Source organism: Methanosarcina sp. DH2, assembly GCF_020804225.1.
GTDB lineage: Archaea > Halobacteriota > Methanosarcinia > Methanosarcinales > Methanosarcinaceae > Methanosarcina.
Window position 1 is genome coordinate 71,623 of record NZ_WJBI01000005.1, and the last position, 57,671, is coordinate 129,293.

The following is a 57,671-nucleotide window of genomic DNA, read 5'->3' on the forward strand; positions in this document are numbered from 1 at the left end:
CCCGATCGCTTTTACATCTACATTTGAGGTACTGTCAAGAGCGGAGCTAACATCCTGAACAGTTATTGTATTTCCATCATAAGTCACTTTAATTTTAATCAAACCATCGTATTTATTATCATTTACATCAGTCAAATAAAATGTTTGTGCACTTGCCGTGCCAGCTGTAAGCAGCAAAAGTATAAGAATTCCCATAATATATTTTAATTTCACCAGCAAACCTCCTTTAGAGAAATAAGCGACTGTTTTTTTATCAATCTATAAAGAGATAAACTTATTTAGTTAAATATACTTTGAACAGTATATTAAGGAAAAATCAGTATATTCGGCACTGGTAGAGATTTGAACCGAAGAGAAATTACAGAAATTCTTAAGACTTAAATAATATAACAAAATATATATAATTATAAAAACGGATAAGATAGAACCAAACTGTTAATCTGTTCTTAAATCCGCATCAAATTTCGGAAAGCTTGATCTTTAAACGAGAATACATAACAAAAAATAAGATTAAGTGTATATAAATATGAAAAAATTAATATACATGCATATTTAAGGCAGGACAACGGGAAAAGAACTATGAAAAAGTAAAAAACTGACGGAAATGATCTTTACCTTTCAGGGTTACTCCTACCTGCGCGCTGTTATATCTCTTTTTTCTGTTTCTTTATGAGCTTCCTTATCCATATTAAACCCTCGAAATCCAGCCTATTGACAGCTTTACTCATATCCTCACCAAATTAGAGGATGATATCCAGGATATGGTTCTCAGAGCCACATAGTGTTTGTTTGTATGCATGAGTTTTTCTTTTATGAATCTGGAAGGATGCCTGAATCTGATATCGGCACCCTGATTTTATAACTCATCGGGACAGGACATGAATCATTTGTTTTCAAAGCATGTATATTATTATAACAATTTACTCATAATTAGTAGCATAAAATATGAATCATATTAGAGACAATACTATTTTGAGTTCAGAAATTTTGAGATAAGCTCGTGAAATTAAAACCGAGTGAAAGAGAGCAAATTTTTCCCCTGCCTGTTGCCCTTATTTCTACGGTCTCAAAAGAAGGCATCCGGAATGCTGCCCCCTGGTCTGATATAACTCCGATTCTCCGCCCCCTCGAAGAAATGGTGCTTGCTTCCTGGCTAAAGTGCGACACACTCACAAACATTCGTGAAACAGGAGAGTTTGTTATAAATATTCCTTCCATAGAGATGGAAGAAGCTGTCATGGTCTGTTCCCGAAATTATCCACCAAAAGTAGACGAATTCGAAATGGCCGGGCTAAAGTCTCATATCTCTGAGGAAATAAGGGCTTCTGGTATTGAAGGCTGTCTTGCCTGGGAGGAATGCACCCTTGTGGAAGAGGTCCTGAGGGAAAAGTTCTCCCTTATCATAGGAAAAGTCGTAAACATGGCAGTTGATGAGAACTTTTTTGATGAGGAAGGCAGGATAGCTTTTGAGGAAGGCAGGATGGCTTTTGAGAAAGCAAAACCCCTGTCCTGTATTCTAGGGACCAAAAGGTCTTACTTTTACCTGCCCCAGAGATGCCGGTAAATCGACAGACTACTCCGAAATGTTTTTGTGAGGAAAAGAGATTTTAAGCCAGATGCCTTGGCTTCCTGACTTTTTGATTAAAACTTTCTAACCAAGATATTCTGAGATGAACATTCAAAGGCAAAAACTCAGTTTCTTGTGAGAAGAGGAGATAGCTAGCCTTATTTAAGGCTCAGCTATATCACAGATTACTTCAGTCTCATATACCCGTTTCACACCGTTTTTACTTCTTTTTCCAGTTTCTTTATAATCTCTCTGAGCTGGATTGCACGTTCGAAATCAAGCCTATCTGCAGCTTCTCTCATCTCGGTATCCAGTTCGATGATTACATTGGGGATGTCTGTCTTCGGGATATGCTTGGTATCTGTAATATCCACTACTTTTTCTCGTATGGGTTTTCGGATGGTCGTCGGGACAATGCCGTGTTCTTTGTTGTAGCCGATCTGCATTGTACGGCGGCGTTCAGTCTCACTTACAGCTTTTTTAATTGAGTCGGTCATTTTGTCAGCATAAAGGACAACCTTTGAACTGGAGTTTCGGGCTGCACGTCCTATGATCTGGATTAGGCTCTTAGAGTCCCTGAGGAAGCCTTCCTTGTCTGCATCAAGAATACCGATGAAGCCAACTTCGGGAATATCAAGACCTTCCCTGAGCAGGTTGATCCCTACAAGGACATCGAACTTGCCAAGGCGCAGTTCGCGAATGATTTCTGTCCTTTCGATGGTCTTGATATCCGAGTGCAGGTAGCGAGCTTTGATCTCATTTCTGGCAAGGAATTCGGTCAGTTCTTCTGCGAGCTTTTTGGTAAGAGTGGTCACAAGGGCGCGATCTCCCCTTTCCACTATTTTCCGGATTTCCTGCATAACGTCCCTGACCTGACCCTCGAGGGGACGTATCTCAACTTCAGGGTCAACAAGGCCGGTAGGGCGAATAATCTGTTCCACTATCCGGGCGGACTGCTCCCGCTCATAGTCTGCAGGGGTTGCCGAAACAAAGATCACATTTTTCATGTACTTTTCAAATTCGTCAAACTTCAAGGGTCTGTTGTCAAAGGCGCTCGGGAGCCTGAAGCCATAATCAATAAGGCTCTTTTTACGGGAGCGGTCTCCATTGTACATACCGTGCAGCTGCGGGATGGTCTGGTGGCTTTCGTCAATGACCAGGAGGAAGTCGTCAGGGAAATAGTCAAGCAGACAGAAAGGCTGTTCTCCTGGCTGCCTGTGATCAAAATGCCTTGAGTAGTTCTCAATACCCTTACAGCTGCCAGTCTCCTGAATCATCTCCATGTCATAGAGCGTGCGCTGCTTCAGCCTGTGAGACTCGAGCAGCCCGAGTTCGGGCAAGCGCTCTTCAAGCTCTTCAAGGATTGACTGGATTGCGCTTTTCTGTTCTTCTTCAGGGATAACATAGTGCCTGGCAGGATAAACGAAGAAGTAGTCCATTTCTTCCTTTCTCTCCCCTGTCTGCTTGTCTATCTCTGAGATCCTGTCTACCTCGTCTCCGAAGAGTTCGACCCGGATGATATCATCGAAGTAACCGGGAATGATATCAATGGTATCCCCTTTTACGCGAAAGCGCCCGGGCATTAGTTCAAGGTCGTTCCTTTCAAACTGGATATCGATAAGTTTCTCAAGGATTTCCTTTCTCTGGACCTTATCTCCAACCTTCAGTTCAAACCCCATCTTCTGGAAGTTCTCAGGGTTGCCAAGCCCGTAAATACAGGACACGGAAGCAACCACAATCACATCCTGGCGCGACATGAGGGAAGCTGTGGCTGCAAGGCGCATCTGTTCAATTTTCGGGTTTATCTGCGCATCTTTTTCAATGTACTGGTCTTTGGCAGGAAGGTAGGACTCGGGCTGGTAATAGTCATAATATGAGACAAAGTACTCAACGCGATTTTCAGGGAAAAAGTCCCTGAACTCATTATATAGCTGGGCAGCCAGGGTCTTATTATGAGCAATAACAAGGGTAGGCTTCTTCACCTGGTTAAGAACATTTGCAACAGTATACGTTTTTCCGGACCCTGTCACTCCTAGAAGGGTCTGGAACCGCTCCCCTTTATTCAGCCCATCCACAAGTTTTTCTATTGCCTGCGGCTGAGATCCCCTGGGCTCAAAATCGGAAACCAGTTTAAACTGAGGGCTGTCCCGGTACCGTGCATCATGTATTGTTTCGGATTTTTCTCCGGATAACGTCTCGGGCGTCTGGCTGGAAACTTTCATAGGAATCAAGACCTTCTTAAGTAAATGAGAATTATTGACATTATTGAAACTAACTGACATCACCAACTGAGGAGTGTCAAGGGCAAGGGATACGGCAAGGACTACAGGGTAGATGATTACAGGCCAGAGGACGACAATTCACTGTAGGCTGCAATTTCCTGTAGACTGCAATTTCCTGTAGACTGCAATTTTCTGTAGGCTGCAATTCACTATAGGCTGCACTTTCCCATAATTACAGTTTAACGGGTATTAACGGATATTGAAATTTACGGGATCAATGACTTCTGCCTGAGCAGGCGATTATAGTTAATTGCAAACCTGTGGGCTTCGTCCCTGATTTCCTGAACAAAGAGAGAAGCTTTTTCATCTTTTTTGATAGGAAGGGGGGACTTAAGCCCCGGAACATAGATTTCTTCTTCACGTTTGGCAATGGAAATAATCGGAATCCTGAGCTTGAGTTTCCGGAGTTCCTGAAAGGCTGAAGAAAGCTGTCCTTTCCCCCCGTCAATAACTATCAGGTCAGGCATCTCGTGTTTGTCCTCAATCAGGCGGGAATAGCGCCTGCGTACAACCTCGGCAATGGAAGCGAAATCATCAATCCCTTCTACACTTTCTATTTTGAAGCGGCGGTAATTATGTTTATCAGGTCTGCCTCCCCTGAACTGCACCATTGAACCGACCGTAGCCGTGCCCGAGAGGTGGGAAATATCGAAGCACTCTATAACGTTCGGGAGCTTTGGAAGGGAGAGTTTGCTCTGCAGGGCTTCGAGTTTTTTTCTGTCCCCGAAAAATCCGATTTCAACATTTTTCAGGACAAGATCAAGAAGCTCTTTTTTTTCTCCTTGCTTCGGAACCGTTACTTTCACTCTCTTCCCCTTCACATGTGTCAGGAACTCGACCATGGGCTCTTCAAGGGGTTCGGGAACTATCAGTTCCTCAGGCGGATCATTCTCGGAATAGTATTGCACCAGAAACTCTTCCAAAAAATCTTGTCCGAAGGCAAACACATAATCCTGCTTGTCTTCCAGGGTCCCTTTGTAAACTTTGAAAAGCATGAGGTAGACAGTATCATCCCTGACAATGTAGTTCAGAATGTCCTCATCATGTTTCTTCTGCCTCTCCATGTTTTGTTTTTCCTGGAGGCTTTCAAGGGCTGCAATCTCGTCTCTGAGTTCCATGGCCTGCTCAAACATCTGCTTTGCAGCCATCTCTTTCATCTCTATTTCCATGGACTCGATGAATTCCCTTATATTGCCTTTCAGGATAGAAGTCGCCCTTTTTACCTTCTCTCCATATTCCTCCATAGAAATACTCCCAATGCATGGCCCGCTGCATGCTCCTATATGATAGCGCAGGCAGGCACGAGCAGGCATTTTTTTACAGGTCCTGAGCTGGAAAGTTTTTCTTACGACCTCAAAGATGTAGTCCCTTTCTTTTGCAGAAACGAAAGGCCCGAAGAACTCTCCTTCTCCGGTATTTTTCCGGGCAATCCTGATCCTGGGAAATTTTTCCCCGGTCAGGTGGATGCAGGCATATCGCTTTGAGTCCTTGAGGAGGATATTATACCTGGGCCAGTGCTTCTTGATCAGAGTATTCTCAAGGAGCAGGGCTTCCACCTCGGTATTTGTGACAATGAAGTCAAGGCCCCTGGCAGCCTGCACAAGGCTCGCTGTTTTAGGGTCGTGGTCCCTTTTCTGGAAATAACTGCTCACCCTTTTTTTAAGGTCCTTTGCCTTCCCCACATAGAGAACAACCCCTTCCTCGTCCCTGTAAAGGTAGCAGCCGGGCAGATGCGGAAGAGCGTCCAGGTCAATCATTTTTGAGCCTCATTGTATTCAAATCTGGTTTATTCAAATTTGGTTTTCAGATTTTATTATTGGGAGAATCTTTGGAAGAATCTTTTAAAGTACCTGTCCTTCAAATAATTCATCTGCTCCGTCTTCAAATTCTTCTGGCTCTTCTTCGAGGCCTTCACTCGAGTCCTCTTCGAAATTTTCAAAATCGGCTTCAAAATCGGCTTCAAAATCTTCCCCGTCCTCAAAAATCGCCTCAACAGGCTGTGCTCCCGAGTCCAGATACGAGTTCCCTCCTCCCGATAGTCTGGGAGCAAGGAAGTGCCCGGTATAGCTTTCCGGAACCAGGGCAATTTCTTCTGGCGTACCTGTGGCAACAATCTCCCCTCCTGCGTTCCCGCCTTCGGGGCCGAGGTCAATTACATGGTCTGCTGACTTGATGACGTCCAGGTTGTGTTCGATGACAACCACGGTGTTTCCTTTTGCGACAAGACCATTGAGAACCGAAATCAATTTTTTAACGTCATGGAAATGCAGCCCTGTTGTGGGTTCGTCGAGAAGATAAATAGTCTTTCCAGTTCCCTTTTTAGAGAGTTCGCGGGTCAGCTTTATTCTCTGGGCTTCTCCCCCGGAAAGGGTAGTTGAACTCTGCCCGAGTTTGATGTATCCCAGCCCTACTCGCGTGAGGGTATCAAGCTTGCCTTTGATTGCAGGGACGTTTTCAAAATGCTCTGCAGCTTCTTCAACTGTCATGTCCAGAACTTCGGAAATTGATTTTCCCCTGTACTTTACCTCGAGGGTTTCCCGGTTATAGCGTGTGCCTTTACACTCTTCACATTCAATGTAAACATCAGGCAGGAAATTCATTTCGATCTTGATCAGCCCATCTCCCTGGCAGGCTTCACAGCGTCCTCCTTTTACATTGAAAGAAAAGCGCCCGGTTTTGTAACCCCGGATTTTGGCTTCCTTTGTTTCGGCAAAAACCTGTCTGATTGCATCAAAGACCTTGGTATAAGTCACAGGGTTCGAGCGGGGAGTCCTGCCTATGGGGCTCTGGTCGATAACAATTACCTTATCGAGCTCGGAATCAAAAACCAGCTCATCATATTCCCCGGGTGTTACATTTGATTTGTTGATCTTCTTCATCAGGGCTTTGTAAAGAGTATCGTAGATAAGGGTAGACTTTCCGGAACCCGAAACCCCTGTGATTACTGTGAAAAGCCCTATGGGAACATTCACGTCGACGTCCTTCAGGTTATTTGCCCTGCAGCCTTTCAGCCGGATGAATGCGTCGCTCTGTCGGCGGAGAGCAGGAGGTTTTATTTGCTTTTCTCCTGAGAGATACTTGCCTGTCAGAGACTCCGGATTTCTCTCGATTTCTGCGGGTGTCCCTTCAGCTACCACATACCCTCCATGTATCCCTGCACCCGGGCCTATATCGAGCACATAATCCGCAGCCCGGATAGTGTCCTCGTCATGCTCTACCACGATAAGAGTGTTCCCCAGGTCCCGTAGGGTCTGCAGAGTCTGGATAAGCCGTTCGTTATCCCTCTGGTGCAGCCCTATCGAAGGTTCGTCCAGAACATAGAGTACTCCCATGAGATTTGAGCCGATCTGAGTTGCTAGCCTGATCCTCTGGGCTTCTCCACCCGATAGTGTACCTGCACTGCGGGAAAGGGTCAGGTAACCAAGCCCCACATGCTCAAGGAATCCAAGCCTGGAACGAATTTCTTTCAAGACTTGTTTTGCGATTTCCCTCTCTTTTCCCGAAAGCGCCATGTTTTCGAAAAACTGGATACACTGGATAATGGAGAGATCTGTCGTGTCCACAATTGACTTGCCAGCGAGCTTGACTGCAAGAACCTTTTCTTTCAGGCGCCTGCCCTCACATTTAGGACAGGGGTGGACCTGCATGAATTTCTCAAGCTCTTTTCGCCGGTATTCGGATTTTGTCTGGCTATAAAGTCTCTCAGACTGCGGAAGAAGCCCTTCCCATGTCCCCCTGTGGGACCACTGGGCATCCCCGTTTTTCATGCTCATGTTAAAGTGGATGCGTTCATCTGAGCCATATATGAGGGCATTGTATTGCTTTTCCGAAAGAGCTTCAACAGGAGTAAAGATGTCAAAACCGAAATGCTTTGCAACAGCTGCCAGGTGCTGGCTTCGGTAGCCGTCAAGGTAGTTCCTGTAAAGAGCAACGGCTCCGTCGGCAATGCACAGGCTTTTGTCCGGAATTATGAGGTCAGGGTCGAGTTCCATCTTAAACCCGAGCCCGTTACAGGCTTCACATGCTCCGAAGGGGCTGTTGAAAGAGAACATCCTGGGCTGAAGTTCCTCAAAAGCCATCCCACAAACAGGACAGGCCATATTCGAAGAATACAGGTGGTCTTTTCCTTCCGAATCCACAGCGATCAGGAGCCCTTCGGCTTTTTTTAGGGCACTTTCGCAGGCTTCTACAAGCCTTGACCGGTCTTCGGCAGGGTCCAGGCGGTCAATTACCACTTCAATATCATGCTTTTTGTAGCGGTCAAGGGAGATTTCGTCATCTGTCCTGTGGATTTCCCCGTTTACCCTTACCCGCGTGAAGCCTTCGCTGTTCAAGTCCCTGAAAAGCTGCTGGTAAGTCCCTTTTTTCTGGCGGACTATGGGTGCGAGGATTGTAACCATTCCTTCACACTCCCTGCTGAGGCTGTCCGCAATCCTTTCCGGAGACTGAGACTCTATTTTGATATCATGGATAGGGCAGTAAGGTGTCCCTACTCTTGCAAAGAGCAGCCTGAGGTAGTCATAGATTTCAGTTACAGTCCCTACCGTACTGCGGGGGTTTTTAGAGGTAGTTTTTTGCTCTATGGATATTGCCGGAGACAGCCCTTCAATGCTGTCCACATCCGGCTTGCTCATAAGCCCGAGGAACTGCCGCGCATAAGCTGAGAGAGACTCCACGTAACGCCTCTGTCCTTCGGCATAAATCGTGTCAAAAGCCAGGGTGGATTTCCCGGAGCCTGAAACACCTGTGATAACAATGAACTTGTCCCGCGGAAGTTCTACGGTAATGTCTTTCAGGTTGTGTTCCCGCGCCCCTTTAACGATGATATTTTTCATTTTCTTTCTCTCAAGTTTTTCGTATTAATTGGATGGATAAAATAAAGATTTGAAAAGTTTGAATTAAGACTAAAGATTAAAATAAATATTCTGTAACTAATCTGAAATCAGATACGTGTTTAAAGATCAGATACGTGTTTAAAGATCAGATACATGTTGATCAGACACATGTTTAAAGACCAATACATCTTTAAAGGAATATATTCTGTTTTAGTAGCACAGTTAATCAAGCTGATAATTCCAAATTATAATAAATAGTAAATCCAATAACAGATCCAGTTGATTGGACTGGTTTATCTACCGACATTCATTTTCTTCATCCATTCCCACCAGCAGCAAGAATCTATTTATTTTAATTAATTGCCCCAATTTTTCAACACACGTAACAGAACGCAGACTTTTTATTAATAAAGTTATATAGCGGGCTGAAAGTATTAAACAATGGTTTGTTTGCGAAATTCCTGAAGACTCAACTTCCCATCGTCGAATTCATTGTTTCTTTTACTTGCTATTTTTTAACCTGATCTCTTGAATACTTTCACTTTCAGATACCCGAAACATTCACTCTGTAGACTTTATTTTAATAGTAACTCCACTTTAGTAAAATCTGATACTATTGTATTCTAGCAGTTGAGGTTCTCTCTGAAGCCCGGAAAACATTTCAAAAAAGAGGGTTCTGAGGAAAAGCCCCGTAAGAATACAATAAAAAGCTGACTATAATCGATGTAATACAACGATACGTACATCATGTTTATGGTATAAATAATTATCCAGTTTATTATATTTTAGTACCGAGATATAAATGAGAGCTGATCCAAAAACTCAGAGTTATGTTCCTGAACCTCTAGTTTGGAAAATCAATTATGCGTTCCGATCACCCCAATGTTTTCTAATTTAAGAATAAAGAAGATACAATTTCATGATTTTTGTTCTCGGTATTGTCTTCAGCAATGGTTATGAAGTCATTCCCAAAGTGAATATTTGAAATTATATTTTTACCATTCCTTAACAAGAAGTGTGAGAATACCGGTGCGGTTTAAGGCAGTAACATAACGGGCATATTTCTTTTCAAAGGAAATAACTGTTCCAATATTTGATTCATTATTAATGCCTTCTCAATAAAATCAGGTGCCGGATATCGCGGCCTTGTTAAAGTTCATTTTGCCTTAGTTGCGGATATTTTTTTATTTTTAATTCTTGCTTCATTTTCTTTTACATTAAATTCTACAATTTTCTTCACAATATCAAAAAGTATCGGTTTATCAATTGGAAATTGAACAGACCCTTTTGCTTGCTTATAAGGAGTCAGTTCCTTTTTGAAAGCAGTGATTGCTGAGGGGGTTGGATAAAATCAGATATGATTTTTGTATGCGGCAAAATGCACCAGGTTACCATTGAGCTTGAATGTGGGCATTCCGTAACTTATCGTTTCTTCGGCTTCAGGTGCCGACTCTCTGATATTTTTCTCGGTTCTTCTAAAATATCCTGGCCATTTTTGGAAATATTGCGATATATTCATCAATATTATTGAATTGTGTTTTTGGAGTTATTTTTTCCATAATATTTGAAATAATCTAAGTTACTTAAATTTGAGAGAAATGTGGGCGATATCAGAATTGAACTGGATGAATAAGAAAGTAAAATATCAAGGTAAAACAATTTAGCCTAACCTTCAGGAGCCTTTCAGGAGCCTTTCAGGAGGCCTTTCAGGTCCCTTGTGAATCTGACAGTTATCAGCCTATTGAAAGTGGAATTATAGAAACTAAGGATTTCATAAGAACTGAAAATTACAATCTCAGCCTAAAACCTGCAGGAGCCAGGAAGATTGTTAATGAATTTTCCAATATGCTGAATAAAAAGGTAAATTACCAGGAAAAGAAAAGTTCCTGGGATTATGCTGTCTTTTGAAAGACCGCTTTATTGAACACAAAATGTACAAAAAAAGGTGAAAGGATTGACCTTTCATCCGTTGTTTTTCATATATACCCTGCATTTCTCCTTTTTATGTTCTTATGTAAAGGAATACGCTAAGCAGGCTAACGATGCCACAAATGATTTCAAAACCTGGCATGCCTGTACTTTCCTCCTGTCCGGATTTTTGATCAGCTTCCGATCCTGTATTCGTCGTGTTCTCTTCAGAGTTGCCAGACTCATCTCCAGGCTGGACTTCAATTGCAGTTTTTTCAGAGGCAATTGCCTTCCCTGTTATTGCAAAGGGAGAAAAGCCCGGGGTTTCGGCTGTGAAGTACATGTAAATATCGTCTTCATCGAAAAGGGTTGCTGGCCGCTGTTCCCATATTTTGTTGCTATATCTGTTCAGAGCAATGGAAGACTGATCTATCTTTTTATCCTGCAACCAGGATTTTTCAACCCTGAAACCGATTACAGGGTTTTCGATATTCTTTGAGGTTACAAACCCGCTGTTTCCAACCCATATGTTAAAGAACTTATAAACTTCATCCGAAGGCAGCCCTGATACAAGGGTAGATTTATTTTTTAACTGCTCAACGATGGTAGTAGTTTTACCTGCGGTCTTTTTTGCATCAAAGCCCACATACACAACGCAGGTTGCATTCTTCGTAAAATCAAATTGTATAGCTTTTCCGTTTGTGATGAAGACCTGGGAAAGTTCCTTTACTTCAACATTTCTTGCAGGTTCAGGAGAACCGCCGCCGCCACCGCTTCCACCACTGCTGCTGTGGCTGCTTCCACCACTACTACCGCCATTTGAGCTGCTTTCTTGCATTACAGTTATTGTAGCAGTTTTGTAGGCAGTTCTGTCTGCGTTACCCACTTTCAGGGTAACTGTATAGGTTCCTGCTGCCGAGTAAGTGTGTGTTGGATTCTGCTCAGTTGAAGTACATCTATCTCCAAAGTTCCAGCTTCTCGATAGTGCGTTTTGTGAAAGGTCAGTAAAGAGGACTGAAAGGGGAGCACAGCCACTGGTGACATTTGTACTGAAGTCTGCTACAGGAAGTAATTTGCTGTTGTTCTCTCCGATGATCTTTTCAACGAATGGATAGTACCTGAGTTCACTTACAGGGGTATCAGCAATCTTGAAGAACATGCCCTGGCCGATTTCCTCTTTGGAGCCTCTGGTCAGAATGAAGATGTTTTCATTGCTGATCCTGAGAGTATTGCCGTTTATGGAAACATCATTAAGTACGCCAAATTCATCGTCAGAAGTGATGGTCATTGCATTTGTGTAGTCAATGAGCCAGAGACCTTTGATCTGGACAATGCTGTCGACTGCGCCCTGGAAGACCTGGTTGACGTGCACTCTGAGGACAACAACACCGTTTTCGCCCTGGATATCGTCAAGTTCGACTTCCCAGGTGCTGTTTGAATTGCTATCGACTGAGAAGATCTCGTCGTCAACAAATTCTCCATTCCTGGTGAATTCGAGCCAGACTTTCTCACCATAGATATCAATCTGCTTGGCTTCGATAGCATAGCCCTGGCCGAGGTCGAGGAGTTCGCCGATTCTGATTGTGTACTTGTCATCGCTGTCAAGGACGAGCTTTGCGAACTTGTTAGCTCTGTCAGGGTTGATCGGTATGTATTGCTCTCCAAAGAAGCCCATAACAGGGTACTGGTCCCAGCTAACGGAAGGCTTGAAGTACTCGTAATTAACCATTTCGATGGTTGTTTCATAGACAAGGCCACTTTCAGGAATCACGTTTCCGCTCATGCCGGAGACTTTGAGGGATTCTGTGAAAACATCGTCGTTAAGGTCGTAGTATAAACCTGCGAAGTTGGTTGCATCCCAGGTGAATTCACCTGTTCCGGATGCAACCTGTCCCCTGATTTCATAGGTCCCGGGATCTGTTATCTGCTTAAAGACATAGAACCTGAGTCCATTGGCAGGGGTGTCAGCTACCTTGAAGTACAACCCCTGAGCGATTTCCTGATCAGAGTTTCTGGTCAGAGTGAAGGTGTTTTCATTGGTGATAAAAAGAGTGTCACCGTTGATTCTAATATCATTGAGCTTGCCGAATTCATCATCAGGCGTGATGGTCATTGCGTTTACATAGTCAATGAGCCAGATACCTTCGATCTGGGCAATACTGCCAACTGCATCCTGAAAGATCTGGTTGACACGCACTCTGAGGACAACGACATTGTCTTCGCCCTGGATGCCATCAAGCTCAACTTCCCAGGTGCTGTTAGAACCACTAACGACTGAGAAGATTTCGTCGTCTATGAATTCTCCATCCTTGGTGAATTCGAGCCAGACTTTATTACCGTCAGCATCGACCTGCCTGGCTTCGATAGCATAACCTTCGCCGAGGTCGAGTATCTCGTCGATTCTGATGCTGTACTCGTCATCGCTGTCAAGGACTAACTTTGCGAGCTTGTCGGCTCTGTCAGGGTTGAGCGGGATGTATTGTTCTGCAAAGAAGCCGATAACAGGATACATGCCCCAGTCTTCAAACTTGTAATTAGTAGCCTGAATGGTTGTCTGATAGACAATGCCGCCTTCTCCAATAATATTACCTTGAGTGCCTGCAACATCTCTTATGGAAAAAGATTCGGTTTTCACGTTATCGTCAATGGCATAGTAGAATGCTGCAAATTGAGTTGCATCGATTGTAAGGGTGCCACCGACGCCATATTTTGTGATAACGTCGTCGATATTAGAGCCATCAAACACAGGACTACGGATCTCAACGTTATCGTTTATAGGAATTATCCCCACACTTATTATGGTAGTTTTTGTATTCGTGCCATTTTCATTGATTGCGGTTAGTTTAGCAGTGTAAGTCCCTGCAGAGGTGTACACATAAGCAAAACTTGCCTCATTAGAGTCTTCAACTCCGTCATTGTTAACGTCCCAGCTTCTCGATATTGCGTTTTTTGAAGTGTCGGTAAAGAGGACAGTAAGAGGAGCAGCGCCCTGTGTAGTATTGATGCTGAAGTCTGCAACCGGAAGTACTTTGCTGTCGTTCTCTCCGAGGACCTTTTCGACGAATGGGTAGAACCTGAGTTCAGAGGTAGAGGTGTCAGCAATCTTGAAGAACATGCCCTGGCCGATTTCCTGATCAGAGTTTCTGGTCAGAGTGAAAACGTCTGCATTGCTGATAGAAAGGGTATCACCATTTATGAAAACATCATTAAGTACACCGAATTCATCGTCAGACTCGATGGTCGTTGTGTTTGCGTAGTCAATAAGCCAGATACCTTCGATCTGGGCAATGCTGTCGACTTCACTCTGGAAGACCTGGTTGACATGCACCTTGAGGACAACAACATCGTTTTCGCCCTGGATGCCATCAAGCTCAACTTCCCAGGTGCTTGTGCCGGTTCCGACTGAGATGGTTTCATCATCTATGTATTCTCCGTCCTTGGTGAATTCGAGCAAGACTTCTTCACTGTCAGCATCAACCTGCTTGACCTCAATAGCATAGCCCTGGTCAAGGTCGAGGAGTTCGCCCTGTCTGATGGTGTATTTGTCATTACTATCAAGGACGAGCTTTGCGAACTTGTCAGCTCTGTCAGGGTTGATCGGTATGTATTGCTCTCCAAAGAAGCTGATGACAGGGTACATATCCCAGCCTGTAGCTGTGTTGGAGTACTCGTAATCAACGGTCTTTATAGTGGTACTGTAAACTAGACCGCCTTCAGGAATCACGTTTCCGCTCATGCCGGAGACTTTGAGGGATTCTGTGGAGACATCGTCGTTGAGGTCGTAGTAGAAATATGCGAAGTTGCTTGCATCCCAGGTGAAGTCACCTGTTCCGGATACTATCTGCCCTCTGATTTCATAGGTTCCGGGATCTGTGATCTGCTTAAAGACATAGAACCTGAGTTCATTGGCAGGGGTGTCAGCTACCTTGAAGAACATGCCTTCAGCGATTTCTTGATCAGAGTTTCGGGTCAGAGTGAAGGTGTCTTCATTGGTGATAAAAAGAGTGTCACCGTTGATTCTAACATCATTGAGCGTGCCGAATTCATCGTCAGACTCAATGGTCATCGCATTTGCGTAATCAATGAGCCAGACACCTTCGATCTGGGCAATGCTGCCAACTGCGTCCTTGAGTATCTGGTTGACATGCACCCTGAGGACAACGACACCGTACTCGCCCTGGATACCATCAAGCTCAACTTCCCAGGTGTTGGTGCCGTCATCAAAGACCGAAATAATCTCATCATCTACATATTCTCCACCCTTGGTGAATTCAAGCCATATTTTATTGCCAGCGACATCGATTTGCTTGACTTCGATAGCATAACCTTTGCCAAGGTCGAGGAGCTCACCGGTTCTGATGCTGTACTTATCGTCACTGTCAAGAACAAGCTTTGTGAGCTTGTCGGCTCTGTCAGGGTTGAGCGGGATGTATTGTTCTGCAAAGAAGCCGATAACAGGATACATGCCCCAGTCTTCAAACTTGTAATCAGTAGCCTGAATGGTTGTCTGATAGACAATGCCACCTTCTCCAATTACATTGCCTGCAGTGCCTGCAACATCTCTTATGGAAAGGGATTCGGTTTTCACGTTATCGTCAATGTTATAGTAGAATGCTGCAAACTGAGTTGCATCGATTGTAAGGGTGGTACCGTCTCCGTATGTATCGATAATATCGTCGATATTAGAGCCTTCATATACAGGACTGCGAGCCCCAACGTTATCGTTTATGGGAAAAGCGGCAGTATATGGCCTTTCAATTGTTACGGAGGCAATATTGCTGTTTTCGTCCGACATATCTGCATATTGCCCCCTGGCCACAGAATTTTGTACCGAAGCTGCCGATACCGTGGATGACACGAGAATTAAAAATAAAACAAGTGTTGTTAAAGCTAAAACTATTGAACCTGGTTTCTTCTTAATATTCATTCATATGTCCTCTGATCTTCAATTTACTGGTATTATAAAATAAACAATATAAATATAAAAATACTGAAAAAAATTAGTACTGATAACAGTGTTAAAAAATTTAAACATTTCTATTCGAATTTAGGTTTTTACATATATAGCCGATTTTTCGATATCAAACGGCTGTTTTACTGTAATCAGTCATCCTTTTTAGAAAACGTGCCCGAGTTTTCGCTTGGAAGTTCTCAAAATAAAATTCTCAGAACAAAGTACAGGTTAGTTCCTGGGCTCTCTGTTGAACGTTCAGGACATGGATAGAATTATTTCAGAGGCATTTTTAAAGCACCTTCATGCGTCATCGGTCAGCGTTAAATAATAACTCCTGTATGTGTTTTTTGTTGACAGTAATTCTTTATAAATGTGGAATCCAGCTACATGTTTGATATTCCGGGGTCAGACTTCCCGGCGCGGCTAATGATTTCATATTTATCTACTGTACGCAGGCGGGTTAAAACGGAGCGTGGCGCGTGAAAAAAAGAATGTGAGATGCAATTTACGGTCATTCAGGAATAATAAAAACTAATTAAACAGGGAGCGCATGGGATAAAACCTAAAGGAAAATTGTCTCCACCACCGGCTGGAAACTCAAAATCCTGTTTGATAATTCGGAGCGGCTTTGAATCAATCGAGTTCCAAGTCCAGTTTTTTGGGATATTAGGATGACCAGATAAGCCAGCTAAACGAAATTACACAAAAACAAGCCGTACATATTCAGAGCTTAATTCAGGAGAGTACTAATTTATTACTATGGGATCGCAGAGGGTCACGAATACCCCGTCCTTTACAGGCTGTCCGATAATTCAATTTCAGGATAAAAAATGGTAAAAAAGGCATTTAAGGCTTTTAAATTGGAGAAGAAGGAATTCAGTTATTACTGGAGGTAATTATCGGACAGCCTGTTCAGGTTGGGGTGGCCGCACGCAATTTGATTTTAGCATAAAATCTCCCATCCCGCAGTCAACGACCTCTGCCCATTGGTCCGAAGGCATCGGAAGGGTACATTTTGACATCGTAGTGGCACGAACTGGCCGTCGTTCTTATTCTCGTGCCCGGGTTTTTGCAGGAGCAGTCCATTGCTCCTGCCAATGCCAATCGATCAATGGTTAGTTATAATGCAATGCACAGACGAACGGTGTCTAACAGTTTTTGTGCCTGGGTTTATGACCTTTTCTGGAGGGGTTGTTCATCCTATTTACCGGCTTTGGCAATCTTATTTCCGGTCTTTCAATTACAACCTTCTTCAGAGCAGGTAGTGCCTGTTCCTTAATATCCACATCATTGTCTTTCAGCACACTCATGAAATTAGCATGGTCATTTTTGGAAAGGATATTTATCGCTTTTCCTTCTGTTCCTGCTCGTGCAGTTCTTCCAATCCTGTGAATATACTGTTTACTCTCCCTGGGAATATCATAATTGTAAACATGGGAAACACCCTGTATATCAAGTCCTCTTCCGGCTACATCTGTGCATACAAGGACACATATGTTCCCGGAATGGAATTTTTCCATTATGCGAGTTCGTTCGTTCTGTGTCAATCCGCCATGAATTGCCACGGCATTGATACTTGATTTTCTCAGGTTTTTTGCGACTTTGTCAGTGTTTCTTTTTGTGTTGCAGAAAACCATCCCGAGGTTTGACTTCTCATTTTGTAGAAGGTACACGAGCAGAGATAATTTCATGTCATCCTGTACTTTATAAACAACCTGATTCAATTTTTGCGGGTCGATATAAGAATCTGCTGATACTCGAACCGGGTTTTCCATGTACTTGCGGGAAAGCCGGACAATATCTTTTGTAATGGTCGCAGAGAACAAAAGGGTCTGCCTGTTTTGAGGACATTCCTTGATAATTTTCTCTACATCCACTTTGAATCCCATATCAAACATCTGGTCTGCCTCATCAAGGACAAGGGTTTTCACATTGTTGAATTTGATGGTATTTCTGCTGATATGATCGAGTAGCCTACCGGGTGTTCCCACAACAACCTCGGCATTCTTTAATTCTTTAATTTGTGGATTGATCCCTACACCGCCATAGATAGTTGCGATATTTAACGGGTCGTATTTTGAGAATTTCCTGAATGAATTTGCCACCTGCTCCGCCAGTTCTCTTGTAGGGGTCAGGATCAAAGCCTGAATTCCTTTTCCTTTTTCGGAATTTTGTAATATGCCGGAAGCAAATGCGAGTGTTTTTCCGGAACCTGTTGCGGCTCCGGCTATAACATCTTCCCCAGCAAGTATTAGGGGAATTGATTTTTCCTGTACTGCTGTAGGGCTTTCAAAGCCATGATCATTTATTGATTTCAAAACAGCATTACTGAGACCTAGTTTTTTAAAATTATTCATAGTTATACTTTCCGTGATTTGTCTGAAAAAGCTACTTAATTGCTTTTTCATATTTGTATACTTAAGATATATTAAAAACAATTAAGAGCTATAAGCACAACTTTAGAAAAGTTAAGATTAATTTACTGCTTAAAAGTTAATAATCGCTTATAACGGTGAACTCTCCCTTTATACTTTTGCCTATTTTGATAATGTGATTACTCAGCATTCATTGTTCTTCCAAAGGTTCGACCCCAAATGGGTAGACCCGGACGGCATGACTTACGAAGAATATCAGGCTGCAATGGATAAGATGTGGCCCAGAATGCAGAGCCGGACGGGGAAGGCATAGACCTGCGCCCAGATAACCCAAGGCGGCGGTTTATAGCGACCAGCGAGGGTGTAATCTTCAGTCAAGCACCCCCCTTAACCGAAGAAGACAGGCTCGAAGCGGACCGGCTTTGGGACAGCATAGCTATGCAAGGAACCAGCCTGGGTACGTGACCCCTAAGAAGAAGACGCGCTAAAAAAATTATAAGATAGACGACACAAAATCTAAGTGCGAGGGTTGGATTCTAAACTCCTTATCCTTCAATCAAACTGCGACATGTAAGGCAAAGTCCTCTTTTATTCATAGTTTTAATTGAGTGTCCGTAACGTGCTTCTCTTTGTAGGGAAATTGCTTTTCAAAATCCTCCAGTTCCTCATTTTCTATTTTAAAAACCTCGTCCTCATTAAATTTTCCTGAAATACCTCTCAGGCTACCATCGTAGAGTTCCAATGCCATAAATGCATCAAAATCATCACCCCAGGATGTCTTGATATTATATTCTTTAGCATTGACAAAACCAAAACGATGATAATAGTCGGGATTTCCGAAAATAATAATACCCTTATATCCCAACTGCCTTGCTTTTTCGATAGAATGATTCATTAATAAAGAGCCGATCCCCTGCTTTTGATATGATGGCGATACGGTTAATGGGCCCATACATAAAACTTCGAATTCTTTATTTTCCTCATTCAGGACCTTAGCTCTTGAATAGATAATATTGCCAACGATTGTACCCTTATCACATGCAACAAAATCCAATTCTTTTACAAATGCAGGTACTTTTCTTATTTTATGCACTACAAGATGTTCATCACATCCTGGTTTGTATAAATCCCAGAATGCTTCTCTTGTCATATATTCTACACTTTTGAAATCCTTTTCTTCTTCTAATCTAATAGAAATGTTCATTGTCGTTCTCTCCTCCTATCGTTTGAACGATTCTTAAATCAAAATATTTAAGACATGCTAACTTCTACCTAAAATATAGAAAATCGTAAATATTTTCTATGTATAATCTTTTTGCTAATGTCTCATTCCTCAAAATGCTTGTTTTTGTACAATTATACGTACGTGTAAATATAAATTAGTAAATAGTTGAGTTTATTTAGATTAATCATTTAGATAAATTTTTCAAACAACTTCATAAAATCAAATATTGAATTGTTTAATTAAAAGCGTACAAAAAATTCGAGCTCCTTATTACCCTATTCCTTAGTACGGGAGATTAGATTCGAACCCATGAATTCCTTTGAATCAAATTTAAAAATCCAATCTCTTCAATGAAGTTGCAGCATTTCAGAAGCAAATCCCTCTGGGTATAGTATCCTGCAACTCACGTAGAGCCTCTAATTGTGAAGGGAAACCGGCAAATAATAAAAAGTCTCATTATAAGTTTATATAATCAGTTTCCGGATTTCTCTAGCCGTTCCTGTTCCAGGTTATTTTTCTTATGGTGTGGTTGTTGAAATGTATTTGGAGCTGATCCCTCACGGAGGACACCTGCATATACCCAGGAAGATGAGGTTGATTTTGTCCCCCTGAGTTGGCCCAGTATATCCCTCATCAAGTTTCCCAATATTGCTGGCTTGGGCCCTATATATGGCGCTATTCTGGGAGCTTTATACGGTCCCGCTTCTTTCCTATGGATCGTCCTGGGCAGTATTTTTGCAGGCGGAGTGCATGATTATTTTTCAGGGATGTTAAGTATCAGCCATGAGGGAAAGAGCATTTCAGAGATTGTGGGGGTGTATTTAGGCAGACGGGTGGGGATTGCCATGATTGCGTTCTCCGCCATCTTACTCATACTTATAGGAGCGGTGTTTATGTCCGGGCCGGCAGGGCTTTTGACAAATATTGGGTTCACAGGGCTGCTGACCCAATTGAATTTCTGGTTTGTCATTATCCTCCTTTATTACTTCGTAGCTACTGTCGTTCCAATCGACAAGATCACAAGAAGTATCTACCCCTTATTCGGAGCTGTCCTGTTGATAATGGCAGTAAGCATCGGCTCCATGCTTCTCATCAAAGGATACGAGATACCTGAAATAACCTTCAGGAGTTTTCATCCTGAAGGCCTTCATTTTTGTGGTCTATGCTTTTCATAACCATCGCCTGCGGAGCTGTTAACGGGTTCCACTCGACCCAATCCCCGATAATGGCCCGATGTCTTACTAATGAAAAATATGGCAGGCGTATTTTCTACGGAGCCATGATAGCAGAGGAAACTATCGCTCTTATCCGGGCTGCTGCTGCAATGTCTTTCTTTCCGGGAGGAGTAGGCGGTCTGGATGAAACAATCACTGCAGGAGGTGCTGCCCTGGTGGTAAAGAATGTATCATTGGGTTTGCTGGGGCCTGCAGGAAATAAAAAGGAAATGTGAAGTCGGAGGAGTGAAGTAAGAGAAGCGAAGTAGGAGAAATGAAATAGGAAAAGTAAGTAGAAGAAATGGAATAGGAAAAGTGAAGTGGGAAAAGATTCCAGGAACTATGTTGCAGATCTTGGAATCTTTTCCTTGATATCCAACCCTTGTTCGTTCTTACTTTTTGCAAAACCCGTTCAGGTTTTACCCCAATTTCTTAATGCATGTGCCCATTTTTTATGGGTCTCTCACTTTTATCGTTATCAGGCACTGTTTCTTTTGACCAGTGCCCTGCAAGAAAAGCTCCGGACAGGTTGTGCCAGATGCTAAAGATTGCACCCGGAAGCGCTGCCGCAGCAGTGAAATGTTTTATCGCAAGAGCAACACTGAGGCCTGAGTTCTGCATTCCGACCTCGATTGCCAGGGTCCTTGCTTCTTTTTCGCTAAGCCTGAATGCTTTTGCGACTCCATAGCCGCCTGCAAGCCCAAACCCGTTGTGCAGGATTACTGCAAGCAGGACCAGGGGACCGCTTTGTTCAAGGTTTTCGCTATTCGTCCCTATGATTATGGCAACTATTATCACTATAGCAGTGGCTGAAATTGCCGGAAAGATGTCCCTGACTGCTTTTATTCTTTTTTCAAAGAAGTAGTTTATTAAAAGCCCGAGAACTACAGGCACAATTACGATATTTACAACACTTACAAGCATACCTGTAACGTCAACTTCCACTGTTTGCCCGATAAACAGCCAGGTAAGGAACGGAGTTACGATAAAGGCAATCATCGTGGAGACAGATGTGAGTACTATAGAAAGTGCAACATCCCCTTTTGCAAGGTAGCAGATCACATTCGAAGCCGTGCCACCAGGGCAGCAGCCAAGCAGGATTACACCCGCCGTAAGGTCGGCAGGAAGATTTAAAGCCAGGCAAACTATCCACGCAGCCAGAGGCATAAGGGTGTACTGCATCAGAGTGCCCAGAAAGACCAAAAAAGGCTTTTTGAGGACTGCAAGGAAATTGTCTACTGAAAGTGTGACTCCCATTCCGAGCATAATCAGGCTTAAAAATGGTACAATGAGATTACTGTGTGGGGCAAAATATTCCGGATATACGTATGCCACCGCAGATAGGAGTACCGCCCATAGGGGAAATAATTTTGTGAATTTTTGAAACATTTTTCTGTACACCATCTCTTCATATAGACACCTGAGTCATTAAATAAACTGAAATTGTTATTTAAATATATACCTATTTATTCTCGATAAATAATAAAGCTGTAATTAATTTAGAAATAGTAGCAACGATACATAATGTATATTATACCGGAGTTTACATTTTGTAGTATAAAGCTGCATAAGGCAACATAAAAAAGTAGAATTTTTGAATATCGTACGAACTTTGGTTCTCTTGAATCGGGATCCCCGCCCGATAACTTTTTGAAATTTGTGATTTTACAGAAAAATCGACACACTACCAATAACAAATGAATGTCTGTTCTAATGATATTTTTGGCAGGCCTGGAAAATGGAAGCTTTATTTAATTCAACTGCTATCGGTTAAATTTTATCCCGTTATTAGTTTTCATCCTGTTATTAACTTTCATCCTGTTATTAACTTTCATCCGGTTAAATGCTCAGGGTACTCAGAATTTCTCGGACGTCACTTGCTACTTATATATACAGGCTCTGCCGATACAATCCCCCATGAGACTGGATTCATACCTTGTAGAGATGGGACATTTTAAGTCCAGGGGACGAGCCAAGACTGCTATTGGTGATGGAAATGTTAAAGTCAACGGCACTGTAGTAACAAAAGTCTCCAGAGACGTCTCAATTGATGATATAATAGAAGTTGTCGAGGGCCTGGACCAGCCGCAGGGCTACTTCAAACTCAGGCTTGTTCAGGAGGAAAGCGGGATTCTTAAACAGGGGGACACAGTTCTTGACCTGGGATCGAGTGCAGGCGGTTTTCTCCTTTTTGCGTCTGAGATTGCAGGCAATGTAAAAGGCATAGAATTCAGCCGGGATTTCAGGAGCGAGCTTGGTAAAATCGCATATGAGCGGGAAAATGTTGAGGTAATATTCGGGGATGTATTTACCATACCTCTTAAAGATCTCTCTGAGGAGCCCGTGGACGTTATTCTCTCAGACATGACCCTTGAGCCGGAAGACTCAATTAAAGCCCTTGCCAGAATGCTTCCTCTCCTGAAAGAAGGGGGAAGGCTGCTCCAGGTAATAAAAACTCCAAAAAAGAAAAACCCGAAGCCGATTCTGAGCAGGATTGAGAACCTGGGGCTTGAGATCCTGCAGGTTATCAGTTCCGAAAAGCAGGAGATTTACGTAGTTGCAAAAAAACCTCTGCCTGAAGAAAGAGAATCAAAAGGAATTCAAACGGATGAAAGCTGAGGAAAAATCTGGTTCCTCTTCGGATAAGTACAGTTGTAAGGATATATGCAGTAAGAATACATGCGCTAAGGATATGTGCACTAAGGATACATGCACCAGGGATACCTGCGTTAAAGAAACCGGACTGAGGGTCTATGGGCATGGAAAACCTGTTCGCCTCTTTGTTGCAGGGTTGCACGGAGATGAGTGGAGAGACACAACGGAAATCCTGATGAAAATCGAGCCTCCTGAAAAAGGCACCCTTGCATTGATCCCTCTCGTCAGGAAAGGAGAATATACTTCAACTCTTGATCCTGCTTACTATCCGGTAATGGGAATAAGTATACTCGAAGCCATTGAAAGCCTGAACCCTGAAGTTTATATTGAGCTCCATTCTTATTCCAGAGAAAATCTTGAAAAACTTGCAGGGAGGGACAGGCTGGAAAGGATCGGAGTGCCTGCCTACAGCATCCTGAAAGCAGGAGTATTACTGGGTTCGGTTTCTCCCTGGATCCGGAGGAAGTATTTTCCAAAAGAAGCCCTTTGCCTTTCTTTTGAGATCCAGAAAGGAAATCCCGGGTCAAGAGAGTTTGCTGCCAGCATGCTTGAAGTCCTTAAAGAAACCGGATCAAGGGATGAATTCGTTGAATACCTGAAAAAAGAATTTCCAAAACAGGCAAGAAAAGCTATAGAGGATTACCGGCATTTTTACGGGGAAATCTGAGAGATTGTCTTCTGAGATGTATAGCAGGAAAGGGCACTTTACTCCTCAGAAGGTAGCACTGAAAGATTTTCAAAAGGAAAATATTGAAAGATGCCGAGAAGAAAATATTAAATGCAGCAAAATATTAAATGCGGCATATAGGGAAATTGTACTTCTGGAAAACCAGGTTTTTATCCGTACCGCAGTAAAGCGTTCAGTTCCGAGTCTGTTTTAAGGAATGCCTTCTCTTTTTCTTGAAGTGTGCGTTGAGCGATTTCAATCCCGCTTTTCATAACGATCTGTTCGGAGTAACTTGCATTGTTATATAGCGCGATCAGTTCGTTATAGTACAACCTCTCTTTCTCATAATCAAGAGCCTTTATTTTCCAGTCCCGGTATAGAGAAATGAAACTCCTGTAGTTTTTCGGATTACTGAAGGTCAGTCCCTGGTAGTACTTTTCATTTTCATCGCTATAAACAATGTAACCAGCAGTACATTCTATAGCTAGCCATGAATCCGGAGAAACTTCAGCCAGGACCCATGCATGATTGAAGCCGTCAATAGTGCTCGAGTTCGACACATTCATATTACTGTAAGTACGGCTAGGGACTTCAATCTCACCAAGATTCCCGGAGTCAGGGCTTTTATGGACAGTTTTCGCATTTGCGATTCTGCTACCGCCTGCGGATTCAAAATTTCCTACTGAGATTCTTGCGTTAATTCCTTTTGCCTTTAACATATTCCAGACATCCTGGGCCATGTTATCGCAGTCATAGACATCATCTTTTGAATATGTATGGCTACTGGAGTATTCTGTCGCTATTTGCTCGCACAACCGGATATTCTTATCAGTTTGTATCCGACCCTGAGGTATCGGGCTGTTTACAGCAGGAGACTCATTAGAGCCAAGGGCAAAAGTTGAGTACGCAGTCAATAAGGTTCCTAAAACACAAATTAAAACCACAATCCAGATACCTTTAAAAATGCATCTGTAGGTGGGTATTTTGCGGTTATTAAAAGAGAAAAATACTGATTTTGTAAAATTAAGTTCCCGGGAAGTAGAAGTTTCGGACTCAAAATCCTTTATCTCAAGTTCGGAACTTTCTATATCGGGTTTGTTTTTAATTCTCTTTCCGCAACCTGAACAAAAAAAATCTTCCTGATCTACTATTAATCCGCAGTTATTGCAGTACACTTTCCACTACCTCATCAGGGGATCATCTTCATTGGGAATTATCTATAATTTTAAGAAGCTTAAGGTCTCAGAATATGTTAAATGAAAAATTAAGTTTATTAACCACAGTTCAAACTCTTTTTTCATTAAGTCCGTTCAGAAACAGTTTATTCGGACAAGTTGTAGGTTTACTTAGTCAGGATTCAGTCCACTGAAGCTCGGTTGATCAATCCAATTGATTTACCCACCATTTCCCGCAGACCAGACACATGCAGCCTGAAAAGTATCACGTAAATTAGTTTCTGTTTAGCCAAAGGCTGGACCTAAATCTCTCAAGAATATTCATCCGAATATAAAAATAACTTACATATATAATTGAGTCAGTTTAATAATAGTTTAATAGTAAAAATTAGTGGAATAATAAAATAAAAGATAAAAAAATAAATGTGAAAGATAAAGAATAATTATGAAATGGAAAAAATGAGTATGAGAGATAAAAAATAAAACAGATGGTCTAAAGATATAAAAAGAGAAAAAAGAAAAACCTGAAATATAGCACTTTTTCCAAAAAAGGGAGCTGCAGAAAAACATCTGCAGCCTTTTCTGTAATAAATAAGTTACTTCCTCTTCAATTGTCAAACTGAAAAGATTCGGGTTTTATCTGCGCATGTTAAGTGCAGGTGCTGACATACCGTCGTAGGTACTTGCCATATGCTCGGGTCTGACGTCCTGCATTGAAGAACTCTGAGCACGAAGCATGCTGTCCACACGGAGCACCATTGCTGCAGCTTCGGAACCTGCTTTGATGGAGTTAACCTTTACCCTGAGAGGGTCAACAACGCCTTTTTCAAGCATATCTTCAGCAGCACCTGTCTGGATGTTTAAACCGGCATTTTTATTTTCTGTATGCTTTGCACGGAGGTTCAGGATGGTATTGATGGTATCCAGACCTGCGTTTCTTGCAATTGTCCTGGGAATTTCCTCAAGAGCTTCAGCAAAAGCTGTGATTGCCATCTGTTCACGCCCGCCTATACCGGAAGCATAAGAACGGAGTGAGAGTGCAACTTCCATTTCCGAAGCCCCGCCTCCGGCAACAACCTTTCCATCTTCAACCACACATTTCACAACTCTGAGGGCGTCATCAATTGCACGTTCCAGGTTGTCTACCACATGCTCGGTTCCGCCGCGGAGAACAATTGATACTGATTTTGCACCCTTGCAGTCCCTGAGGTAGGTTTTACCCTGATCGTCGTCCCTGTCCTGCTCAAGGAGCCCTGCGTGCCCGAGTTCTTTTTCAGTAAGTTCCTTGATATTTCTTACAGGTCTGCCCCCTGTAGCGTCAGCAAGGTGCTGCATATCATCATTCTTCACCCTGCGGGTTGCGTAGATTCCCCTGCTCTGGAGGTAGGCTGCGATCTTGTCGTCCATGCCTTTGGAGCAGAAGACAGCGTTTGCGCCTGCCCTGATAATATAATCTGCCATCTCAAAGAGGGATGCATCCTCCTGGTTTACGAAATTCTCGATATCACTTACATTGCTGATCTGGAGCTTTGACTTGTTTGCAGTCTTTCCAGTCTCCATAGGAGCATCAATGAGTGCGATATTGGGATTTACAATTTTGAGAGGGAAATTTTTATCGAGTGCAACCTTATCGAGTACGACTCCTTCCACAAATTCCGTCTTCTCAACAAGCCCACCGATGTCTTTTGTAAGGATAACGTTTTTAAGGTCAGCTTTTCCTTCCTCTTGAATGGCAAGAACCGCATTCACACAAAGTTCTGCAATCAAACGATTGTATTTTTCAGAAGCCTTGCCAGTGATAGAGGTTCTGGCAGTTTTTATAAGCAGTTCTCTGTCGTCCTCACCTACAGTAACTGCCAGGTTCTCAAAAGCCTCAACAGCTTTATCTGCTGCAAGCCTGTATCCTTTGACAACAACTGACGGGTGGACTCCTCTTTCAATAAGACCTTCTGCTTTTTCCAGCAGAGCGCCTGTGAACACAACAGCGCTTGTAGTCCCGTCACCTGCAGAGCTTTCCAGAGACTGGGCAACCTCCACGATCATTTTGGCTGTCGGATGCTCAATGGACATATCGTGTAAGATAGTAGCACCGTCATTTGTGATGGTGATATCCCCCAGAGGGTTAACAAGCATCTTGTCCATTCCCCGGGGTCCGAGCGTACTCTTAACTATATTTGCCACTGCTTTTGCAGCTGCAATATTCATGCTGAGTACGTCTTTTCCCTTTGTTTGTTCTTTTCTCGGATCTATTATGTAGATTGGCTGGCCACCTTTATCCATCTGAACAAAACCTCCTGAAAATACATAGTATGAATTGAAGAATAAATAGTTGATAATTTGAAGTTGTTTTCCGGCTTACGATTGCTTTTTTTAAGGTCTCGAAACTGAGAACTCTATTTTACGCAATTTGTCTGACTTGCAGATAGTAATTGATCAGGAAATTACTGATAATACTTCTATAAAAATATACCGGTAAGACCTGCGGATTTACAAAAAGAACGCTGTTTCCGCATCCTGTTATCCTGCAGCTCCTGTTATCCTGTAAAGATGAAAAGGTAGAGCCCTTTTCTGCTTGCTACAGGGACCTGAAGGAAAAAATGTTTACAGGAAGCGCTTCTGCCGTTAACTTTTATCACTTAAAAGAATATCTTAATAGTTTCATTCTTTTATGTGAAATATCCGGCTTTTGTGCTCTTTTTCGGTGAATTTGTCTGTGATCCTGTTTAATTCGTTTTCTATCCTGTTTACTTTTGCCTGGTTATAATCTTCACAGACCCGTCTTTTTCTCCTATATAAAGCTCATCAACATTACAAAAAACCCCGTGCTCAACCACTCCCGGGATTGCAGACAATTGAAGAGCAAGAGCTTCAGGGTCTTTTATGACACCAAATTCTGCATCAAGGATAAAGTTCCCGTTATCCGTGATTACAGGCCCGTCTTTTTTTACAGCAGACCTGAGCCTTGTCTTTCCACCCAGTTCCCGGATTTTCTTTACGACAAGTTCTTTTGCAAAGGGCAGGACTTCCACGGGCACGATTTTATCAAGCTGTGTGCCTGTTTTCGACTCGTCAGCCACAACTACAAACCGTTTTGCTGAAACAGAAACTATCTTTTCCCTCGTATGAGCCGCTCCTCCTCCTTTAATAGCACGGAGTTCGGAGTCTATCTGGTCAGCTCCGTCAATTGCAAGGTCCAGTTCGGGGTGCTGGGAAAGGGTTGTCAGCCTGATTCCGGCATCTATAGCGAGCATCTCGGATTGGTAAGAGGTAACAACCCCCAGGATATCGAGCCCTTCTTCCCGCACCCGGCGTCCAAGTTCCTTTATGGTGTATGCAACTGTTGAGCCTGTGCCAAGCCCGACAACCATCCCGGAGCTGACAAGCCCTGCTGCAGCAATTCCTGCTGCCCGTTTTTCTGGAGAATCAGTAGAAGTATTTCTTTCCGTCATTTTATGTTCCGCCTTTCAGCTTTAAAAAAGTTAATAATATCTCTCAAAAACAGGAAGTTCTTTCAAGTTTAAAAGAAAAGATAAGAGGGTTTCAGGGAGAAAGTCTTCTCCTGTCCCTTGGGAAGAGTACGGTATCCCTGATATTGTCAGTCCCGAGCATGGTCATGACAAAACGCTCACAGCCAAGTCCCCATCCGGCATGCGGGGGCATTCCGTATTCGAAGGCTTTAAGGTAGAACTCAAAGCCGTCAGGGTTTAAGCCCTGGGACTCGATCCGGCTCTTAAGCAGGTCAGGAATGTGAATACGCTGGGCTCCGGAAGAGAGCTCCATTGTACGGTGCATCATATCAAAGGACTTGCTGAATTCAGGCCTGTCCTCATAAGGCATGGCATAGAAAGGTTTGATTTCCGTAGGCCAGTCGATAACAAAATAGTGGGACTCACCTGTAGTTTCGTAGACATAATCTCCGACTGTGTGTTCTCCAAGAGTGCCCAGGTCATCTCCCCAGTGCATTTTCTCTTCCGAGCGGCTGTTTATGATCTCTATTACCTCGTCATAGGTAAGCTTCAGGAAAGGAGTCTTCGGGACCTTCAACTCAACCCCGAGTGCTTCAAGGGAGCCTTTGGAGTTCTCAATTACACGGGTATAGACGTAAGCGACCAGGTTTTCCAGGATCTCCATTACATCAAAGTGGTCGGCAAAGCTGACTTCGACATCAATAGAAGTGGCTTCGTTTAAGTGCCTGCGGGTATCATGCTCTTCTGCCCTGAAAATGGGGCCAATTTCAAAGACCCTGTCAAACCCGCCGCTCATGAGGATCTGTTTAAAGAGCTGGGGACTCTGGTTGAGAAAGGCTTCCCTGTCAAAATAGGTGATCGGGAAAAGAGCAGTCCCACCTTCGGTTGCGGTAGCGACTACTTTTGGGGTTGCTGTTTCAATAAAGTTGTGTTTTACAAAATATTCCCTGATAGCCTGGAGAGATTCATGCCTGATTTTGAAAACCGCAGTTGTCTCGGCTCTTCTCAGATCAATAAAGCGGGAGTCAAGCCTTGTGTCCAGTTCGGCTTCCACCTTTCCTGTAGTGTCCATGGGAAGAGGGGAAGCTGCGACGTTCAGGACATTGATCTCTTCAGGGAGCAGTTCATAACCATTCGGAGCTTTCTCTTCAAACTTGACGGAACCAGTTACGGAAATTACGGACTCGCGAACGAGCCTTCTTGCTGCATCAAAGAGCTCTTTGTCGATTTTTTTCTTTACGAGTGTGACCTGAGCCTTTCCTTCCCTGTCCCTGAGAACAACGAAACAGATTCCTCCGAGGTCTCTGACCTCGTGGACCCAGCCTGCGAGGGTTATTTTCTGACCGTTATCAATTTTTTCGGGCTTGACATCGGTTGTATAATGTGTTCTGAGATTTGCTAAAGACATAAATTCACCTTAATTAGGGGATAAATTAAACGTAAATATAAGAATGAAGCTGAAACGTAGGTGAATAGTCATAACTCATTATTAATGTATTTGTTGCACCGCCCGAATTTCGCTTCGGCACCCGAGTTTCGCTTCGGGAGCACGAAGTCCTTTTCACTTGCTTCGCTCGCTCAAGAGGACTAATTTAGGGGTTTGTTATCACTTTTGCTTTACCCAAAAAGGGTTTACTGAAGTTATAATTTGGTTTTGAAACTGTGAAATGTGATGCAAAAGTTATGAAGAATCATAGCCATGTACTCTAGCGTTTCTGTGATTTTAACGGATTGACAATCAAGATTGCCGCACCGAGCTATGGTTTTCTGTCATTTGCAACTCTCAGTTTGTCCTCAGTCGTAGTACTCACAGCTTAAATTTCAAGTGTAACACCATATAGAAAATTATACATTGAAAAGCCCTAAAGGATCTCCAAGCCTGCCCGACTGCTCGATATGTTCATTAAAACCCTCTTCAGCTTCATCGGAGAAGGGAACCTGAAACAGATAAGATCCCTCATAGCTCTCAAAAATTTTTGCTAGGAAAAGACAAACTATTCAAATGCAAAAAATAAGATTCAACTTGAATAATTAATTAGTTTCTAAAGAATACTGACGGAGAATTTTGTTAATATCTGGTCCTAAAATTACATCAATATTAAAATCAGAAAGATCTTTAGAAAAAGTTGATCTAAATTTAGTTGAAATGTTTATTGACCATACTGCACACTCAGCATTAAGTAACCTTTTTGGAAAATCTCGATTGCCTGCGTCTTCCATAAACGGATTTCGCTTAAAATGCTTCCCTAAATGTTCGAGTCTGTATTCATTATCTTTTCTTGAAAGTTCGTTTTGCCACTTTGCTTTAAAATGCACCAAAGAATTATGCAAAAGAATAAGATCTTTAAAATCATTCCAAAGTTTGGTGTTTTTATCCAATTTCTTATTCAATATTCTTTTGTATGCATATTCAACATATTTTTCTTCAAGACTAGAAAAAAGAATTTTATTCTCTTCAGTTCTTTCCCATTCAGATTTCAGATCCATCAGTTCATATTTATTTACATTCAACTTGTCAAATTTATAAAAAACCATTGGAAAAATTCATTTATAGTTGCTTCCTGAAATGCGACGCTAGATATTACTGCACCACAAGCATATGCCACATCTTCTTGATGCAAATCATTTTTTTCTCGAGTAGTATTTCCATCTTTAAATTCTTGCTCTATTTCTTTACACCTATTTGCACAGAGACAAGCACATCTAAGATGAGTTCCAGAAAGTGGAACTAATGATCTCATTTCGAAACCTGTATCTATATGCGTCTTGGAATCTACCATTCTTACACCTATAGTACTTTTAAAGAGCACAAAAACAATTTAAACGCAATATTACTTGAATTTTTAGTCTGAAAAATACACTTTTTTTCCTATTCCTGCCAGTTTTTCCTTTTGCACTTAGCAACTTCTAGGTTATTGGCATATATTGCGCTCGAAAGAAGCGTTTTAGGCAGTGTGCAACAACAAAATTCCCGCGCAGTCTGCAGGGCAAAAGGACGCTTGATAGGCTTCGTCATGCCAGACAGTAACTATAGAGAAAGTGCTGCCGACTTATTTGGACTCGGGCAAACGGGCAAGACATAATTTCTTCATGATTTCTCAGAGCTTTCAATTTTTTTCTTAAACTTAACCTTGGAATCACAAGCAGGGAGATTCATCTCTGGGCTTCTCACCCAACCTTTATACATGGAAAAACTGTAAGCGTGGCAGGCAGATAGCCGCGAACTGCTCGGCATGCCAGAGCGTCCGGGTTCGGCTTTCCGCAGGTCGAAATCTTCCTTCTAAGATACCATCTCCTCAGGATGGAAGTCAGTGTGTACCTGAATTTCGGAAAAATTACGGTCTGAATTTAAAGTTAACGTTACCAATTATCCAAATGCAGAAGTGGTTTGAGTTTTGAGACAGCCTCTAAGTTTCCGTATTGGTATTAAGAGAGATAAAAGTCAAATAAAAAGATAAACAAAGTGTAAAAATGGAATCTAGGCGTAAAAACTGAAGTTTAGAGGAGAAAATAACGTGAAAAAGGAAATAATAATTTTTCTGATAATTTTGGGTGTGCTTTTTGCTGCTGGTTGTGCTGAAAATGGAAATTCGGATGAGCCTTCGCCTTCCACACCTGCTGAGGAAGTAGATAACGGAGAAGCTGCAGGAACTGAAGAGACCGTTACAGGAGCGGAATCTGAGATTATTGATATTGAGATCCGGGACTACAAATATATACCCCAGAATCTTACCGTTAAGGTAGGACAGACGGTCAGGTGGACCAATAACGATACTGTTCTCCATGATGTTGTGGGATCGAGTATCGAATCCGAATACCTTCAAAAGGGGGAGACATTTACATATACTTTTGAAGAAGTAGGGACTTACCAGTATATCTGTACACTCCACCCCTGGATGGAAGGAGAAGTAATTGCAGAGGTCTGAATAACGAAGTAGCTCTTAAAATAGGCTCAGTAAAATCAATTTAAGGTACATCCAGAAACATCCCTCGTGAAGTTTCACTTTTCTACTTTTTAAGCTTGTTTGACGGCTCTAAGAGGCTTATATATGGATAGAATGTAAAGCTTTTATAGGGCTGTAAATAACCCTAAAATAAAGGAGTGGGACTGACATGGGTGAAACAGATATTAGTGAAATCGATCCAGCGTGTAGAAGTGCACCAACTAAGACGATAAAAGATGGTGGAGTAACAAAAATACTTCATAATATTGATTCCTTTGTAGCAACCGGGATAGTACCAAAGGACTGGAAACCAGATCTCATTTTTGGAGATGAAATAGTCTGGAAAGGATGGCTCTATACCCTCCAGTACGAGGAAAAGAAAAATGATGAGATAACTAAACACTATGTTTGTCTGTATCCTAATTATTGAGGCTCTAAAGAGCCTCTAAAAAATCTGATGTAAGGGAAATGAATATACAAAAAGTACGGTCAAATCCAGGAATATCCCGAGTTGAGTTATATTTTTTTACTTTTTTGAAAACAGTTTGATATTTCTTTATCTAACTCATCCTTTTGATATAGAGTCATATATTGTGAAAATCCTTTCTACATGAAGACAATGTTCCACCTTTAGGGCGAACTTGATAAATAAGTCCTCAATTTTCGGCACTCTGGAAACAAGGTTTTGATATGTCGGATAGGGTGCGCTGGAGAGTAATGTGGATATGAACCTTTGTAGACATTTTACTTACAGACTTTTTTATAAGCTCAGAGCCTGAAAAAAAGGAATTAAATTTGACTTTATTCGAAGTCCATAGATATTTTTTTGAAAAAATTTCTTTCCCAAGCCCTTATAGACGCGCGCCCGGGAACTACATAAAAAACAGGACTGAATATTCACGAAAATCTTATTCTATGTATTTTTTAATGGTATTCTACACGAATGAAAATTAAATAAATACTTATAAAGTTCAAAAAGAATTGAGGTTAAACTCCAGCTTTTTTAATGAATTATAATTAGATTTACAAAAATATGTATTTTTCTCGGATACCTATATATAATGGAACTGGAATTCAATGGTCTGAACATAAATATTATATAAAATTTCAGAGAAAAGAGGAGTAAAAAATTATACAGATCGTACATCTTTCAGATATTCATTTTTCAGAAGCATACTTTGTCCCGGAAATCGCAGAATCCATGCTGCAGAGCATAAATAAGCTGGATCCGGATATAGTAGTAATTACCGGTGACCTGACAGAAAATGGGTTTTCAGCCGAATATGATGGAGTAAAGAAGTTTATTGACAGGATTGAGTGTAAAGACAGAGTCCTTGTCCCTGGAAATCACGACTCCAAAAATGCCGGGTATCTGCACTTTGAAGACCTTTTCGAAAACAGGTTCTCAACCAGGAATCTCGGAGGCGTAACCGTTGTAGGGGCTGATTCCTCACAGCCTGATCTTGATGAAGGGCATCTCGGAAGGGAAAACTACGGCTGGATCAAAGAAGCCTTCTCCGGGGAGAATTTCAAGGTATTTGCCCTGCACCACCACCTTGTCCCGGTCCCTCTTGCGGGCAGAGAAAACACCGTCCTTGTCGATGCAGGCGATGTCCTTGATCTCCTGAACCGCTGCGAGGTAAACCTCGTGCTTTGCGGGCACTGCCATATTCCTCATGTCTGGAACCTGAACAATATGCTCGTTGTAAATGCAGGCACCTTCTGTTCCTCCAAGACCAGAGGCAAAACCACACAGTGTTTTAACCTGATTCAGGCTGAAAACGAAAGCTCAGATAAAAATAACTGGAAGGTCCGGATTTCCAGGGTTTTCCCGCAGGGGAACCTGGAGCTGGTTACAGAAACCGTAATGTAAGGGAGCATCAGATCTCCTGGTTTTCCTTTACTGTTTTCCTCTTTTTTATTTTTGATTATTCAGAAAGGGGACGTTGTCATCATTCCTTTTCCTTTCAGACTTTACCGCCTCAAAAAAGAGGCGGGCGATCGTGATCGCAGATCTGAAAGGAGAAGACCTAATCCTCTGCCAGATTACAAGTGCTGTAAGAAATGACGAGTATGCCGTTCCTCTTACGAACCCTGACTTCGAAGAAGGCAGCTTCCCTACCGAAAAGAGTTCGATTCACACAAATAAGGTTTTTACTGCTGACCTTTACTGCTGACCTTTACTGCTGACCTTTACTGCTGACATATCCCTTATTCTCTAGAGGAGTGACTATCTTAAGCCACAGAAAATCCGGGAGGCCGAGGAAAAACTTACCGAGATATTTACAAAATAATTGCTTTGCAGGGAAAGCTACAGGTCAATTATTTTACTACTTACCTCTTCCTGATCTGCCACCCTACCAGTTTATCCGTTTTAATTCTCTCAATCTCATTTCTCTCAGCCAGGTCCTGCAGAATTTCAAGGATCTCTTTTTCCCTGATCTCGAGATCGTACCTGTCCTTAAACTCAGCTATAATCTGAGAAGTATCAAGGACATTATGCCCAAGAATTTTTTCAGTAAAGCCTGCCAGATCTTCATACCGAGCCCAGGGGTAAATAATCCAGCGCCATCTGACAACCTTCTGACCATAAAAATCCGGAACGAAAGAAGAACAGGTCTTGTGCTGGAGGACTGCGGTTCTTATCTCTGCAGGTCTCAGGCTCCGTACATAATCCACAGCAAGCTGCAGGGTATCTCCAGTATCGGTTATGTCGTCTGCAATCAATACCTTTTTCCCGCTTATGTCCCCGGAAACAGGAAATTTGATTCTGGCTCCTGCCTGCATGTCAGCCCCCCACATATAGTGTTCAATTTTCATTGAGGTAAGCTCTTTAAAAAGCAAAAAGTCCGAAACCAGCCTCCCTGGAACATAGCCTCCCCTTCCTATAGCAATGATCAGGTCGGGATGGTAGCCTGAAGCTTTAATTTTCCGGGCAAGAAGCCTGGAAAGGCGAGAAACCTCTCCAAAGCTTATGAGTTCACACCTGAAAGATCCCTTTTCTGCCGGAGAACACCCTTGCTGTCGGGCTTCTTTTCTTTTTACTGTGTTCAGATAAACCGCCTTCTTCATGCATGTCTTTCAGGCTTCTCTTCCGGATATGAACCTGAGGGAAGCTACTGTACTTGCAAACGATCTCCTAATGAGCAAATAGTGCACCCTCAATACTGATATGAGGTACGTATTTCAATCACCTCTTCCCTTGAAATTACTTCAGTACCATCTACCACAGCATAGACTCTGAAATAGAGGTTACCTGCAGCAGGTGCTACTATACTACCTTCGAACTCCTGAGGACTTATTCCATTCTGTGAAAAACTTCTTGAAGGATATGCATCAATGTTCGGACCTGCATGTGTAGAACTGCTTAGAATACGGGTATCACTGATATTACCCGGAGATCCGCCTGATACCTTCCATCGGATATTAAAAGCATCTCCGCCCCGAACGCTTTCCGGCGCCTCAGTAATTTCAATAGATATTTCTTCAGCTTCTGTACCTGAAGGTGACTCCGCAACTTCAGGTGACTCTGCAATTTCAGGCGTTTCATTATCTGTGAGCGGCTCGACCTGCCCGTTTTCGGTGCAGCCTGCTGCAAACACCAGTGATATGCAAAAAAGTATAGAGAAAAAATGAATCATACCTCTCATTAAACAACCCCCTTACAATAACTTGATAACCATACTTGATAACCCTGTATGCCTGGATTTTAACTGTAGCTCCCTGCTCTAGATTTATCTTACCAGTATCAGTTGAAAAAAGGCAAGAAGTAAGAGAAAGAATATTCGAAAAACACTTGCCGATTTTGATCCCCCATTTTGATACCCCAATTATAATTTTACTGGAAAATATATAAGGTTGTTTTTGTAAAGAATAAAGGATATCTTCACATTTATTAATTCTAAACGGCCTTTACACTAACTTATTCAAGATCCTGAAACTTTAAATATTAAAATAAGCATCCAGGATTAAAATAAAAACATAAGTCGTTGAAAAAACAGAAATCGTTTCCTAAAGCGGTAAAAAACGGCATTTTTATATACCTGCGTCTCACTACTAATTTTACCCACAAAACGGATTTTTATTGATAGTTTTTAAAAGGAGGATAATAATAATGGACTTCAAAGCAATCCTTGCGATACTTGTATTCTGCACCCTCTACTTTATCTATCATTTCTCATCCGGCGCTATAGCCTGAGAAATACCGTCGAAAAAGGAGTATAAAGCTTATGGATTTTAAAGCGATTCTTGCGATACTAGTCTTTGCTGTACTTTACTATATATATCATTATTCAAACGGAGCCATAGCTTGAAAAAGAGAAAAGCAATACCGGAATTTCATAAAAAAGCAATTCTTAAAAAGCAATTCTTAAAATTTGAATAATGATAAAGGCAGTTGAGATTATGTAGAAAACTTATTAAATTAGGATAAGGGTTTCTGCAGATCAAGAGTTATGTTGATTCAAGGATATTTCTATCCCGACTTAAAAAATATTTTAATCTTGTTCTAAAATTCGTGTTATATGAAAATTCTCCAGTCAACCTTTGAATTTATCTTTTAGTATCTACTGAGCTACATACACTTTTTACTTCAATATATTTCCTGCCGAAACAATAGTTAGAATTTACGATTCTAAAATTTATTTGGCACTTCTACTTTATTTGGTACTTCTACTTTATTTGGCACTTCTACTTTATCTGGTACATTTTAGCTGGTACTTCTATTTTATTCAATTGTACTTTAATTTCTACTTTACTTGACCATGCTTGATATCAAGTTTATTTTGTGAAGTTTCTTTTATTTGACTCTATATTTTAGTTATAATTTTATAGATATTATATACCGATTTTGTAAATATTATAATATCATCTGAAAACTTATCTTATTACCTGAAAATATTTGAACCAGGGACACAATAAATATAAGATAAATCTGGGAAAGAAATAGGGATTAGGGGGATTGACAATAATAAGGGACTTTTTAAAGAAAATCGATTTTAAAGCTGCTCTTGCAATTCTTGTTTTTCTGGTTCTTTACTACATATACCATTTCTCTGGAGGAGCCATAGATTAAAAACAAATGAAACAAAAAATCATAAGGAGACAATCTACTAAAGCAGCAAAGGACATCTTAGAAGTTACAATAAAAAGTAACAGGAGCATTTCATAACAGGCATAATTGATGAAAAGGAGCCTCAAGCTATGCTATCAAGAGAAAAAGATCAAGTAACACACCAGGGGCTGGCTTCCGTTGAGGAAGAGTTTGACGAAGGAGTTGGGCAGGCTCTTGCTTCCCTGACAGAAATAGGTACAGTTTACCTCAGTGAAAAAAAAGAAGTGGAGGCTCAGAGTACGGTAGCTTCCATAAAAGAAATAGGAAAGGCTGCTGCCCTTCAGGGAATGGAGAATGCAGCAGTCAATGCTATCAGGTCTCTCGAAAGGATGCTCCAGTACTCAATGGAACAGAATATGGAGGGCACGACTGTCAGGGTTCTACTTTCTTTTGGAACCATAGGGAAGACAGCTGCCGAGCAGCAGCTGGAAACTGTAGCCAAACTTGCTGCGTCAGTTCTTGGGAAAAGCGGAAATACGGCAGCTTTTCTGAACAGGGAAAGAGAAACAATTGCAGTAGCAATCGGGCTTGGGGAGATTGGAAAAGCGGTTGCAAGGATGAAATTCTCCGATGTCTCTGAAAATACCGCAATATGCGTTTCCTGCCTTGGGGATACCGGAAAACTGGCAGCTCAGAAAAGCCTTGAAGAGGCTGCAGTAGGAGTAGAGATAATGCTCGAAGAGATAGCTGCAGCAGCCATGCAAGAAAACCTTCAAAGTGAAGTAAGAAATATTGCATCTTCTATTGAGGAGGTCGGGAAAAGCGCTGAACAGGAAGATATGGAAAGCGCAGTTTTTCAGGCGACTTCTGCCCTCCAGACGATCATGAGTAACGCAGGAAATAGATACCTGCACGAGACCTCGATTGCGGCAAAGATCGCCCTTGAATCCTTCAATGAACTTGATATAATAAACGACGAAACCAGAATAAGAAAAATAGAAGAAATAAGGAAAATGATGAGAGCTTTGTGGGCAGATTCGAAGTAAATTCGAAGTAAAAAAGGCGAGAAAGACAACGAAAGTGAGAAATGGTAAAAAAACAATTCAGAAAAAGCAATCCAAAAAATACCGGAAAAAAGAATTCCGGAAAACAATTCCGGAAAAGCCTCAGAAAAGCCTCAGAAAAGCCTCAGAAAAGCCTCGGAAGAAAAGCCCAGGAAATATCCTTAATTTGTCAGCGACTGGATAGGAGCTGGAATTCTTCCTCCCCGCTTTATAAAAGTCTCTGAACTGAAATTACTTACTGGCATAACAGGTGCGCTTCCGAGCAGCCCGCCGAATTCCACTGTATCTCCAACCCTTTTTCCTGGTGCGGGAATGATCCTGACTGCAGTTGTCTTTTTATTTATTACTCCTATTGCCATCTCGTCGGCAATTATTGCAGAAAGGGTAGTAGCAGGAGTATCTCCCGGGACTGCTATCATATCAAGGCCGACGGAACAGACGCTTGTCATGGCTTCGAGTTTTTCGAGAGAGAGAGCCCCGACTTTAACTGCTTCGATCATGCCTGCGTCCTCACTTACCGGAATGAAAGCCCCGCTGAGACCCCCTACGGAAGAAGAAGCCATTGCTCCGCCCTTTTTTACCGCATCGTTAAGAAGCGCGAGGGCTGCAGTCGTGCCGTGGGCTCCACAGCGTTCAAGTCCCATAGCTTCCAGAATAGCGGCAACACTGTCCCCGATTGCCGGAGTTGGGGCAAGAGAAAGGTCAAGAATCCCGAATTCCACACCAAGCCTTCTCGAAACTTCCCTTCCCACCATCTCCCCCATGCGTGTGATTTTAAAGGCTGTCTTTTTGATCGTCTCGGAAATTTCAGTGAGGTTAGGGGTTTCAAGCTCGCAAACAGCTGCATTAACCACGCCAGGCCCGCTTACACCCACGTTGATAACACACTCGGGCTCACCTATCCCGTGAAAAGCTCCTGCCATAAAAGGGTTGTCTTCAGGGGCATTTGCAAAAACAACGAGTTTGGCACAGCCTATCCCGTCCCTGTCAGAAGTCAGTTCCGCAGTCTTTTTAATCACTTCTCCCATCAGGCGGACTGCATCCATGTTAATGCCTGCTTTTGTAGTTGCAACGTTTACTGACGAGCAGACTTTCTCGGTAGTCGCAAGGGCTTCAGGAATGGAATTTATCAGTTTGAGGTCTCCCCGGGTTTGCCCTTTATGGACAAGGGCGCTGAACCCTCCTATAAAATCGACGCCTGCTTCCTTAGCAGCTTCATCCATTGTCTTTGCAACGGAAACGAAGTCCTGAGACTTGCAGCTTTCGGCTACTATGGCTATGGGAGTAACGGAAATCCGCCGGTTGATAATGGGAATCCCGTAAAGGCTCTGGATTTCATTTGTCGTCCTGACAAGCTCCTTTGCCCTGGAAGTTATTTTTTCGTAGATATTTTCGTTGAAGACCTCAATATCCGGGTGGCTGCAATCTCTGAGGCTGATCCCCATGGTGACGGTCCTGATATCAAGGTGTTCCATCCTGACCATCTGGATTGTTTCCAGGATTTCTTTCGGGTTTATAAGCATGAAAAATCCTCCTGCTTCCTTACAGATCAGATCCTGTGCATGAAACGGAAAGCATCTTCATGCTGCACCTTGATCTCAACTCCAAGGCTCTTTCCTTCGGCATCCATAGCCTGCTGAAAAGCCGAAAGGTTAAAGTTTTCCTTTGGGGCTTCTGCGAGCATGATCATTGTAAAGATGCCCTGCATGATAGTCTGGGTGATATCAACAATATTTACGTTGTAACTGGCCATCACCGTGGTGACCCTGGCAACAATCCCTACCCTGTCGCTGCCAATAACTGTGATAATGAAACGACTTGATGTCATGAAATATCTCCTGTTGATCCTGTTTTTTTTGCAGGTTAATACATGAAAACTGTAGACAAGAAAATTTTGTTCAGATTGAAGACCTGATAGATAATAAAGTAAACTGCTTAAAGTAAACTGCTCCAGTCCCGAAGTGAACACTTCTAACCCTCAAGTAGACGCGCGGACCCCATTAAAACTAAAGATATTGGAAGGGTTATAAAGAAAAAAAAGTTATGAAAATAAAATAATTTATAAGCCGGGTTAATTTATCATTTATGAAAGGTTGATTAATCGAAAGTTGATTAATCGAAGGCTGAATAGTAGAAGGCTGAAATAGAAGGCTGAATAATAGAAGGCTGAATAATAGAAGGCTGATTAATGGAGGGATGATTAATGGAGGGATGATTAATGGAGGGATGATTAATAAGCAGTTGATTCTCAGATCAGGCCTCCGTTTCAAAACAGAGCTGGATTATCCTTCCCGCGACTCTCTGAATATTCTCCCTACCTTTAAGTCTTATTGAAAAGTCAGCATACTTACGATATAGAACCAGTCTCTCTTCAAAAAGCTCCTTAAGGCTTCTGTCTCTGAGCCCTACTATACCTCTCTTTCTTGCGTTAGGGGTCCTTTTTACAATGCTTCTGAAAGGAGCGTCCAGGAAGACTATCTTAGAGACTTTTTTTAAGTGCTCCATGGCTTTTTTAGAATAAACAACACTCCCACCTGGAGATATAATACAATTATCCACCTGTTCAAGCCCTAGAATAGCCTCTTCTTCAAATCTGATAAGAGCAGAATCACCCTGTTTATCAATAAGAGCCTGAAGGGGCATTCCAGCCTTCTCTGTTATCAGGCCATCGACATCAATAAAAGTATAATTCAGGCGTTTTGCAAGTGCCTTTCCTATGGTACTCTTCCCCGCTCCTGCCATGCCAATTAATGTTATGTTCATTGCCCACGCTTCCTGCCTGCGAAAATCAAGGAATTTGCTGACGAAAATTCCCATAGGTAAAAGGCTTGCAGTCCATAAGTTATCAGGACAAAATAGAATCTTCTGCTATATAAAATGTGCAACGTGAGTATTTTAAAGAAAAAGAAAACTTATAACACATGTCCGTAGTTTTTCAGACATATCAGGAGTTTTTCAGGCAGCCGTTACGATCATTTAGAGATAGCATATAAATTCATATAAGTTTATAATTTACCAGTTATTTCCTCATATATTACTTCAATGAAAAAAACCTTATCCTGTTTTATAATTACAGGAAAAAGATTTAAAGAAATAATCGAATATAAGAAGCTATTATTAATTCTGAGAAATTATTTTCTGATATGCCGTTCTTTTCTGATACGTTGTTCATTTCTGTTTACTGGCTGAGAGCTCAGGCTGCAGATATATTTTTCAACCTCTTTAGAGGAGCGCATAAAAGTAGACATATACTCCAGAAGGACAAACCTGCTTCCGCGTACATAATGTCTGAAAAGACTCAGGATCGTCAGCTTATCAACCTGTTCGAGAGAAACAATTGCAAGATACATGAGAAGCCGGATAAAAAAGACGAGATGGAACACGAGCATTTTGACCCAGGGACTGTCCGAACTGATAGCCAGCCCGCAGATCCATTTACAAAGTTTCAGAGAGTGTGAGAGAAGCCTGAATTTATAAAAGTGAAAAAACAGAGCCAGAACTATAAAAAGAAACGCAGATCCTGCTAATAAATTTATTTTCTGCTCTATTAAATCCATATGGTTCATTAACCCTTACTTTTCGCTATTATTTGAATTTATTTATTTATTTATTTATTTATTTATTTATTTATTTATTTATTTATTTTAAGGCCCTTTTTTCAATTCAGATCAATCAGGCATTTGCTAAAAACAGATTTAAGTTTGTAGTTTCCCGCTTAAAGCTCGCTCTGGGGAAGGTTTTTCAGAAAAGAGTAAAGAAAAACGGAAGGGATGCCCGACAAATAAAGTGTCTGACTAGAAAAATTTGTCTGCCTGCACCCCTGTAACCGGACCTTACCTTAATTTTCCGGAGCCGTTAACGAATCATACCTGTCAGCCCCTTCTGGCAGGAACGAAAACGGACAATCCGGACCCTGCTGTTAGCAGGAGGAATGGTCTGCACATAGACACTTTATCCTATGTAGAGCTTATATTTAACACTTTTCTAAAAATTCGTATTAACATATAAAACATGTCTAATTAAAGCCCTGAAAGCCTGAGAAATAGACCCTTTAAAAAAGATAAAAGCGAAAAGTTAAGCCTGACGTTAAAGTCTGCTTATTCCTTGATGTTTTCGATTACATGTTTGCCCCTTTCAGCTGGGATAATTTTCAGCTCAGCACCTGAGAACTCTTTTTCAAGCGGCTCCTTCTCAGCAATCCTGTCCATTGTGATTGCAACTGCCGCAACTTCGGAATGGGGTTGGCTGCCTACGGCCACATTCCAGTCAGCGAGCTGGTAAATTTCTGGTGGGACTTTTTCTGCACCTACAACGATCATGAGCCTGTCGCACTTTTTGAGTTCGTCGGTAACATCTGGCAGGTTGACCCCGTACATGGAAAGGTGGCAGACTTTTCCGCCTTCTTCTTTCCAGCCCCTGATTTCCTGCTTAAAGTTAACGTTATTTTTAATGTAAAAGTTTCCACCCCAGCGCTCGACCACATCTTCAAGGGTCTGCACAATCCCTGGGTCATCAGAAGCAAGAAGCATGCCTTCAGCTCCAAGCATCCTGGCAGTTAAGCCAACATGTGTGGTAATTCTCTTATCCCTCTCAGGGCGATGCCCCAGGCGCAGTAATACGATCCTCTTCATGCTCGGCTAAAACCCTTACAAGGTATTAAAGGGTTTCACTTAATTTTCACTTAATTTTCACTTAATTTTCACTTAATTTTCACTTAAGTTTAACTTAAGTTTCATTGAAGTTTCATTGAAGTTTCATTGAAGTTTCATTGAAGTTTCACTTAAGTTTCACTCGGTTTCACTGAAAAAATGGAGAAAAAGAAAATATGGGTATCACTGGAACCCATAAGTTCCCGGGATTCTCCTGAGAAGCATACCTTCTACTATTATCGGGTTTGTTCTCTGGGCCGTTGTCAACGCGGTATCGAGCTTGAACTCTTTTTCAGCATAGATAGTAAGGATAGCGTCTCCTTTTTTAACTTGCTCTCCCATTTTCTTATGGATAGCAACTCCGGCTCCTTTATCATTCGGAGCCCCTGCAAGCCTGGCGATCTCAATTATCCACCTGTTGTCAAACTCGATGACATACCCATCTGCAGAAGCAAAGATGTCAGCAGTGTATTGCCCTACCTGGATATCATCGGATTTAATGTTCGGGTCTCCGCCCTGGGCTTCAATGATCTGCCTCATCTTTTCAAGGGCTTTTCCGCTCCGGAGTGTTTCCAGCGCAATTTCTTTTCCGCGGTCCCTTGGAGCCGCCCCTCCCATCTCAAGAAGAATTCCGGCAAGGGCAGCACTCTTTTCAATGAGGCTGTTTGGACCTTCCATGCTTTCCAGAACTTTCAGGGCTTCCCTTACTTCCAGCGCTGGTCCTACTTTTCTCCCTATGGGAGACGAACCGTAGGTAATGGCACACTCAACATTCATCCCAAGCCTGTGCCCAAGATTGATCAGGTCTCTTGCCAGTTTCTGCCCTTCCTGGACGGTGGGAACCTTTGTGCTTGGCCCGACAGGGATATCCATAACCACATTATCGGCTCCTATAGCTCCCTTTTTTGCCATAATTGAGGCAAGCATCTGGTAATAAGGATCAATAGATAAGGGGTACTCAACTCTAATGAGTTTGTCATCCGCAGGCGCAATATTGGTAGCTCCTCCCCAGACAAGCGCACCTCCTACTTTCTCGGTTATCTCCTTAACTTCCTGAGAACTGAACTCAACAGGACAGAGCACTTCCATGAGGTCTGCAGTTCCACCTGCACCTGTGATTGCTCTGGAGCTTGTCTTCGGGATAAGCAGCCCGTTTGCAGCAATGATAGGGACAACAAGGAGAGAAATCTTGTTTCCGGGTACTCCTCCTATCGAGTGCTTGTCCATAATAGGATGGGTGTCAAACTCAATCGTGTCTCCGGTATCGATCATAGCCCTTGTCAGCCATTCGACCTCGTCATCAGTCATTCCATGGATATAAGAAGCTGTTATAAAAGCCGAAAGTTCGATATCACTGAGGTTTTCCTCCACAATATCGGTTACGAGCAATTTGATCTCGTCCTGGACAACAGGTTTTTTGTCCAGCATCTTCTTGATAACGCTCGAAGATTTTGAGCGGAACGCAGGGACAACTTCAACCGGCTTATCCCAGTCTTCGAAGTGCTCGTAAACTTCAGAAAAAACACCCAGAGTGCCCGGAGGAACCATATCATCAGTTGTGTCCACAATAGCAGAAAGACTTCGATGCCCACGGATTCGGACCCGATCTCCGGGATTAACTCCCAGTTCCTTCGCATCGACAATATTGAACAGCACTTTATGCTGCCCTATTTTTATCTTAAAATGTTCCAGCTTCAACTGCATTGAATAAACACCATCCTTTTCATTCTCAATATAATTGTGATTTTGTCATTGTAATTTATTTCGCCTGAATTAGATCCCCTGCTGGTTTCCCAACCCCGGAAAACACAGAGAGTACGAAAAAATACAGGATTTTAAGAGCAGACATAGTAAACAAATATAGTAGATACAGGTAAAATACCAGGACTACAGACTAAATACTAAACCGAGCTAACATATTAACCTTTATGTTATTTTAAATAGTTCCGTAAAAACCTTCTGAGGATCAAAAGAGGATCTCAGGAAAAAATGCTTCAGGATGAAAAACCTTAGAAGAAAATATCAGAAAGAAAACCTCAGAAAGAAACCTCAGAAAGAAACATCAGAAAGAAAAAAGACCCAAATTAAAGAAAAAAGGTTCAAATTAAAAAACTTATTTTCGCTCCTGTATCAGTACAACTGCTGCAAGTATGAGCAGAACCCCTGCTAACTGCCAGCCTGATAGCACTTCCCTGAAAAAGAAAAAACCTACAAGGGTACCTACAACAGGCTCTATTGTTGCTACTATGGATGCCCTGCTCGATTCGACTTCTTCAAGCCCTTTGGTGTACAGCAGGTAGGCAAGCACACTGGGAAAAAAGCCCATGCCTGCAAGGTAGATCCAGAAACTTTCCATAGAGAAAGCTTCTCCAGAATTTTTAAAGTTGCTAAAAGGCAAAAGAGCAAGGCTCGCAAAAATGAAAGTATAAGCTGTAATTGTCAGTGTATCGTACTTTTTAAGGGCAGCCTTTCCAAATATGCTGTAAAGGGCATATCCGAAACCTGCCCCTAACCCGGTAAGAAGCCATGGCAGGGAGAGAGAAGGAGAATTTCCGAGTTCCGGAAGATAACCGGTTACAAAAGCACACCCTGCAAGGGTAAGACCCAGAGAAAAAAGTTTCTTTGCTCCCAGGCTTTCCCTGAAAAAAATCCTGGAGAGAACCACGACAAATGCAGGGGCTGTGTAGAGCAGAGTAACGGCAATAGCAATTGAAGTTTCCCTGATGGTAATAAAATAGCAAAGGTTAAAGAAAGCAAGGCTGAAGATACCTGTTCCGACAAAATAAGGAAAATCGCGAAATCTGATTTTCAGCAGTTCCGGCCTGGTAAAAAGAAGATACATCAACATGATAACAGATGCTGAGAAAACCCTCAGGGTTACGACCTGAAGCGAAGAGAATCCTAACCCATAAAGTCCTCGAACAAAAATCCCTATCGTACCCCACAGGATACCACTTGTAATAATCAGTAAATATGCCCGTTTTTGCATTCCTTAACCCCCTTTCTCCAGACCTTCAGTTTAGTATACCTATATCCATTTGAAATCTTCGTTCAGTGGAATTTGTTACTGAATCATTCAACTGACAATCAGAACATGATTTGAATAACCACTCGTAAATCGAAAAAAGAAGGAGAAATGAAATCTTCTTTGACTTCGTTTTTTGCATATATCTGGCTATTTAAATAATAACATTGGTAAAACTGCCATATAAAAAATTAATAATAAAAAATAAGGATTTAATTGACAATACAGCCTAATGAAACTGTTTTTACGTGATTTCTCTTGAACTCATCTCACTGTATGACGTATAAATCAGTCCTCTTGAGTGAAGCGAAACTCAGGAAGTAAAATCTGTGATTTTATAAATTAGTCTGCTTGAGCGAGCGAAGCGAGTGAAACAGACCTCGTGCTGTTGCACTTGCAGTGCAACTCCCAGAAAATCTTCGATTTCCTGTGATCCCGAAGCGAAACGCGGGAAGCGAAACGCGGGAAGCGAAACTCAGGCCGAAGAAAAGTATGTATATAAAAAGGAGAGGAAAAGAAATCCATCAATAAAAAATAAGTACGCACTGGAATTCAGTTATTTGTACTTATATATGGAAACCAGACCTCTGGCAATAGCTATTGAAATTATGGATATCAATACTGCAGTTAAGAGAACCATGAAAAGATTTTCTTGCTCAGCAAATTGGAACATAAAATAGAAGAGAATAACACTCAACGCTACTCCGACAAACAGCAAGATTGCTGCCGGCCCTCCCATAATTTTTTCAGTATCCTTGCGCATAAATACAGCCCTCCTGAGATAATTCACAAGCAAATTAACATTTCAAATTTTCTTTTCAAGTTATCCTTTTTAAGGATTTTAATGTTTCCAGAAACCTGAATGCAACAAAATTGAGTAGAATTACATTTTTTAACGGAAAGAAGTGATTTTAATTAATTACAGCAATCAGAGATAAGAATGCATTAGTAAAGGGAATCTATAGCTTTAAGCATACCGATTCTCAGAATTTTATAAAAGAATCGGAATTATTGGAGTTATTTTTCAGGTATGACAGCCTTCTAAGTTCTAAATAAATTTATAGTTTTTGATTTTGAAAATCAGATGATGCCCTTGAGAACATATTTCTGAAATAAGAAATTGCTGATCATCCGTCTTTAAATGGCTGATGCTTTTGAGCAAAAATAAAACAATAATCTGCTCTAGACTCTGAAAACTGCCCTTATCACGCCAGATAGAGAAGAAAGGTATCTCAGACAAAAAAGAAAAAAGGACCAAAATTATAAACCAGAAAGTAAAAATGAAATAAAAAGAACAAATACTAAAAACGATAGAAAAAAAAGAACAAATACTAAAAACGATAGAAAAACCGGCACAGATACGAACAAAAAGTGATTAAATACGCATTAGCAGCACTCTTTTCTCTCTTTTTAACGTATGTTTTTCGTGCTTTTTTTGTTTCCTCCTAATTTCGTTCTCCTTTTAAAGAGTGTCAAGCAAGCTGTCGGGGCCGCTTTTGACGTGAAAATTAAAAAGCGATAGGGTTAAGGAAATTATTTTTCTGGCTAGCAGGGCGGTCCAGTCCTTTATGGAGGGGAAACACGTCTATCAAAAAAGTTTATCGAAAATGGGTACGACTATTTGAAAGGTAAAGGTATCGAGGAATCCGCCGATTAGAAAATTAAGGCTTCAGAGAAACTCAAGGCACAGAGATACGTAATATTCCCTTGTAATTTCTTTTAGCCAGTCTGGAACCAGGCAGTACCTGTCAACAATAAGCTCATTCAGGTAGTAAAGGGACTCTTCAGTTTTGCATTCACTGAGCCTTTTTACAGCCGTCCTTCTCGCCCATGCAGATCTCTCGTCGTCAAGAATCTCAAGATAAAGCTGGTATTCTTTACTATCATCCATTACAATAAAATTATCTGCCAAAGAATATAAATATTTGTATCAGGTGTCAAAAGCGCCGATATCCGTAAGGTTTTCAAGAGATTTTCATGGATTACAGCTGATTCCTAGCGGGTAGGACAATTTTAGGATTTTTCGACAAAGAGTCTGGGTAATAAACTTTAAGAACTTGAGATAAATCAAAAAAATTAAAGGTATTTCTGAAGAAGATATTAGCGTAATCAAAAAAACAGATTGCTGAATAGAATAAAATAAAAGGGATTCCCTTTATGCAGTGATCAGCTGCCAGCAATCCCCCACTCAAATGTTCGCTCTGTGCTACAAGTTAGCGCTCAAAAATACAATACAAGTGTAAATATAGTTTCCGAAATTCTTTTGAAAAACCGAAAATTATGGAAAATGTTTCCTGAAGCCATCCCGATGAGCTCCTGAATAAGGCTACAACAAGTACGAAAAAAATATGAGGACATATGTAAAAAAGTGATTTCAGGTTATAGAGTGTAAAAATAGGAAAGGAGAATTCCCACGCAATGATCAGTTGATGAGAATTCCTGCACAAGGTTTTGTTCGCTATTGTTCGCTATGCTTACGAAGTAAGTAATCATTAGTCAAAAAAGATATATAATTACCGGGATTGAAATTTCAATCCTGGTGGCATATTGGACCGCGTTGAAATGTTTAAAGCCAGCAATAATTTTAAGAGCATCGTTAATTTTTTTGCCTTCATAAATTATTTTGAATGAAAAGAAGAGAGGCGGGAAAGAATTATGATTACAAATGTCTTTTCATTTATGCATCTTTTTACTTAGAGAATATATATTCAACTGTACTTACGCATTTATTTACTTTTATGCATTTATTTACTTTTATGCATTTATTTACTTATCTCTTTTCCTTACTTTACCTGAGTTTTGCATTTTTTAAATTTTATTTCCTTCCAGGCATATTCCACTTTAACTGTACAAATCAAATCTTCGGAATCATCTTGTGCTTATTGCTTTTACAGGGTCCAGCTTTGCTGCCTGCCGCGCAGGATAGATCCCTGTAATCAGGTTCAGCAGAAATACAGCAACAATAATGACCACGATATCCTGAGGGCGTACAACAATTGGGATAAAAGTAATACCACCGTAGACATCGGAAGAAGCTGCCGGGACTTCATACTGGCCTATTGCCAGAGCTACAAGGACTCCTGCAAAAGTACCGGCGAGAGCGCCCATCAGGCCGAGGATTCCGCTCTGGAGAATGAAGATCCTCTGGATGCTTGAAACAGAGGCACCCATAGCGCGGAGCATACCGATCTGGCCTGTTGCTCCGATAACCGAAAGGTTCAGGGTACTGACCACTCCGAAAGAAGCTATGATAATAATAAGTCCATATATGACGTTGTTTGAAGTGCTTTCTATAGCAATGGTACGGAGGATTGCAGGGTTTGTTTCTGTCCAGCCTCTTGCCCTATAACCGGTTTCTTCGATCTCGGCTGCGACTTTCCGATCCTGATCAAAATCCCTTAGCCGGACTGAAATGCCATTAACCACATCCGTGACGTCATAAAATTCCTGGGCAGTATCCAGGGAGGTATAGGTCAGGGACTCGTCCAGAGGAGACCCCGTATGAAAGATCCCTACAACTCTAAGGGAAAGAGGATTTGCATTTGGAAAAGATACACTTACGGAGTCGCCAAGATTAACTTCAAGTTTATCTGCCAGCCTTGAGCCTATAACCACTGTATTTCTTGAAAACTCAAGTTCCCGGAAATTGCCTTCAACCATATCTTCTTCAATAGAGCTGATCTCATTTTCCTGTGAAGGGATGATGCCTCTAAGCTCGGAGTTGAGGGAATTGTCCTTGAACCTGAAAGAAGCCTGTCCGGTAAGGAAAGGAGAAACTGTGGAAACTCCTTCGATTGAACTGATCCTTTCCGTAAGAGTCCTGTAAAGATAGATGTAATCCTCACCTTCCTGCGGGGAAACCGATACATGAGGGAGTTTATTCACGGTAGTGTTGTAAAGCTCCCCTGTAAAACCCACCATAAGGGCTTGAGAAACCGTAAGTACCATCACTGCAAGGGCTATTGCTCCTACCGAAAGGAGAGTCTGGAATTTTCTTGCCCTGATCTGCCTGAAAGCAATAAAAAGTTCATAGTGCATGGAATTCACGGCTTTGTTGAATTTTATTAAGCTTTAGTCGGATTTTTCCTGATCGGTGCATCTGTGTTTTTATGCAAACTGATTTTTATGCAAACAAGCTTAATGCAAACGGATTTTAGTGCTGCTTTTTAAGAAGGGCAAAAACCATAATAAGCCCTGCAACGCCGAAAGCAACTGAAAATCCAGGGATGCCATCCCCATCGTCTTCATCTGAGGTTTCGTTTCCTGTATCAGGGTTTACTTCGCTTGCATTCGAGGAAGAAAGATCAGACTCAATAATGGTTTCCCTGCGTTCGATAACATCGCCATCGTTGCCGAAAAGTTCTATCTCAAGCCTGTAGACCCCTTCCGTGAGCCTTTCATTCCAGGCGACTTCAACGGTCTCGTCATCATCATTCAACAGTACGGGGACTCTTTCCCTGACAGATTCAACAAACACGGAACTGCCATCCTCTGATATTGCCTGAAGTTCATATACGGAAAAAACCAGGCTTCCTTCAAAAGGCACCTGGGAACGCCCTAAAACAGTTGCACTTGCTCCGGTCTCATCCTGATAAATGTCAGTAATATCTGCATCGTCTCTGGCAGTGAAACGCTCTGTTGAAGCTATGAACCCTCTGTTTGGGGAATAAACCTGGACCTTCACTCTTCCTGCATACTCTTTATTATTCTCGAGGAGAGAACCCCATGACGCAGAAAAGGCTTCCGGGACGCTGGTCAGGGATGCTTTTTCGGTTGTTGCCCTGTAAATGACATCTTGCCCGTCTACAAGCATATACTCGATATCAAAAAGTGAGGCCTGATTGGGGGAGAGAACAACAGTGATCCCTTCGGAGTTAGGGACAAGGTCATCGACCTGAAGCCTGGCAGCAGAGTTACTGCCGTAAACAAAACCATATTCCGATTCTGAAAGCGCCTGCCCATTTTCCAGAAGTCTTGCTTTTATAGTATAAGCTCCACGTTCGGCATTTCTGACATCCCAGAAGCCGACTTTCGTGACTCTCGTATTTGCAGGAAAACTGCCAGTTGAGAACTTCTGTTTAGCAATGACCTCTCCAGACCCCCTTCCTGGCCTGACCAGAGAAACCTCAAGGGTCAGGTTCTCTTCCGGCTGGATTGAGTAAAGTGTCACATCAAAAGACTCGATATCACTGAAAAGTTCGGCTATGCGGGCCTGACTTGTTCCGCCGACCTGAGAGGTATTTGCTGCAGAGGCCGGAAGAACAGATATAAGAAATAAAGCAAGTACAAAAAGCGCGGCTTTCATGGTCTTTTTTCCCCGTTTGATAACAAAAAGATTGTTTTGATCTTATTTAAAAGAAATGTAGCCGGATAAATACACTTATTTTCATGGAAAGCAGCAGGATAAACAGAGAGAAAAATGGAGATAAGCAAAAAAAAATGAAATAGAAAAGCAAAAAAAAGAAAGTCGAAAAAAAGTCGAAAAAAGAGTCTAAAAAAGAAAGACAAAAATAAGAAAACAGAAGTCGAGGAAACAAAGGTTGAGAAGACAAAAGAGCAGAAAATTAAAAAGTTTTTCAAATTAACTAAACAAAACCTGCAGTGAATCCGAAAGTATTTATTCTTTAGTTGAAGTATATGAAGACAATTATTAAATCTAAACAAGTTTACTTGATTTACAGCTACGAGATCAAAAAATCCCATTGTTGATTTTACTGAGATCGTTATTTAATAAAATCGTTATTAAATTTAATAAAATCGTTAGTAAATCATCCTGTACTGGAATTATATAAAAAATACGTGTTCAAGCAGAAGGTATGGTAAAAATGGAGAAGAAAAGCCTCTTAATCCTGGGAACCGCCTCTCATGTTGGTAAAAGTTCAGTTGTGACTGCAATATGCAGGATCCTGTCCAGAAGCTACAGGGTTGCCCCCTTCAAGGCCCAGAACATGAGCCTGAATTCCTGGATCACAAAAGACGGAAAGGAAATAGGGATTGCGCAGGCAATCCAGGCAAAAGCCGCAGGCACCGAACCCACTGCAGACATGAACCCTGTCCTCCTGAAACCCAAAGGAGATTGTGTTTCCCAGGTAATCCTGCTCGGGGAACCCTATGCTGACAAGAGTGCAGGCCAGTATTACGATTCCATTGAAGAGATGCATGCAGTCCTTAAAGGGGCTCTGGAAAGGCTCTGGAAAGAACACGACGTCATTGTTATGGAAGGAGCCGGAGGGGCTGCAGAGATCAACCTTTATGAAAGAGATATCGTAAATGTAGGTACTGCCAGGCTCACTCAGGCTCCGATAATTCTTGTAGGGGATATTGAAAGGGGAGGCGTATTTGCAAGCCTTTACGGCACGGTTGCCCTTCTGCCTGAAGATGTAAAGAAGAACGTTAAAGGGTTTATTATCAATAAATTCAGGGGTGACCCTGAAATCCTGAAACCCGGACTCAAGCAGCTTGAGGAAATAACCGGGATCCCGGTGCTTGGAGTCCTTCCTCATTTCAAGCTCCGCATCCCCTCTGAGGATTCGGTCTCCCTCGGGGATAAAGAAGGTTCAAAGACAGAAAGAGAAATTGAAATCGCAGTAATCCGCCTGCCCAGAATCTCAAACTTTACTGATTTCGAACCCCTTGAGGGGCTCGTAAAAGTCCGCTACGTAGACATTGACGAAGAACTCGGAAACCCTGATGCAATCATGATCCCAGGCACGAAGAACACGGTCAACGATCTCCTTGACCTCAGGGCAAGCGGGATGGACAAAAAAATCCAGGCTTTCAAAGGAAAAATCCCTATCTTCGGAATCTGCGGCGGCTACCAGATGCTTGGCAGGACTATCTTTGACTCCGGAGTAGAAAACGGAGTCGAAGCTGAGTTTGAAGGTCTCGGGCTTCTGGACATAGGGACCAGATTCGGGGCATATAAAAAGAGGACAGTCCAGGTAACAAAGAAAATCAATGGACATGGCCCTATTCTGAAACCCATAGACGGAGAAGAGATAAAAGGTTATGAAATCCACATGGGAGTTACCGACTCGAACCGTACCGTTTTCGGAGACGATGGAGCCATTGATGAAAAAGGCCTTGTAATAGGCACATATCTTCACGGACTCTTTGATAACAGGAATATCAGAAACGCCCTTGTCCAGTATCTCTGCGATAAAAAGGGGCTGGAATACACACCTGAAGAGATCGTGAACGAAAACGATGCCTACGAAGAGCTTGCAAACATGTTTGAGCAAAACATTGACATGGAAAAGCTCTACGAGATTGCCGAGCTCTGAAAATATCCTGGTCCGCAAAGATAAATAAAGTACTGAAAACACGCTCAAGCAGGTGCTGCTGTCCTGCAGTATCTGCGGAAGTCGTTATAAAATACTACAATATGCCTGCATGGAGCAGACTCCGAAACCGGTTGGCGCCGAGAGAAATATAGAACAGGTATTGAGCGAATTCTAGAGAGCATATGGAGAATACTGGAACTAAAGAAATGGTACTATTGGGGTAAGTACAATGCTCGCGGAGGCATACTGATCCCCAGAATCTGCTCAACGTTTAATAATTTTCATCTCTATCTATTTATTCATTGTGAATTAATTCTACTTATTTTAAATAAGGTCTATTTGTAGTCAAACTCGTCTGTTTTAAGTAGCGTAGGTAGTCACCCACTTCTACTTCATTTCCTAGAAAATTGGCTAGTTTCAAACCTAGTTGAGGTAATGATCAATTCTGCCTGAATTGCAAAAGAATTATTAGAGGGCACTACATTATGTCGCAGCTTGATTGGAGGAATTAGGAGTTCGAATTCTACCCTTCGCACTAAAATTCGGGGATATAGGTAATATCAATTTTTTGTACGCTACTGAAAAAATTCAACGGCACCGATTTTTCCGAAGTTGTCCTAACAAAAATTGATTCTTATTTTTTTGCAGGCTTCGCTCAATAAAAAGTGTGTAATTTTTTGTACGTTGTTTTGTGAAACTAATTCTTTATTCTCGTTTCTATATAGAACTCATTCTTGAAATGATTTTAATGAAAACAATACTTTTCTGAGATAGTGCGCTTATTGACTCTAAATTTTGTTTTTAATCCCACATTCCGCAGTATTTTTTCGAGAATCAACATTTTTCCTGATTGCGTTTTTGGAACAGATTTAAGTAATTATGACTATTAATGTAATTTGGTGAAAATTGATCGATATCGTTTTTTGGCTCTAAATACTCCATATAGTTGCTTTTACCTCATGCATAAAAGTCCAATAAATCGACGTATATTCAAAATCGATAGCAGGAAAAATCATGAAATCTGAAATTTTACTGCGGAAAGTGGGTTTAATGAAAACAAAACTTACTAAGAAAAAAATTATCAGATAAAGAAAATATTAACTTTATATTCAATTTCGGTAATTTGTGTATATTCCATATATTAATATACTAAATAGAACGGAGTCAATAATAAATAACCATAGTAAATATGTTGTGAATTGTTCTGGGGTAAATATTGTTACAATGCCTATTGCATAAGTAATAATAACGAGGAAAATAAAAGCTTTATATAATCTTAATATTCCGGTTTTATATGCAATATCTGAGCACTCAAGTCTTACATGAAAATTTGACAGTGTTTTAGCGAAAGTTTTTATGTTTTCCTTACTAAACTTAATAATATAATTGTGGCCGAATCTTCTAGTTTTTATATTTTTAAGATTAAAGCTTATGATACTTGATAAGTCCAAGCATAAAAACAAGTTATTTTCAGAATACAGATCTTTAAATATATTTACTTGGGCTAATAATTTTTCTCTTAATGAACTCTCTTCTTCATAGTAGCGATCAATTATAGATAAAACTACAGTTCCACCAACTGCTAATGAAAAATAGAATCCAGCCAAAGAAAGTTGATTACTTACTGATTCAATCTTAAATTTATATATATAATTTAAAAGAAGAAGTGGAAAATTAACATAATTACTTGGTATATTATTGAACATCCCATTCTGTTCATAAAAAAAGAATTGATATATACTTATTAATGAAATTAAGATTATATATGAATAAACAGTTATACAAATGTTGTCAAGCGTGATCTTTAAAAATCTAAACAATAACTTTTCCAGTGAATTATATCCTATTCTTATCATTCTATTGATTACTACAAAAAGCAATATTGGCAAAAATAAGAATGACAATACAGATAGCAAAAATAAATTAGGACCATAAGTGACATTAGAAAGCATAGAAACTGAAAAGAAGAATGCAGCGGATAATATAGGGATAAAATAGTTAAAGTAGGGAAAATATTTATACCTTTTATATTTTAAATTAAAAAATATGAGTTCTTCAAGTGAGTATGCTTGAAAATAATAATGAATATGTTTTATAACTGATATTTGCCCTTCTGGAGTTTTCTTAAAGTGCAATTCATTATAAAGCTGTTCTAAAGACTTTGTTCTAAATATCTTATAATAGAAGAAAACAGCAGCACTGTGAGAAATAAAAACAAAGATAAATACTAATAAAAATTTACCCACATTTACGAAAAAATGCTCAATAGAAACTAAGTCCATAGTATTCATTATCCAATACTTATTAGAATCTAAACCTAATGTATTCGTATCTCGTTTATTTCTTAAAGGTTTGTAAATCAATTAAATCTAATAACATATTAGTTCATTGAAAGACTCTTAAACTATGTGCCTTAATTATAATTTACATACTTAAAAATTATAATATTTTATAATTTTTCTCATTATGGGCGTATTAAAATTTAACTTTCCATCTCCTGCTTTTTCCTTTAGATACTTTAGCTCACTTCTGTGTTTAATCCCTATTTTTCGGGCTTCTTCAGGAGTTAAAGCCAAAATCTTCTGCTTGATCTTTTCCTCATTAGTGAAAACTTGAGCTCCTATTACATCTAAAGGCTGATCCTCAATATTATTTGCTTCTTTCCCTATGTAGACCAATCCATCAGCCTGAATATGTTTTTTCTCAAAAACTCCTATACCTCCATCAAACTTGTTTTCTGGATGCTCAACATGCAATATGGTTCAGCTCAATAGTTTGAAATAGTGTGATCCTTCTTTAATTTCTCCCGTTTCATAATCAATAAATGGCCCATGAACTATGGTCTGAAAATTCTTGTTGAAAGGCGCTAAAGGCTTAACAGCCTTACTGTTATGCCTTCAAATCTTTTCTGCATCTGGACGAAATCCAAGAGCTAGGAAGCCACAATATAAGCAAGACAGAAACAAAGAAACGAAAGCAAAAGCCGTATTATTTTTATTTTTATTAATAATGATTTTATTGAAAAATTAAACATTATATAACCTATTTTATCCTTAAAAATCATTCTGAAAACAGCAAGTTATAAAATGAAGAAGGAATCTCTGAGTTTTTTCATTTGTCTTTTTTGACTTCAATGATATTCATCTTTGCTAAAAGAATTGCCTATTTTTATATAAAACAAAATAAAAACGTTTTAATATTCCACCTTTCAAATTTCATTATGTTATTGGATATTTTGAGGTGGTTATTTGAAAAAATATTCTTTTCTTATTTTGTTTGTTTTGCTGGCTTCAATGCTGTGTATAGGATGTACAGGCTCAGGTAATGAAAAATCGTTAGATCAAGTGCAAAACACTTCGACCTCTTCTATAAATAAGGCAACTCCTTCTCAAAATTCCGAGTCGTCTTTTAAGATTTATAATATCGGCAAAACAGCTACAGATGGACTGACAAAAATAACAGTCAATGGAGAAAGATATACAAACTCAATCAATGAAATCCCTGATGAGGTTGTAGAGGCAGGAAACGAATCTCAATTTTTAATTCTTAATATCACTCTTGAAAATATAAGCCCTAACCGCACAAGAACCTATGCTATTATGCAATATAAGATATTGAGTCCTGATGGATCAACATATGAATGTGATTATGACGCAAGTGAAGCATTATCAAAAGCAATTGATGTGGCACATGTAACACCTGGTAATATGCGCCGTGGAGAACTCGCATTTGCAGTTCCAAACAATAGTACAGGATTACAATTTGAATTCATCTATGATCCTCTAAACAGCGCTGATGCGGTTGTTTTTAATCTCTGATTCAAAAAGCCATCCTGGTAAGAGTTCCTCTTTTCGGGATGCTTTTATAATCATTTGAAGGGCTTCATATCTGGCCTATAGCTTGGGCCTGCCAAGAAAAGATAGCCTTTTGAGAGATTCCATTAAATTTGATTTATGAACGAAAAAGAAGAACTTAAGGCTAAAGCTCGGGAGCGTATAAAATTAATTGACAGTCATATAGTTTGTTTGAAAATTGAACGCTGTTATTGGGAGAAAGTTCTCACGGGAGATAAATGTGAAATAACGGAACGTTTGCAGCCCGAAGATTTGAAATTAATAAAGCAGTTGTATGAGAATCACAAAGAGATAATCGAGCATCATATTAAATTCGAAAATGGACTAGATCAGACTGCTGCTTTTATTGTAAAAATGATTGCTTTAGGAGAAATTTAAACATGAACGCCTACTTTTATATGGCCTTATTTATAACTGCTGTGTTTTTTTAATCAATTTTTTCTGTTAGAGTTTGCAGTAAACGATGGAAACGTGA

The 57,671-nt window shown here is 41.2% G+C and carries 41 protein-coding genes and 1 pseudogene; 14 read left to right on the forward strand and 28 right to left on the reverse strand.

The window, feature by feature from the left end:
- A partial coding sequence (locus FXV91_RS09220; protein ID WP_229390293.1) for a hypothetical protein occupies positions 1-213 on the reverse strand: 213 nt, incomplete at its 3' end.
- A 787-nt stretch (positions 214-1,000) separates the two neighbouring features.
- On the opposite strand from FXV91_RS09220, the gene FXV91_RS09225 reads away from it, so the two are divergent.
- Positions 1,001-1,564 (forward strand): flavin reductase family protein, encoded by a 564-nt coding sequence (locus tag FXV91_RS09225; protein ID WP_229390294.1) that lies wholly within the window; start codon positions 1,001-1,003, stop codon positions 1,562-1,564.
- Between the two features lie 212 nt (positions 1,565-1,776).
- On the opposite strand, the gene uvrB is transcribed toward FXV91_RS09225, so the two are convergent.
- The 6 genes from uvrB to FXV91_RS09255 form a co-directional block, all read right to left on the reverse strand.
- On the reverse strand, positions 1,777-3,789 hold the full coding sequence (gene uvrB, locus FXV91_RS09230) for an excinuclease ABC subunit UvrB (protein ID WP_229390295.1): 2,013 nt from the start codon (positions 3,787-3,789) through the stop codon (positions 1,777-1,779).
- Between the two features lie 266 nt (positions 3,790-4,055).
- Positions 4,056-5,606, reverse strand: a complete 1,551-nt coding sequence (uvrC, locus tag FXV91_RS09235; protein ID WP_229390296.1) for an excinuclease ABC subunit UvrC — start codon at positions 5,604-5,606, stop codon at positions 4,056-4,058.
- An 84-nt stretch (positions 5,607-5,690) separates the two neighbouring features.
- Positions 5,691-8,684, reverse strand: a complete 2,994-nt coding sequence (uvrA, locus tag FXV91_RS09240; protein WP_229390297.1) for an excinuclease ABC subunit UvrA — start codon at positions 8,682-8,684, stop codon at positions 5,691-5,693.
- A 2,002-nt stretch (positions 8,685-10,686) separates the two neighbouring features.
- The gene (locus FXV91_RS09245) at positions 10,687-15,519 is read right to left on the reverse strand and encodes an S-layer protein domain-containing protein (protein ID WP_229390298.1); all 4,833 of its coding nucleotides are present in this window, start codon (positions 15,517-15,519) and stop codon (positions 10,687-10,689) included.
- A gap of 1,175 nt (positions 15,520-16,694) precedes the next feature.
- The gene (locus FXV91_RS09250) at positions 16,695-17,864 is read right to left on the reverse strand and encodes a DEAD/DEAH box helicase (RefSeq protein WP_229390299.1); all 1,170 of its coding nucleotides are present in this window, start codon (positions 17,862-17,864) and stop codon (positions 16,695-16,697) included.
- Between the two features lie 649 nt (positions 17,865-18,513).
- Positions 18,514-19,125, reverse strand: a complete 612-nt coding sequence (locus FXV91_RS09255) for an N-acetyltransferase (RefSeq protein WP_229390300.1) — start codon at positions 19,123-19,125, stop codon at positions 18,514-18,516.
- 620 nt (positions 19,126-19,745) lie between these two features.
- Here FXV91_RS09255 and FXV91_RS09260 point away from each other — a divergent pair.
- A pseudogene (locus FXV91_RS09260) lies at positions 19,746-20,321 on the forward strand (carbon starvation CstA family protein); the annotation flags it as partial.
- Positions 20,309-20,596, forward strand: a complete 288-nt coding sequence (locus FXV91_RS09265; protein ID WP_229390301.1) for a carbon starvation CstA family protein — start codon at positions 20,309-20,311, stop codon at positions 20,594-20,596. The pseudogene FXV91_RS09260 and the gene FXV91_RS09265, both read left to right, overlap by 13 nt.
- A gap of 196 nt (positions 20,597-20,792) precedes the next feature.
- Here the strand turns inward: FXV91_RS09265 and FXV91_RS09270 are convergent, their stop codons facing one another.
- Complete coding sequence (locus FXV91_RS09270) at positions 20,793-21,695, reverse strand: bile acid:sodium symporter family protein (RefSeq protein ID WP_229390302.1); 903 nt, start codon at positions 21,693-21,695, stop codon at positions 20,793-20,795.
- A gap of 582 nt (positions 21,696-22,277) precedes the next feature.
- Between FXV91_RS09270 and FXV91_RS09275 the strand changes: the two genes are divergently transcribed.
- Both FXV91_RS09275 and FXV91_RS09280 read left to right on the forward strand, forming a co-directional pair.
- Positions 22,278-22,979 carry a S4 domain-containing protein gene (locus FXV91_RS09275; RefSeq protein ID WP_229390303.1) on the forward strand — a complete coding sequence of 234 codons (702 nt, stop codon included), beginning with the start codon at positions 22,278-22,280 and terminating at the stop codon, positions 22,977-22,979.
- Positions 22,969-23,682, forward strand: a complete 714-nt coding sequence (locus FXV91_RS09280) for a DUF2119 domain-containing protein (RefSeq protein ID WP_229390304.1) — start codon at positions 22,969-22,971, stop codon at positions 23,680-23,682. Before FXV91_RS09275 ends, FXV91_RS09280 begins: the two co-directional genes overlap by 11 nt.
- 170 nt (positions 23,683-23,852) lie before the next feature.
- On the opposite strand, the gene FXV91_RS09285 is transcribed toward FXV91_RS09280, so the two are convergent.
- From FXV91_RS09285 to FXV91_RS09310, 6 genes are all read right to left on the reverse strand, one after another.
- Complete coding sequence (locus tag FXV91_RS09285; RefSeq protein WP_229390305.1) at positions 23,853-24,857, reverse strand: hypothetical protein; 1,005 nt, start codon at positions 24,855-24,857, stop codon at positions 23,853-23,855.
- Positions 24,858-25,493: 636 nt separating this feature from the next.
- Complete coding sequence (gene thsA, locus FXV91_RS09290; RefSeq protein ID WP_229390306.1) at positions 25,494-27,137, reverse strand: thermosome subunit alpha; 1,644 nt, start codon at positions 27,135-27,137, stop codon at positions 25,494-25,496.
- Positions 27,138-27,601: 464 nt separating this feature from the next.
- Entirely contained in the window at positions 27,602-28,306 is a 705-nt protein-coding gene (gene rpiA / locus FXV91_RS09295; RefSeq protein WP_229390307.1) for a ribose 5-phosphate isomerase A, read from the reverse strand.
- A gap of 91 nt (positions 28,307-28,397) precedes the next feature.
- Positions 28,398-29,732 (reverse strand): aspartate--tRNA(Asn) ligase, encoded by a 1,335-nt coding sequence (gene aspS, locus FXV91_RS09300; RefSeq protein WP_229390308.1) that lies wholly within the window; start codon positions 29,730-29,732, stop codon positions 28,398-28,400.
- 623 nt (positions 29,733-30,355) lie between these two features.
- Positions 30,356-30,835: a hypothetical protein gene (locus FXV91_RS09305; protein WP_229390309.1), complete on the reverse strand. Its 480-nt coding sequence runs from the start codon at positions 30,833-30,835 to the stop codon at positions 30,356-30,358.
- Positions 30,832-31,104 carry a hypothetical protein gene (locus FXV91_RS09310; protein ID WP_229390310.1) on the reverse strand — a complete coding sequence of 91 codons (273 nt, stop codon included), beginning with the start codon at positions 31,102-31,104 and terminating at the stop codon, positions 30,832-30,834. Before FXV91_RS09310 ends, FXV91_RS09305 begins: the two co-directional genes overlap by 4 nt.
- A gap of 735 nt (positions 31,105-31,839) precedes the next feature.
- On the opposite strand from FXV91_RS09310, the gene FXV91_RS09315 reads away from it, so the two are divergent.
- From FXV91_RS09315 to FXV91_RS09330, 4 genes are all read left to right on the forward strand, one after another.
- Positions 31,840-32,250 (forward strand): cupredoxin family copper-binding protein, encoded by a 411-nt coding sequence (locus FXV91_RS09315; protein WP_229390311.1) that lies wholly within the window; start codon positions 31,840-31,842, stop codon positions 32,248-32,250.
- A 187-nt stretch (positions 32,251-32,437) separates the two neighbouring features.
- Positions 32,438-32,698: a hypothetical protein gene (locus tag FXV91_RS09320; protein WP_229390312.1), complete on the forward strand. Its 261-nt coding sequence runs from the start codon at positions 32,438-32,440 to the stop codon at positions 32,696-32,698.
- Positions 32,699-33,406: 708 nt separating this feature from the next.
- A complete protein-coding gene (locus FXV91_RS09325; RefSeq protein WP_345945496.1) occupies positions 33,407-34,141 on the forward strand; it encodes a metallophosphoesterase in 735 nt (244 codons plus the stop codon).
- Positions 34,142-34,214: 73 nt separating this feature from the next.
- Positions 34,215-34,445, forward strand: coding sequence for a hypothetical protein (locus tag FXV91_RS09330; RefSeq protein ID WP_229390313.1), 231 nt, complete (start codon positions 34,215-34,217; stop codon positions 34,443-34,445).
- A 157-nt stretch (positions 34,446-34,602) separates the two neighbouring features.
- Here FXV91_RS09330 and FXV91_RS09335 read toward each other — a convergent pair whose 3' ends face one another.
- Positions 34,603-35,340 carry a phosphoribosyltransferase gene (locus FXV91_RS09335; protein WP_229390314.1) on the reverse strand — a complete coding sequence of 246 codons (738 nt, stop codon included), beginning with the start codon at positions 35,338-35,340 and terminating at the stop codon, positions 34,603-34,605.
- A gap of 89 nt (positions 35,341-35,429) precedes the next feature.
- The gene (locus FXV91_RS09340; protein WP_229390315.1) at positions 35,430-35,918 is read right to left on the reverse strand and encodes a hypothetical protein; all 489 of its coding nucleotides are present in this window, start codon (positions 35,916-35,918) and stop codon (positions 35,430-35,432) included.
- A 1,552-nt stretch (positions 35,919-37,470) separates the two neighbouring features.
- Here FXV91_RS09340 and FXV91_RS09345 point away from each other — a divergent pair.
- On the forward strand, positions 37,471-38,367 hold the full coding sequence (locus tag FXV91_RS09345) for a hypothetical protein (protein ID WP_229390316.1): 897 nt from the start codon (positions 37,471-37,473) through the stop codon (positions 38,365-38,367).
- A 179-nt stretch (positions 38,368-38,546) separates the two neighbouring features.
- Here FXV91_RS09345 and FXV91_RS09350 read toward each other — a convergent pair whose 3' ends face one another.
- The 3 genes from FXV91_RS09350 to FXV91_RS09360 form a co-directional block, all read right to left on the reverse strand.
- On the reverse strand, positions 38,547-39,908 hold the full coding sequence (locus tag FXV91_RS09350) for a PFL family protein (RefSeq protein ID WP_229390317.1): 1,362 nt from the start codon (positions 39,906-39,908) through the stop codon (positions 38,547-38,549).
- Positions 39,909-39,934: 26 nt separating this feature from the next.
- Positions 39,935-40,213 (reverse strand): ACT domain-containing protein, encoded by a 279-nt coding sequence (locus tag FXV91_RS09355; RefSeq protein ID WP_229390318.1) that lies wholly within the window; start codon positions 40,211-40,213, stop codon positions 39,935-39,937.
- Between the two features lie 425 nt (positions 40,214-40,638).
- On the reverse strand, positions 40,639-41,148 hold the full coding sequence (locus tag FXV91_RS09360; RefSeq protein ID WP_229390319.1) for a shikimate kinase: 510 nt from the start codon (positions 41,146-41,148) through the stop codon (positions 40,639-40,641).
- Positions 41,149-41,528: 380 nt separating this feature from the next.
- Between FXV91_RS09360 and FXV91_RS09365 the strand changes: the two genes are divergently transcribed.
- The gene (locus FXV91_RS09365; protein ID WP_229390320.1) at positions 41,529-41,843 is read left to right on the forward strand and encodes a hypothetical protein; all 315 of its coding nucleotides are present in this window, start codon (positions 41,529-41,531) and stop codon (positions 41,841-41,843) included.
- Positions 41,844-42,482: 639 nt separating this feature from the next.
- On the opposite strand, the gene FXV91_RS09370 is transcribed toward FXV91_RS09365, so the two are convergent.
- The 7 genes from FXV91_RS09370 to FXV91_RS09400 form a co-directional block, all read right to left on the reverse strand.
- A complete protein-coding gene (locus FXV91_RS09370) occupies positions 42,483-43,016 on the reverse strand; it encodes a tRNA (cytidine(56)-2'-O)-methyltransferase (protein WP_229390321.1) in 534 nt (177 codons plus the stop codon).
- 201 nt (positions 43,017-43,217) lie between these two features.
- Complete coding sequence (locus FXV91_RS09375; protein ID WP_229390322.1) at positions 43,218-44,738, reverse strand: AMP phosphorylase; 1,521 nt, start codon at positions 44,736-44,738, stop codon at positions 43,218-43,220.
- A 409-nt stretch (positions 44,739-45,147) separates the two neighbouring features.
- Complete coding sequence (locus tag FXV91_RS09380) at positions 45,148-46,023, reverse strand: EamA family transporter (protein WP_229390323.1); 876 nt, start codon at positions 46,021-46,023, stop codon at positions 45,148-45,150.
- Positions 46,024-46,615: 592 nt separating this feature from the next.
- On the reverse strand, positions 46,616-46,822 hold the full coding sequence (locus tag FXV91_RS09385) for a hypothetical protein (protein WP_229390324.1): 207 nt from the start codon (positions 46,820-46,822) through the stop codon (positions 46,616-46,618).
- A 906-nt stretch (positions 46,823-47,728) separates the two neighbouring features.
- The gene (locus FXV91_RS09390; protein WP_229390325.1) at positions 47,729-47,950 is read right to left on the reverse strand and encodes a hypothetical protein; all 222 of its coding nucleotides are present in this window, start codon (positions 47,948-47,950) and stop codon (positions 47,729-47,731) included.
- A gap of 977 nt (positions 47,951-48,927) precedes the next feature.
- The gene (locus FXV91_RS09395; RefSeq protein WP_229390326.1) at positions 48,928-50,097 is read right to left on the reverse strand and encodes an ABC transporter permease; all 1,170 of its coding nucleotides are present in this window, start codon (positions 50,095-50,097) and stop codon (positions 48,928-48,930) included.
- A 115-nt stretch (positions 50,098-50,212) separates the two neighbouring features.
- The gene (locus FXV91_RS09400; RefSeq protein ID WP_229390327.1) at positions 50,213-51,364 is read right to left on the reverse strand and encodes a hypothetical protein; all 1,152 of its coding nucleotides are present in this window, start codon (positions 51,362-51,364) and stop codon (positions 50,213-50,215) included.
- Positions 51,365-51,884: 520 nt separating this feature from the next.
- Here FXV91_RS09400 and FXV91_RS09405 point away from each other — a divergent pair.
- A complete protein-coding gene (locus FXV91_RS09405) occupies positions 51,885-53,342 on the forward strand; it encodes a cobyric acid synthase (protein ID WP_229390441.1) in 1,458 nt (485 codons plus the stop codon).
- A gap of 1,109 nt (positions 53,343-54,451) precedes the next feature.
- Here the strand turns inward: FXV91_RS09405 and FXV91_RS09410 are convergent.
- Positions 54,452-55,633, reverse strand: coding sequence for a hypothetical protein (locus FXV91_RS09410; RefSeq protein ID WP_229390328.1), 1,182 nt, complete (start codon positions 55,631-55,633; stop codon positions 54,452-54,454).
- Positions 55,634-55,774: 141 nt separating this feature from the next.
- Positions 55,775-56,098: a hypothetical protein gene (locus FXV91_RS09415; protein WP_229390329.1), complete on the reverse strand. Its 324-nt coding sequence runs from the start codon at positions 56,096-56,098 to the stop codon at positions 55,775-55,777.
- Between the two features lie 492 nt (positions 56,099-56,590).
- On the opposite strand from FXV91_RS09415, the gene FXV91_RS09420 reads away from it, so the two are divergent.
- Positions 56,591-57,160 carry a DUF4352 domain-containing protein gene (locus FXV91_RS09420; RefSeq protein ID WP_229390330.1) on the forward strand — a complete coding sequence of 190 codons (570 nt, stop codon included), beginning with the start codon at positions 56,591-56,593 and terminating at the stop codon, positions 57,158-57,160.
- A 135-nt stretch (positions 57,161-57,295) separates the two neighbouring features.
- A complete protein-coding gene (locus FXV91_RS09425) occupies positions 57,296-57,574 on the forward strand; it encodes a hypothetical protein (RefSeq protein ID WP_229390331.1) in 279 nt (92 codons plus the stop codon).
- Positions 57,575-57,671 lie beyond the last annotated feature (97 nt).

What these genes read in the sequence shown, in the direction of transcription:
- FXV91_RS09345 (WP_229390316.1), top strand. Translation starts at nt 37,471, where the DNA reads ATGCTATCAAGAGAAAAAGATCAAGTAACACACCAGGGGCTGGCTTCC.
- FXV91_RS09245 (WP_229390298.1), bottom strand. Translation starts at nt 15,519, where the DNA reads ATGAATATTAAGAAGAAACCAGGTTCAATAGTTTTAGCTTTAACAACA.
- FXV91_RS09340 (WP_229390315.1), bottom strand. Translation starts at nt 35,918, where the DNA reads ATGAGAGGTATGATTCATTTTTTCTCTATACTTTTTTGCATATCACTG.
- rpiA (WP_229390307.1), bottom strand. Translation starts at nt 28,306, where the DNA reads ATGACGGAAAGAAATACTTCTACTGATTCTCCAGAAAAACGGGCAGCA.
- FXV91_RS09310 (WP_229390310.1), bottom strand. Translation starts at nt 31,104, where the DNA reads ATGGTAGATTCCAAGACGCATATAGATACAGGTTTCGAAATGAGATCA.
- FXV91_RS09395 (WP_229390326.1), bottom strand. Translation starts at nt 50,097, where the DNA reads ATGCACTATGAACTTTTTATTGCTTTCAGGCAGATCAGGGCAAGAAAA.
- FXV91_RS09375 (WP_229390322.1), bottom strand. Translation starts at nt 44,738, where the DNA reads ATGCAGTTGAAGCTGGAACATTTTAAGATAAAAATAGGGCAGCATAAA.
- FXV91_RS09355 (WP_229390318.1), bottom strand. Translation starts at nt 40,213, where the DNA reads ATGACATCAAGTCGTTTCATTATCACAGTTATTGGCAGCGACAGGGTA.
- FXV91_RS09385 (WP_229390324.1), bottom strand. Translation starts at nt 46,822, where the DNA reads ATGCGCAAGGATACTGAAAAAATTATGGGAGGGCCGGCAGCAATCTTG.
- FXV91_RS09390 (WP_229390325.1), bottom strand. Translation starts at nt 47,950, where the DNA reads ATGGATGATAGTAAAGAATACCAGCTTTATCTTGAGATTCTTGACGAC.
- FXV91_RS09265 (WP_229390301.1), top strand. Translation starts at nt 20,309, where the DNA reads ATGCTTTTCATAACCATCGCCTGCGGAGCTGTTAACGGGTTCCACTCG.
- FXV91_RS09280 (WP_229390304.1), top strand. Translation starts at nt 22,969, where the DNA reads ATGAAAGCTGAGGAAAAATCTGGTTCCTCTTCGGATAAGTACAGTTGT.
- FXV91_RS09255 (WP_229390300.1), bottom strand. Translation starts at nt 19,125, where the DNA reads ATGAACATTTCTATTAGATTAGAAGAAGAAAAGGATTTCAAAAGTGTA.
- FXV91_RS09400 (WP_229390327.1), bottom strand. Translation starts at nt 51,364, where the DNA reads ATGAAAGCCGCGCTTTTTGTACTTGCTTTATTTCTTATATCTGTTCTT.
- FXV91_RS09275 (WP_229390303.1), top strand. Translation starts at nt 22,278, where the DNA reads ATGAGACTGGATTCATACCTTGTAGAGATGGGACATTTTAAGTCCAGG.
- FXV91_RS09335 (WP_229390314.1), bottom strand. Translation starts at nt 35,340, where the DNA reads ATGAAGAAGGCGGTTTATCTGAACACAGTAAAAAGAAAAGAAGCCCGA.
- FXV91_RS09410 (WP_229390328.1), bottom strand. Translation starts at nt 55,633, where the DNA reads ATGAATACTATGGACTTAGTTTCTATTGAGCATTTTTTCGTAAATGTG.
- FXV91_RS09360 (WP_229390319.1), bottom strand. Translation starts at nt 41,148, where the DNA reads ATGAACATAACATTAATTGGCATGGCAGGAGCGGGGAAGAGTACCATA.
- FXV91_RS09380 (WP_229390323.1), bottom strand. Translation starts at nt 46,023, where the DNA reads ATGCAAAAACGGGCATATTTACTGATTATTACAAGTGGTATCCTGTGG.
- FXV91_RS09405 (WP_229390441.1), top strand. Translation starts at nt 51,885, where the DNA reads ATGGAGAAGAAAAGCCTCTTAATCCTGGGAACCGCCTCTCATGTTGGT.
- FXV91_RS09425 (WP_229390331.1), top strand. Translation starts at nt 57,296, where the DNA reads ATGAACGAAAAAGAAGAACTTAAGGCTAAAGCTCGGGAGCGTATAAAA.
- uvrC (WP_229390296.1), bottom strand. Translation starts at nt 5,606, where the DNA reads ATGATTGACCTGGACGCTCTTCCGCATCTGCCCGGCTGCTACCTTTAC.
- aspS (WP_229390308.1), bottom strand. Translation starts at nt 29,732, where the DNA reads ATGTCTTTAGCAAATCTCAGAACACATTATACAACCGATGTCAAGCCC.
- thsA (WP_229390306.1), bottom strand. Translation starts at nt 27,137, where the DNA reads ATGGATAAAGGTGGCCAGCCAATCTACATAATAGATCCGAGAAAAGAA.
- uvrB (WP_229390295.1), bottom strand. Translation starts at nt 3,789, where the DNA reads ATGAAAGTTTCCAGCCAGACGCCCGAGACGTTATCCGGAGAAAAATCC.
- FXV91_RS09370 (WP_229390321.1), bottom strand. Translation starts at nt 43,016, where the DNA reads ATGAAGAGGATCGTATTACTGCGCCTGGGGCATCGCCCTGAGAGGGAT.
- FXV91_RS09320 (WP_229390312.1), top strand. Translation starts at nt 32,438, where the DNA reads ATGGGTGAAACAGATATTAGTGAAATCGATCCAGCGTGTAGAAGTGCA.
- uvrA (WP_229390297.1), bottom strand. Translation starts at nt 8,684, where the DNA reads ATGAAAAATATCATCGTTAAAGGGGCGCGGGAACACAACCTGAAAGAC.
- FXV91_RS09365 (WP_229390320.1), top strand. Translation starts at nt 41,529, where the DNA reads ATGCCGTTCTTTTCTGATACGTTGTTCATTTCTGTTTACTGGCTGAGA.
- FXV91_RS09350 (WP_229390317.1), bottom strand. Translation starts at nt 39,908, where the DNA reads ATGCTTATAAACCCGAAAGAAATCCTGGAAACAATCCAGATGGTCAGG.